47 protein-coding genes, 1 tRNA gene, 2 pseudogenes and 2 riboswitches (2 of these 52 running past the window's edge) are annotated in these 56665 nt (G+C 66.8%); of the genes and pseudogenes, 26 read left to right on the top strand and 24 right to left on the bottom strand.

Annotated features, from left to right (window positions below; translation table 11 throughout):
* The 7 genes from DIE17_RS07300 to DIE17_RS07270 form a co-directional block, all read left to right on the top strand.
* Nucleotides 1–278, top strand: the 3' portion of a protein-coding gene (locus tag DIE17_RS07300) for a hypothetical protein (protein WP_124920773.1). It extends 211 nt beyond the left edge of the window; only the last 278 of its 489 coding nucleotides appear in the window; its start codon lies off the left edge, out of view; its stop codon occupies nt 276–278.
* A gap of 83 nt (nt 279–361) precedes the next feature.
* On the top strand, nt 362–1336 hold the full coding sequence (locus tag DIE17_RS07295) for a DUF932 domain-containing protein (RefSeq protein ID WP_124920772.1): 975 nt from the start codon (nt 362–364) through the stop codon (nt 1334–1336).
* Between the two features lie 73 nt (nt 1337–1409).
* Nucleotides 1410–2405 (top strand): YqaJ viral recombinase family protein, encoded by a 996-nt coding sequence (locus DIE17_RS07290; protein ID WP_124920771.1) that lies wholly within the window; start codon nt 1410–1412, stop codon nt 2403–2405.
* Nucleotides 2406–2475: 70 nt separating this feature from the next.
* Complete coding sequence (locus tag DIE17_RS07285; protein WP_124920770.1) at nt 2476–3399, top strand: phage capsid protein; 924 nt, start codon at nt 2476–2478, stop codon at nt 3397–3399.
* Complete coding sequence (locus DIE17_RS07280) at nt 3396–4322, top strand: hypothetical protein (RefSeq protein WP_124920769.1); 927 nt, start codon at nt 3396–3398, stop codon at nt 4320–4322. Before DIE17_RS07285 ends, DIE17_RS07280 begins: the two co-directional genes overlap by 4 nt.
* A gap of 100 nt (nt 4323–4422) precedes the next feature.
* Nucleotides 4423–4782, top strand: coding sequence for a hypothetical protein (locus DIE17_RS07275; RefSeq protein ID WP_124920768.1), 360 nt, complete (start codon nt 4423–4425; stop codon nt 4780–4782).
* Nucleotides 4779–5072, top strand: a complete 294-nt coding sequence (locus DIE17_RS07270) for a hypothetical protein (protein WP_124920767.1) — start codon at nt 4779–4781, stop codon at nt 5070–5072. Before DIE17_RS07275 ends, DIE17_RS07270 begins: the two co-directional genes overlap by 4 nt.
* A gap of 459 nt (nt 5073–5531) precedes the next feature.
* On the opposite strand, the gene DIE17_RS07265 is transcribed toward DIE17_RS07270, so the two are convergent.
* Complete coding sequence (locus tag DIE17_RS07265; protein WP_260439214.1) at nt 5532–5861, bottom strand: helix-turn-helix transcriptional regulator; 330 nt, start codon at nt 5859–5861, stop codon at nt 5532–5534.
* Between the two features lie 349 nt (nt 5862–6210).
* Between DIE17_RS07265 and DIE17_RS07260 the strand changes: the two genes are divergently transcribed.
* The gene (locus DIE17_RS07260; protein ID WP_124920765.1) at nt 6211–7299 is read left to right on the top strand and encodes a toxin-antitoxin system YwqK family antitoxin; all 1089 of its coding nucleotides are present in this window, start codon (nt 6211–6213) and stop codon (nt 7297–7299) included.
* 1195 nt (nt 7300–8494) lie between these two features.
* A complete protein-coding gene (locus DIE17_RS07255; RefSeq protein ID WP_124920764.1) occupies nt 8495–11200 on the top strand; it encodes an ATP-binding domain-containing protein in 2706 nt (901 codons plus the stop codon).
* 233 nt (nt 11201–11433) lie between these two features.
* On the opposite strand, the gene DIE17_RS07250 is transcribed toward DIE17_RS07255, so the two are convergent.
* The 4 genes from DIE17_RS07250 to DIE17_RS07235 all read right to left on the bottom strand — a co-directional run bounded on the left by DIE17_RS07250 (nt 11434) and on the right by DIE17_RS07235 (nt 15889).
* Nucleotides 11434–12636: an inovirus Gp2 family protein gene (locus tag DIE17_RS07250; protein ID WP_260439213.1), complete on the bottom strand. Its 1203-nt coding sequence runs from the start codon at nt 12634–12636 to the stop codon at nt 11434–11436.
* A 10-nt stretch (nt 12637–12646) separates the two neighbouring features.
* Nucleotides 12647–13696 carry a hypothetical protein gene (locus DIE17_RS07245; RefSeq protein WP_260439212.1) on the bottom strand — a complete coding sequence of 350 codons (1050 nt, stop codon included), beginning with the start codon at nt 13694–13696 and terminating at the stop codon, nt 12647–12649.
* 203 nt (nt 13697–13899) lie between these two features.
* Nucleotides 13900–15663, bottom strand: coding sequence for a hypothetical protein (locus DIE17_RS07240; protein WP_124920763.1), 1764 nt, complete (start codon nt 15661–15663; stop codon nt 13900–13902).
* A 10-nt stretch (nt 15664–15673) separates the two neighbouring features.
* Entirely contained in the window at nt 15674–15889 is a 216-nt protein-coding gene (locus DIE17_RS07235; RefSeq protein ID WP_124920762.1) for an AlpA family transcriptional regulator, read from the bottom strand.
* A gap of 178 nt (nt 15890–16067) precedes the next feature.
* Between DIE17_RS07235 and DIE17_RS07230 the strand changes: the two genes are divergently transcribed.
* Complete coding sequence (locus DIE17_RS07230; protein WP_124920761.1) at nt 16068–16871, top strand: hypothetical protein; 804 nt, start codon at nt 16068–16070, stop codon at nt 16869–16871.
* A 176-nt stretch (nt 16872–17047) separates the two neighbouring features.
* On the opposite strand, the gene DIE17_RS07225 is transcribed toward DIE17_RS07230, so the two are convergent.
* A tRNA-Arg gene (locus tag DIE17_RS07225) sits at nt 17048–17123 on the bottom strand.
* Between the two features lie 265 nt (nt 17124–17388).
* Between DIE17_RS07225 and DIE17_RS07220 the strand changes: the two genes are divergently transcribed.
* Nucleotides 17389–18288: a cytochrome c5 family protein gene (locus DIE17_RS07220; RefSeq protein WP_124486853.1), complete on the top strand. Its 900-nt coding sequence runs from the start codon at nt 17389–17391 to the stop codon at nt 18286–18288.
* Between the two features lie 97 nt (nt 18289–18385).
* On the opposite strand, the gene DIE17_RS07215 is transcribed toward DIE17_RS07220, so the two are convergent.
* Nucleotides 18386–20473 (bottom strand): UvrD-helicase domain-containing protein, encoded by a 2088-nt coding sequence (locus tag DIE17_RS07215; RefSeq protein ID WP_124486852.1) that lies wholly within the window; start codon nt 20471–20473, stop codon nt 18386–18388.
* 494 nt (nt 20474–20967) lie between these two features.
* Here DIE17_RS07215 and DIE17_RS07210 point away from each other — a divergent pair, with 494 nt between their 5' ends.
* From DIE17_RS07210 to DIE17_RS07180, 7 genes are all read left to right on the top strand, one after another.
* The gene (locus tag DIE17_RS07210; RefSeq protein ID WP_044848371.1) at nt 20968–22020 is read left to right on the top strand and encodes an oxidoreductase; all 1053 of its coding nucleotides are present in this window, start codon (nt 20968–20970) and stop codon (nt 22018–22020) included.
* A 200-nt stretch (nt 22021–22220) separates the two neighbouring features.
* The gene (locus tag DIE17_RS07205; RefSeq protein ID WP_124520467.1) at nt 22221–22589 is read left to right on the top strand and encodes a hypothetical protein; all 369 of its coding nucleotides are present in this window, start codon (nt 22221–22223) and stop codon (nt 22587–22589) included.
* 120 nt (nt 22590–22709) lie between these two features.
* A riboswitch (glycine riboswitch) is annotated at nt 22710–22813 on the top strand.
* Between the two features lie 31 nt (nt 22814–22844).
* Nucleotides 22845–22978: riboswitch (glycine riboswitch) on the top strand.
* Nucleotides 22979–23064: 86 nt separating this feature from the next.
* Nucleotides 23065–24183, top strand: coding sequence for a glycine cleavage system aminomethyltransferase GcvT (gene gcvT / locus DIE17_RS07200; RefSeq protein ID WP_124520466.1), 1119 nt, complete (start codon nt 23065–23067; stop codon nt 24181–24183).
* Nucleotides 24184–24309: 126 nt separating this feature from the next.
* Entirely contained in the window at nt 24310–24690 is a 381-nt protein-coding gene (gene gcvH, locus DIE17_RS07195) for a glycine cleavage system protein GcvH (protein ID WP_044848374.1), read from the top strand.
* A 59-nt stretch (nt 24691–24749) separates the two neighbouring features.
* The gene (gcvP, locus tag DIE17_RS07190; RefSeq protein ID WP_124486850.1) at nt 24750–27677 is read left to right on the top strand and encodes an aminomethyl-transferring glycine dehydrogenase; all 2928 of its coding nucleotides are present in this window, start codon (nt 24750–24752) and stop codon (nt 27675–27677) included.
* Nucleotides 27678–27829: 152 nt separating this feature from the next.
* Nucleotides 27830–28963, top strand: coding sequence for an alginate lyase family protein (locus DIE17_RS07185; RefSeq protein ID WP_124520465.1), 1134 nt, complete (start codon nt 27830–27832; stop codon nt 28961–28963).
* A 30-nt stretch (nt 28964–28993) separates the two neighbouring features.
* On the top strand, nt 28994–30382 hold the full coding sequence (locus tag DIE17_RS07180) for an L-serine ammonia-lyase (RefSeq protein WP_124486848.1): 1389 nt from the start codon (nt 28994–28996) through the stop codon (nt 30380–30382).
* A 66-nt stretch (nt 30383–30448) separates the two neighbouring features.
* Here DIE17_RS07180 and DIE17_RS07175 read toward each other — a convergent pair.
* The 3 genes and pseudogenes from DIE17_RS07175 to DIE17_RS07165 form a co-directional block, all read right to left on the bottom strand.
* A pseudogene (locus DIE17_RS07175) lies at nt 30449–30580 on the bottom strand (VapC toxin family PIN domain ribonuclease); the annotation flags it as partial.
* A gap of 31 nt (nt 30581–30611) precedes the next feature.
* Nucleotides 30612–30896 carry a type II toxin-antitoxin system RelE/ParE family toxin gene (locus DIE17_RS07170; RefSeq protein WP_124520464.1) on the bottom strand — a complete coding sequence of 95 codons (285 nt, stop codon included), beginning with the start codon at nt 30894–30896 and terminating at the stop codon, nt 30612–30614.
* Nucleotides 30893–31294: pseudogene (locus DIE17_RS07165) on the bottom strand (hypothetical protein); the annotation flags it as partial. The pseudogene DIE17_RS07165 and the gene DIE17_RS07170, both read right to left, overlap by 4 nt.
* Before the next feature lie 28 nt (nt 31295–31322).
* Between DIE17_RS07165 and DIE17_RS07160 the strand changes: the two are divergent.
* Together DIE17_RS07160 and DIE17_RS07155 are read left to right on the top strand one after the other, a co-directional pair.
* The gene (locus DIE17_RS07160) at nt 31323–33026 is read left to right on the top strand and encodes a thiamine pyrophosphate-binding protein (protein ID WP_124520463.1); all 1704 of its coding nucleotides are present in this window, start codon (nt 31323–31325) and stop codon (nt 33024–33026) included.
* Between the two features lie 2 nt (nt 33027–33028).
* Complete coding sequence (locus DIE17_RS07155) at nt 33029–34117, top strand: ADP-heptose--LPS heptosyltransferase (protein WP_124520462.1); 1089 nt, start codon at nt 33029–33031, stop codon at nt 34115–34117.
* Nucleotides 34118–34183: 66 nt separating this feature from the next.
* Here DIE17_RS07155 and DIE17_RS07150 read toward each other — a convergent pair whose 3' ends face one another.
* The 3 genes from DIE17_RS07150 to DIE17_RS07140 all read right to left on the bottom strand — a co-directional run bounded on the left by DIE17_RS07150 (nt 34184) and on the right by DIE17_RS07140 (nt 37799).
* Complete coding sequence (locus DIE17_RS07150) at nt 34184–35218, bottom strand: helix-turn-helix domain-containing protein (protein ID WP_044848383.1); 1035 nt, start codon at nt 35216–35218, stop codon at nt 34184–34186.
* A gap of 185 nt (nt 35219–35403) precedes the next feature.
* Nucleotides 35404–35949, bottom strand: a complete 546-nt coding sequence (locus tag DIE17_RS07145) for a hypothetical protein (RefSeq protein ID WP_124520461.1) — start codon at nt 35947–35949, stop codon at nt 35404–35406.
* Nucleotides 35950–36272: 323 nt separating this feature from the next.
* Nucleotides 36273–37799 (bottom strand): aldehyde dehydrogenase family protein, encoded by a 1527-nt coding sequence (locus DIE17_RS07140; protein ID WP_124520460.1) that lies wholly within the window; start codon nt 37797–37799, stop codon nt 36273–36275.
* A 317-nt stretch (nt 37800–38116) separates the two neighbouring features.
* On the opposite strand from DIE17_RS07140, the gene DIE17_RS07135 reads away from it, so the two are divergent.
* On the top strand, nt 38117–38545 hold the full coding sequence (locus DIE17_RS07135) for a pyridoxamine 5'-phosphate oxidase family protein (protein ID WP_124486842.1): 429 nt from the start codon (nt 38117–38119) through the stop codon (nt 38543–38545).
* Nucleotides 38546–38904: 359 nt separating this feature from the next.
* Here the strand turns inward: DIE17_RS07135 and DIE17_RS07130 are convergent, their stop codons facing one another.
* On the bottom strand, nt 38905–40512 hold the full coding sequence (locus tag DIE17_RS07130; RefSeq protein ID WP_124520459.1) for an MFS transporter: 1608 nt from the start codon (nt 40510–40512) through the stop codon (nt 38905–38907).
* Between the two features lie 150 nt (nt 40513–40662).
* On the opposite strand from DIE17_RS07130, the gene DIE17_RS07125 reads away from it, so the two are divergent.
* Nucleotides 40663–41547, top strand: a complete 885-nt coding sequence (locus DIE17_RS07125) for a LysR family transcriptional regulator (protein WP_044848388.1) — start codon at nt 40663–40665, stop codon at nt 41545–41547.
* Between the two features lie 36 nt (nt 41548–41583).
* Here the strand turns inward: DIE17_RS07125 and eutC are convergent, their stop codons facing one another.
* The 4 genes from eutC to DIE17_RS07100 all read right to left on the bottom strand — a co-directional run bounded on the left by eutC (nt 41584) and on the right by DIE17_RS07100 (nt 46965).
* Nucleotides 41584–42378 carry an ethanolamine ammonia-lyase subunit EutC gene (gene eutC / locus DIE17_RS07120; protein WP_124486840.1) on the bottom strand — a complete coding sequence of 265 codons (795 nt, stop codon included), beginning with the start codon at nt 42376–42378 and terminating at the stop codon, nt 41584–41586.
* A complete protein-coding gene (locus DIE17_RS07115) occupies nt 42375–43772 on the bottom strand; it encodes an ethanolamine ammonia-lyase subunit EutB (RefSeq protein ID WP_124520458.1) in 1398 nt (465 codons plus the stop codon). Before DIE17_RS07115 ends, eutC begins: the two co-directional genes overlap by 4 nt.
* A 106-nt stretch (nt 43773–43878) precedes the next feature.
* Nucleotides 43879–45291 carry an ethanolamine permease gene (gene eat, locus DIE17_RS07110; RefSeq protein WP_124486838.1) on the bottom strand — a complete coding sequence of 471 codons (1413 nt, stop codon included), beginning with the start codon at nt 45289–45291 and terminating at the stop codon, nt 43879–43881.
* Between the two features lie 210 nt (nt 45292–45501).
* The gene (locus DIE17_RS07100) at nt 45502–46965 is read right to left on the bottom strand and encodes a mechanosensitive ion channel (protein ID WP_124520457.1); all 1464 of its coding nucleotides are present in this window, start codon (nt 46963–46965) and stop codon (nt 45502–45504) included.
* 278 nt (nt 46966–47243) lie between these two features.
* Between DIE17_RS07100 and DIE17_RS07095 the strand changes: the two genes are divergently transcribed.
* Nucleotides 47244–48122: a GyrI-like domain-containing protein gene (locus tag DIE17_RS07095; protein WP_124486836.1), complete on the top strand. Its 879-nt coding sequence runs from the start codon at nt 47244–47246 to the stop codon at nt 48120–48122.
* 133 nt (nt 48123–48255) lie between these two features.
* On the opposite strand, the gene DIE17_RS07090 is transcribed toward DIE17_RS07095, so the two are convergent.
* Together DIE17_RS07090 and DIE17_RS07085 are read right to left on the bottom strand one after the other, a co-directional pair.
* Nucleotides 48256–48621, bottom strand: a complete 366-nt coding sequence (locus DIE17_RS07090) for a zinc ribbon domain-containing protein (RefSeq protein WP_124520456.1) — start codon at nt 48619–48621, stop codon at nt 48256–48258.
* 13 nt (nt 48622–48634) lie between these two features.
* A complete protein-coding gene (locus DIE17_RS07085) occupies nt 48635–50740 on the bottom strand; it encodes a heavy metal translocating P-type ATPase (RefSeq protein WP_260426252.1) in 2106 nt (701 codons plus the stop codon).
* Between the two features lie 105 nt (nt 50741–50845).
* On the opposite strand from DIE17_RS07085, the gene DIE17_RS37875 reads away from it, so the two are divergent.
* The 3 genes from DIE17_RS37875 to DIE17_RS07075 all read left to right on the top strand — a co-directional run bounded on the left by DIE17_RS37875 (nt 50846) and on the right by DIE17_RS07075 (nt 52389).
* Nucleotides 50846–51271, top strand: a complete 426-nt coding sequence (locus DIE17_RS37875; RefSeq protein WP_260439211.1) for a hypothetical protein — start codon at nt 50846–50848, stop codon at nt 51269–51271.
* A 45-nt stretch (nt 51272–51316) separates the two neighbouring features.
* Nucleotides 51317–51748 (top strand): Cd(II)/Pb(II)-responsive transcriptional regulator, encoded by a 432-nt coding sequence (cadR, locus tag DIE17_RS07080; protein ID WP_014895515.1) that lies wholly within the window; start codon nt 51317–51319, stop codon nt 51746–51748.
* 68 nt (nt 51749–51816) lie between these two features.
* The gene (locus DIE17_RS07075; protein ID WP_124520454.1) at nt 51817–52389 is read left to right on the top strand and encodes a PadR family transcriptional regulator; all 573 of its coding nucleotides are present in this window, start codon (nt 51817–51819) and stop codon (nt 52387–52389) included.
* A gap of 24 nt (nt 52390–52413) precedes the next feature.
* On the opposite strand, the gene DIE17_RS07070 is transcribed toward DIE17_RS07075, so the two are convergent.
* The 4 genes from DIE17_RS07070 to DIE17_RS07055 all read right to left on the bottom strand — a co-directional run.
* On the bottom strand, nt 52414–53844 hold the full coding sequence (locus DIE17_RS07070) for an FAD-binding oxidoreductase (protein WP_124520453.1): 1431 nt from the start codon (nt 53842–53844) through the stop codon (nt 52414–52416).
* Nucleotides 53845–53857: 13 nt separating this feature from the next.
* Nucleotides 53858–54646, bottom strand: a complete 789-nt coding sequence (locus DIE17_RS07065) for an ABC transporter substrate-binding protein (protein WP_044849065.1) — start codon at nt 54644–54646, stop codon at nt 53858–53860.
* 113 nt (nt 54647–54759) lie between these two features.
* Nucleotides 54760–55914 (bottom strand): pyridoxal phosphate-dependent aminotransferase, encoded by a 1155-nt coding sequence (locus tag DIE17_RS07060; RefSeq protein WP_124520452.1) that lies wholly within the window; start codon nt 55912–55914, stop codon nt 54760–54762.
* A 226-nt stretch (nt 55915–56140) separates the two neighbouring features.
* A protein-coding gene (locus DIE17_RS07055; RefSeq protein ID WP_124920759.1) for a TetR/AcrR family transcriptional regulator crosses the window boundary here: on the bottom strand, nt 56141–56665 show its 3' portion. The gene runs 144 nt beyond the window's last position; the window shows 525 of its 669 coding nt (coding positions 145–669); its start codon lies beyond the right edge, outside the window — the gene reads right to left on this strand; the stop codon is at nt 56141–56143.

Below are 56665 nucleotides of genomic sequence, written 5' to 3'. Positions count from 1 at the left end.
CGCGACGAATCGGCGGTGCAATAGGCGCCACTGCCGGCGGTACCAGCGCGGCCGCCGCAGCCCTGTCCGGCGCAGAGATAGGTGCCGCAGCTGGCACGCTCGGCGGCCCATTTGGCGTGCTGTGCGGCACCATCGCTGGCGCGATCATCGCGGGTCTGGCAGGTGCTGCAGCCGGCTGTGCGACCGGCGCGGCGCTCGGCGAAACCATTGATCAAAAGGTGCTCGACAACTGGCGCTGCCGCGCCTGCGGACACATCTTCTCGATCCGGCTGGACTGATCCAGCCTTCCGGATTTCTCTTTCCCGTTGTTCCCCTACTGCCCGGCCGCGTGCCGGGCTTTATGCACTTGTCTGGAGGTTTTATGCATCTCGTCAGCAACATGGCTTTTGTCGGCGATACCCCGTGGCATGGTCTTGGCAATCAGCTTTCCCGGAAACAACCTATCGAGGTCTGGGCTCGTCAGGCCGGCATGGACTGGACGATCGAATCGGCCGACGTCCGTTTCGTCGCCGGCACCATCAGCGGATCTGCCAACCATCTCGGCTCGATCCATGCGTTTCCCGAACAGCGCGTGCTGTACCGCTCGGATACGAAGGCTCCGCTGTCCGTCGTGTCGTCTCGCTACCAGGTCGTGCAGCCGCGCGAAATCCTGGAGTTCTATCGCGACCTCACCGAAGTCGGCGGCTTCGAGCTGGAGACGGCCGGAGTGCTCAAGGACGGCAGGAAGCTGTGGGCGCTCGCCCGTACCGGCCAGTCCGTCTCGCTCAAGGGACACGACGAGGTGAACGGCTACCTGCTGCTCGCCACCGCCTGCGACGGCACGCTCGCGACCACCGCCCAGTTCACGTCCGTTCGCGTCGTGTGCAACAACACACTCCAGATCGCCCTTGGCGATTCGGCCGGCGCGGTGAAGGTGCCGCACCGCTCGCAGTTCGACGCCCAAGCCGTCAAGCGACAACTCGGCATCGCGATTTCGTCGTGGGACGGTTTCATGGTGCGCATGAAGGCGCTGGCTGACCGCAAGGTAAACGACACGGCTGCCGAGGCGTTCTTCCGCCGCGTGCTGACGTATCCCGCCAGTTCCAGCGTACCGGTGCCAGCCACCAACGACAGCGCGATCAGGGCAGTGCAGTCGCTGTATGCCGGTCGCGGCAAAGGCGCCACGCTGGCTTCCGCATCCAGCACGGCATGGGGTCTGGTGAATTCGATCACCGAATACGTTGATCACCAGCGGCGGTCGCGCAGCGACGATCACCGGCGCGACGCCGCGTGGTTCGGTGCCGGTGCCGCGATCAAACAGCGCGCGTGGGACGAGGCAATGAAGTTGGTTGCCTGAACCCATGTCCATGACTTCATACGGCCCGGCCGGGATCTTACCCGCCGGGCCGTCCTGTTTCTGGAGGTTGCAAATGGCTTTGCCTGAATCGGCCGGGCGCGGCCGGCCTCGGCCTGCACTACGGCTTGTCGAGACGAAGTCCCTCTCCCGTGAAGATTGGTCATCGGTAAGAAAACATGGGATCGGCGGCTCCGACGCGGCGGCTGCCGTAGGGCTGTCGCCGTACATGAGCCCGCTCGAACTGTGGCTGATCAAGACCGGCCGCGATGCGAACCTGCCAAAGCCCGATCCGGGTGATACAACAGAGCCGGTGTACTGGGGCACGCTGCTCGAACCCATCGTTGCCGCTTCGTACACGAAACAGACCGGCAACCGCGTGCGACGGGTCAATGCGGTACTCCAGCATCCAACGGTGTCGTTCATGCTGGCTAACGTAGATCGGGAAGTCGTCGGCAACCGCGACGTGCAACTGCTCGAATGCAAGACGGCGGGCGAGTTCGGTGCACGGCTGTGGCGCGACGGTGTGCCCGAGTACGTGCAGTTGCAGGTTCAGCACCAGCTCGCGGTGACGGGCAAGTCGTCTGCCGACGTGGCCGTGCTGATCTGCGGTCAGAAGCTCGTGGTGCATCGAATCGAGCGTGACGACGGACTCATTGCCCGCTTGATCGAACTCGAAGCCGCGTTCTGGCGGCACGTCGAGACCGATACGCCGCCAGCCGCTGACGGCTCGGAATCGTCCGATCGTGCGTTGCGCTGCCTGTATCCGGGCGCAGGTGGCACAGTCGATTTCACAGACGACCGCCACCTGTCGTCCGTGTTCTCCGATCTTGTCGCCGTGCGCGCCGAGATCGAGGGCCGCCAATCCATCGAGGCGAAGCTCAAGCAGACGATCCAGCAGGCGATGGGCGAAGCCGGTCTGGCGCAATTCGAGACGGGGTCCGTTTCCTATAGGTGCAGCAAGGACGGCACCGGCATCGATCTGAAACGTCTACTGGCCGATCAACCCGAGCTTGCCATGCAATACGCCACCACGAAACCCGGCTCACGCCGGTTTCTCGTGAACACCTGAATCCCCGCTGTTCCTGCTGCACTCCTCCCCCGCTTCATTTCCCCTCTGTTTACGTATACAGGAGCAATCCATGTTGAAAGGCTTGAGCATCACTCCGCCCGTTATTGGGCGCATCAGTATCGGGAGAGTTGTCGAGAAGAACGGCAAACGACTGCCCGAGAAGGACGACCAGTTCACTCTCACGACCCAGATCCAGAACCGCGACGGCTGGCTGCTGCATCCGCTCAATGAGTCGCTGCGCAAAGCCACGACCGGCAAGCTGCGCTCGATCCCTGTACGGTTCCTGTTTAATGACCCCGACCTGAACCTGCGCGCCGAGTATTCGTGCTTCGACCGCGAGACCGGGCGGCCTGTTTGCGTCGGTAACGGCGAGACCTGTCGCCGTGCGGTTGATGCCGGCATCGAGGAACTGCCATGCCCATCGCCGGACGGCTGCGCGTTCGGCCAGGGCGGCGCCTGTAAGCCTTACGGCCGGCTGAACGTGTTGATCGGCGACGAGGACGGGGACGCGATGGGCTCGTTCATCTTCCGCACCACGTCGTACAACTCGATCCGCACGCTCGCCGCGCGACTGCACTACTTCGCTGCGGTATCGGGCAATCTGCTCGCCTGTCTGCCGCAGGAACTCAAGCTGCGCGGAAAATCCACCACGCAGAGCTATCGCTCGACGATTTACTACGTCGATCTCGGTATCCGCTCTGGCAGCACGCTCGAAGCGGCGATCACCGAGGCGCGCGAACTCGATGCGCGGCGCCGGGCGGCCGGGTTCGATCAGGCTGCGCTCGACGCCGCCGCACGGGCCGGGTTTGCTAACGGCGCGTTCGAGGACAGTATCGAGGACGGCGCGACAGTCACGGACGAGTTCTATCCGGCTCAGTCCGGTGATGGCGAGGGTCACGGTGACGGTCACGAAGATACTCGTGCGACTGCCGTGCCCAGCCTGAAGGCGCGACTGGATCAGCATGCAGCGCTGCTCGGCGGGAACGCCGCATGATCCGTCGCCCGGCACTCGGTTTGGCCGTCGCTGCAACCGGCACGGCGGTCTGCATGTCGGTGCTAGCCGGCTGGCAGCGTGGCGGGTGGCTGTCGGAACGTCTCGTGTGGGTCGCGGTGAGCGTCGTGCTGGTCGGCGGCGCTCATTTGCTGCCCGCACTATACCGTCCTGCGCCGCTCGCGGTGCGCAGCATCGGCGCGCTGTTGTGGCTCGGCTGCATGGCCGCAGCATCGTGGGGACATGCGACGTTCTTCCTGCTTTCGCAGTCCCATGCGGGTGAAGTCCGGGCATCGGCCGTTCCGGTCGTCAGCGTTCCGGCCCACCGGACACTGACGGCCGTGATGGCAGATCGAGCATCGGTTGCAGCCGAGCTGGCTGTAGCCGACGTGCGCCACTGCATCCATGACTGTCCGGCGGTGCGGATACGGCGAACATCGCTCGCCGCCCGGCTCGATGCGCTGGATGCGGAAGCGACTGATGTGCGGCGGTATCAGGTCATCGAGGACGGTAACGCCGCGCACCGTGACTCTGTCCGTGACGATCCGGTCGCGGTGCGGCTTGCGGTGCTCCGTGGCGTCGCGAACGCGAGACTCGACCTGTTCACTGGTCTCACGTTCGCGGCCGTGCTCGAAGGCACGGCCTGTCTGCTCTGGTGGATCGCGTTACTGCCGCAAGGCGCTTCACCAGTCGCGGATCGTCACGAAGCCGAAACGGCGGTCACGGCCGATACACCTGCCGTCACGATCTGCACCGCTGCCACGACACCCAGCGTCACTGACTCCGAAACCGAAGTCACGAAACTGAGCCGCGACATCAAGGCCGGCATCGTGAAACCCACCGTCGCCGGTATCCGCCGGCACCTCGGCTGCTCGCAGGCCAAGGCCGCGGCGCTGCGCAAGCTGGTCATCGACCCGGCGGCATAAGCCGGGCGCCCCCCGCGCCCGATTTCGCCTTCCATCACTCCCCGCGATCACGCATCCGGCTCCGCCGGAGGCCCGTGCTCGTCCTTTTTCAGGAGATTCCATGGATCACACCACACGTCTCAAACCCCTGTTCCATCCGGGGCGACTCCTCATTACGCCTGAGGCACACCACACCTTGCGGCTGAACAGCATACCGGTCATCAGCGTCATACTGCGTCACATCGCCGGCGACTGGGGCATCGTCTCCGACGACGACAAACGCCAGAACGACCTGTCAATCGACGCCCGCCTGCGCCTGCTGTCGGTCTATCGTTTGCCGGATGATTCCCGCCTGATCGTAGTCACGGAGTGGGACCGATCCAGCACTACCCTCGAACTGCTCGGGCAGACCTCTGCAGTCAGCGGTACGGGCTATCCGCAATGGCCCATCACCAACTTCGCACCGAAGGGGCGCACATGAGCAACCGCCCACGCTTCCGTATGGGCCAGCCCGTCATCACCTCAGCAGCTCAATCCATGCTGAAACACGCCGGGCTTTCGCCGACCGTCCTGCTGGAACGACATCTCTGCGGGGACTGGGGTGAGCTGGACCTTGTTGACATCGCCAAAAACGAGTTGGCGCTGCTGACTCGCAGGCGCCTGCTTTCGAGCTACGCGATACCGGGCGGCGACAAGGTCTGGATCATCACCGAAGCCGACCGATCGCTCACGACGATCCTCGTACCGGAAGACTACCGATGCCCGCCCTGATCCAGAGGCTGCACCAGGCGCTGCATCCAAGGCAGCGGCTGGCCCTTGCCGGAGCCCATCAGCCGCTCTTTAGCCAGCAGGGCGACTGGGATGCCGGAGTCCCCTGCACTGCGTGGCGATGGCACTCGCGTTGCTCGGAAGGCTGTCCGATCCCGTCGATGTGCGCGGCTGCGCGATCAGCCCCGTCGCCCACTTCTGGGATCGGGCATGGTCGCACTACCTGCATGGCCTAACGCCTTCCGGGCTCACGAGCTTTGGTTGGAAACCTATGACCGACGTGCTGCCTGCTCAGGTCGAAGGCTCAGCCAACGAACTCCTGCGTTTCTGCGGCCAGGGACTGGCGGCGTGCAATGCGCGACTGGAATTTGGGAAGTCACCATGCCTCGTATATCAAGGCCGAAGCGACCGTGCAAGCTGTCGCGGACAGCGCGGTGTCGATTCGCCGGCTGGAAGCCGGTATTAGCGGAGTCGGCTGCGCTTGATTTCGCGCGGCGTCGCCGCGTTGGCCCGACGTTCGCCGGTCGGCGCGAGCGATACCTCGTTCAGCGGCTCAAACAGCCCCGCGAGGGTGATGTGTAGCGCGTGGCAGATATTTGCGAGCGTCTCGATCGAGGGATTCGCAATGCCCCGCTCTATGGCCGAGATGTAAGTCCGATCGACAAGAGCCTCGAAAGCTAGCGTTTCCTGCGACTTATCGACTTCGTGCCGGCGTTGCTTGATGCGCCGGCCGAGCGCCACCGAGATCGGTGCGGGTGAGCGGGTAGCGGATTCAGAGCGTCGGGCAGTCATGCCCGGCAGGATGCCCGTGCGACGACTAATTAACGACGTTGTAAACTCGACGATAATAGTCGTGTTTACTCTTCATAAACCCCAGCAGCCGCCGTTATACGTGAGGACTAGCCAGCATGAAGCAGGTATTTTTAAGCACAGCGTTGTCGAGTAAACACGACAATCTCTGTTCCCAGAGAGGGCATAACGCGAACCGTTGATCCACGCTAACGATGATTTCCGGCATTTCCCGATTTGGGGAAATCAACCTCGCCGGACCAAGAACCATAACCGTTTGGACAGGTTCGGGATGGCAACGCATTGCTACCCCAACGCCTGATCTCCCGTTTCAACCACCTCTTGCATAACCATGAAACAACGAAAATCCATACGTCTGGTACTCCTGCCGCTGGCCTTCGCTTCCGTGCTGCTGTCCGGCTGCAGCGACAAGGTGCTCGACTTCCGCAACGCTCAGATCAACAACGGCAAGGTATATGCGGGCGACTCGAATACACCATTCTCGGGGAAGGTCACCAATGTACCGGCGGGAACCATTTTGGGTTCCCAGCCGGGTTACGGGAAATTGCTGAACACCGTGAACGCTGCGCGCCCCAACACGACGCTCGGCGACATGGGTATGTCCTCGATGTGCGACGCGCAAGCGCGCGACGGCTTGCTGAGTGGCAAGGTCGCATGCAAGGCGGCGCAATCGGACACGACCCGCATCGAGGCGAATTTCGCGGACGGCGTACTTGACGGATCATTCACCGTACACGACCAGACCGGCAACAACACGTTTGTCGAGCTTTCCTTCAAGCAGGGAATGCCTGACGGCAAGATGAAAATATACAGCCCAGCCACCGGAAAACTGGCTCACACGGCAACGTGGGACGCTGGCGTGATCAACGGCGAGGAAGAAGCCTTCGACGAAACGACTGGTAACCGCATCCTTCACGCAACGCTCGTGAACGGCAAATACGACGGCGAATTCACCCGATACGCGCCGGACGGAAAGCAGGTGATCTATAAGGCAGATTTCGTACAAGGCCAGCACGAAGGTAACGAAGAGGCTTTCGATCCGCAAACCGGGAAGATGACGGGACAAGCTCACTATGCCAACGGAAAGCTGGATGGTGTGGTACGACACTGGAATCCCGACGGCTCGCTACTCGACGAGAAGACCTACGAAAACGGTGTCGACGTCGCTGCTGCGAAGGCTGCCTCGGACGCTGCCGCAACTGCCGATGAAAAACGTCAGCACGAGCCCCAGGATATCGAGGCATGCGTGAACAAACGGCGCGAGGAAGTCACTCAGAAGAACGGTGGCTTCGCGCCGCCTGCCGCCGAGATGACCTGGCGTGAAGACTGCACGCGCGAAATCGATGCAGCCATCATCGATACCGCGAGGAACGTCTCTCCACAACCGACAACAACGAATCCCGTGTCGGTCAACCAGTAGAAACATGGCGGTCAAGGTCAACGTCGCGATCTCGCAACTGTCTCGCAGAGACAGTTGCGGCTTCGTCTCTCAATTTTTTTTGGTTCATCCGAGCGGAAATAGTTTGGACGGCGACCTTAGATACCTCGATCAGTCGTAACGGATCGTCGCGTGGCTGGCTGCTCACCAGCCACGCCTTTGTATTACGGTACCCGAAAGCCCCCGCATCAATCTCGTCCCATCATTGCTTCAGTCGATATATCCGGAAGGTAAGAAATTACTGCGCCCGATACTTCCATGCCGGATATCGGGCTTCGTGTTGTTCGTGAAACTGGTGTCCCGCATCGTCTTCGATGACAGGTCTGTACTTCGTCATCCCTGTCTCATGAGGCTGATGATCTAGAGGTGGAAATGCCATTGATTCTCTAAACCTATTAAAGACAGTAAACCTATAGGACTTTCTACCGAAATTCACCAGCGGATGCAGCGTGGCGAAACGTGCTGATTTTCGTCGCGGGGACGGCGGGTTTCTTGCTGCCGGGCGAGGATAATGCGCTACGAATTAGGTTTTTGAACACGATGTGATCCGGCGAACGAACAGCGACAAGACTGCCTCTGGAAAACTTCGCAATGCGCCTCTGACGGGAGGGACGCTCGGCGGCCGAAAGGCCATGCCAGGCGGGCAGGTCACACATTTCGTAGAGCGTTTTCTTCGCATTCGCCCCATCGTCACCCAGTGCGTTCAAGGCATTTTTTATCGGCTGGACAAATCGGATGAACTGCGACCGCGCTCGCCGTCGATCACCCAATAGCCAAGGCGCACCACCCTATCGCCACGCGCCCCAGCGCCGTGCCACAGCCAAGCATTAGCTCTGTTTTTTATATTGGCCATCGAAAAACCATCACGGCCGACGACACACAAGTAGGACATTTCACGGTCGGGCCCTGAAGTCCCTAACTCGCTTGTACTGTGAATCCCCTGCTGACGCCCCAATTGGTCGACGGTGAAAAGCGAGGAATCGCCCAGCAGTTGTGCAGACCGCCGAAGGCAGATTTTCTGAGGAGGTATATAGAGAGAGAGCGTCTGGCCAACCAACGACGACCAGAGCTGTGGTAATTTCCTCTTGCTAATAAGAGAACCAGAGTCTTGGGCAAGGACCGTCAGACTCTGCGTTCCCGTGGACCACGGGTGACGACGACAGTCTTGGGGAAGTGCATGCAGATTGAGCAAGACAAGAACGACTACGAGCTGCTCGCAGGGGAAGTGCTGGATCAATTCGAGAAGATCGCAGATTCGGCGAAAGCAAGGCTGGGTGAGCGACGGGAACTGGGGGCCACCGCCTTCGCGAACGTCAATACCATGACCTCGGCTGCGGCGATGCAGCGTCTCGACCACATCAACCAGGCCAATCGCGAGAGCGACCATATTCTAGCTGCCGAGCCTGCCATTGCCCGTGTCGTAACGCGCGAGGTGGACGGAACGCCGTCGACATATTACATCTGCCGGACGACGCCGGTGCCGGGCATTCCCAATCTGGCCAGTTATCGCGCGCCAGTCGGGCGGCTCGCTTCACTGCCAGTCGGCACGGAATTCGAGCTCCCGAACGGGAAGCTGGTTGAAGTCGTCGAGCGCGCGCAATTCACGCCGATCTTTCCTCAGGAACGGTGGGACTCCCTCAACACAGTCATCGACTCCGAGCAAGGCGGACTACGTTCGATCGAATCGCTCAGGGCGCTCTTGGAGCGGATCGGCGGCGATTCCTTCACGGAGGACATTCTCGCCCAAATCCTCTCAGATGACAGTGCACGAAAGAACGTTGTGGAAGGTGTTCGGCGCAGCATCATCACGAAGATGGGCTTGAGGGATCAGCCGGTACTCGACCGATATCAGGACGAGATCTTCCGCCTTCCGCTGGACAAGCGACTACTCATTCTCGGCCCGCCCGGCACAGGAAAGACCACGACGCTTGTCCGCCGTCTGGGACAAAAACTCGATCTCGCCTGGCTCGAAGAGGGCGAACGGGAACTCGTGGAAAGCTTCCTAGCGACACAAGGACGGCCGCACGCGACTAGCTGGATGATGTTCACGCCGACCGAACTGCTGAAGCAATATCTGAAGGAAGCCTTCGCGCGCGAAGGCGTGCCGGCATCGGATCTGCGTATCCGCACGTGGCACGACTATCGGCGGGAACTCGCGAGAAGCGAGTTCGGTATCTTGAGGACGGCTGCGGGTAGCGGCTCATTTGTGCTCAAGGAAGACGTGCGGAGTCTGGGGTGCGACGCGCTGGAGCGGCCGACCGATTGGTACGATGATTTTTACGCTTGGCTGCTCGACACCTGCATGCAAGAGCTTCGCGTCGCCGCCGCGCTTCTCGAAGCCGACGGCTCGTCCGAGGCGCATGCGCTCGGCGGACGCTTGGTCCGCGGTCTCGCCGGCGTGCGCGATGGCGCACTGGATTCGATCTTCTCCGCGCTCGCGACGGAGCTTCCCAGCGTCGAAGCGCTCGTCAGCCGCTTGAAAAGCGAGTCGGATGCGAAGATCAGGGGAAACCTGAATCTCCAACTGAACCGTGACAGAGCGTTCGTGAACGAACTGGCGCGTTTCATCGACGACCTGAACCGTCAAACGCCCGAAAACGACGAAGCCGACGAAACAGAAGTCGACGAAGACGACGATCGGTCCGCACCGCGAACAGGCGTGACCGCCGCCGTCAATGCGTACATGCAGGCGGTTCGCGCTCAGGCGCGTGCGGCAGCGGCCAAGCGCACGCTCAGCAAGACCTCGCGCAACGGCAAGATCATTGCGTGGTTAGACGGTCGGGGACTTTCGGACGAGGACAAGCGCACGGTGGGCGACAGTCTGCTCTTGCTGGCCAATGCACGCAGGTTCATCAATCCGGTGAAGCGATTCTTAGATGGAATTCCGAAGCAGTACCGCGAGTTCAGAAAGCGGCGTCAGGAAACCAACACCTGGTATCTCGCTCAAGGCTTCGAGGCGCGCGACATACATCCGCTCGAACTGGACGTGGTGTTGCTAGCCGTTCTGCGCACTGCCAGCGAATTGCTGAGAAAGCCGGGCGTGTTGAGCAGTATCGACCGGGCGCCATGGTCGTCGCTCCAGCCATTCTTCGGCATCTTCAACAACCAGATTCTTGTTGATGAAGCGACTGACTTTTCTCCGCTGCAGCTGGCCTGCATGGGCGCGCTGGCCCACCCGCGCCTGCGCTCGTTCTTCGCGTGCGGCGACTTCAACCAACGGCTAACGACTTGGGGTGCGCGTTCCCGTAACGAGCTCGACTGGGTTTTCCGCGACTTCGACATCCGGCAAATCGACGTCTCATACCGGCAGACCCGGCAGCTCAACGAACTGGCGCGCGCGATCATCCATGCGACAGGTGGCGACGATCTGCGGACCCAACTGCCTGCGCACGTCGATAACACTGGCGTCGCGCCGGTGCTGCTGGAAGACGCTGACGAGCAGTCGACGGTGGACTGGCTGTCGCGTCGCATCCGCGAAATCGAGCGATTCGTCGGGCAATTGCCTTCGACGGCGATCTTCGTTAAGAGCGAAGCCGACGTCGAGCCGCTGGCCAAATTACTCAACGCGGCGCTCGTCGAGCACAACATTCAGGTCGATGCGTCCCGCGAGGGTCAGGCTGTCGGGCAACAGAATAATGTTCGGGTATTCGACATTCAGCACATCAAGGGCCTCGAGTTTGAAGCGGTGTTCTTCGTGGCCGTGGATCAGCTCGCCGCACAGCGCCCCGAACTGTTCGACAAGTTTCTGTATGTTGGCACCACGCGCGCCGCGACGTATCTCGGCGTCGCTTGCGAAGGCTCCCTTCCGGCGCCGCTCGACTCGCTACGAGAACACTTCGCCGGAGACTGGGAGGACGCGGCACTAAACGAAGCGAACGCCTGAACGCATCGGAAATAGCTGCCAGCTCGGCTACACGGTGCGAAAAGGCTGGCTACGGCATCTCACTGAGCGTCACTCGATGTCCGCGATCACTGGTATGTTCGTCGCGCCGAATTGGCCGGTTCAATATCGAAATGTGCCCCGTTGCAGTCGCCAGGATGAAGCCGGGACGAGAAGCCCTGTCTCGTCCCGCGAAGCCGCGATGAGCGATCTGCTGCCCGAGGAGGTTACGCCGGCTAGCCTGCCCGCGACTTCGGTGGCCGGCCCGCCTTGCTCGTGCGCTTGCCGCCGGGCGTAAAGGGTCCCCACGCTCGCGTACCCGCCGTGATCTTCAGGCACAGCGCCTGATCCTTCTTGGCGAGGTAGTCGATCACCTTCGTCTCGAAGATCTTGAACTTCTCCGAATCTTTGTCGATGTGGATCATTCCGGTGCCGACATTCTTGTGTTCATCGTAGTTTCCGCAGTGGCTGTATCCGCCAACCTGAGGCACGACATTACGCCACTGAGCGTCGATCAGGTCCGACCACTTCCACGCGTCCTGCACGAGCGAGCCGTCGAACATAAAAACCCAATGGAAATGATGGCCCTTCCTTTGGGTCCATTCGAGCTTCCAGATTCCGCCGACGAGATCGGTTCGGATGTCTCTGAGCGCCCGCAGACGGTTCACGAACAGCGCGTGATGCTCTTTCGCTTGCTCGATTGACACCGCGCCCGCAAACTCTATGCGGTAGTACAGATCCATACGAATCACGAAGATGCGGCGACGCTTACGAAAGCACCGATGAACGTAGCGCATCATCGCATCAAAACGCTGCTTCGCCTGTGACCTGCTCCACTTTTCGAGCTGATCGAGTTGCCGCGCCTTGGCTTCAGCGCGGATCATGTAGATCAGTTCGTTGAACGATTGCCACAGAAACTTCTTTCCGTCCGGCGTGCGCTTCGCCGGATGAGGCTTGAAGTAATGCGGACCGTACTTCCCGAGCGCATGCCGGTCGCACACGTCGAAGAAAAGCTGCACCTTGGAAGGCACGCGATAATGTTCAAGCGTCCCTTCCTGATCCGGGTGCAACACCTTTCCCATCAGCAGGCTCACGTCGAAATAGAGCTGGCCCAGCGGATATTCGGTTAACTCAATGATTTGGCCGTACGCGTTTTTCTCGCAGCCGAACCCCGGGTCTTCCGATTCGAGAATCGCCGTCATCGCGCGATCGATGTGTGTAACGCGAGCACTGGCCCACGGCCACATCGGCACGATGTCTTTTCCATCGGCGTGCATTTCCCGGTCAATCTGCTTGATCAGCGTCTGCGTCTCCAACACAGCGGGCGTCAAGGCAGCCGCGCGGCGCAGGTGATCCTTATCGAAGCGAACATACTTCGCGTCCGGAGCGATATCAGGCGAACTGGCCAGTTGGTTCAAATCTTGTACAAGCTTGTCCACGTGAGTCTCCTCACGCGCTAGCGCCAACGAAGCGGGCACGGTACAGGCGCGCGAAGTGCGCTGCCGTTACCTGACCGCATTCGAGGAATCGGCGGATCGCCGCCTGCGTCGGTTTCAACCGACCTGCGACGACCTCGGCGCGGATCTCGTCGAGCACGTGATCGTCTTCCATCTTGGCGTGAGCTTGCGCCGCAATCGCGATTTGGAGCGGATTGCTCACCAGACTCACCGACTCGCCAGGCTCGATGATCGTGGCATCGGAAGCAAGACCCGGTGCGACAGGCTCGCCACTCGCCGTCCGCGGACAGACGCGGACAACCAGCAGCCAACTCATAATGGCGGCGCCTTCGAGCACGACGGCAAACATTGCTGCCTGAACCAACTCCACTCGCGATTCAGTCATGCCGATCCACGATGCGATCTGCGACGCGACCGGATCGGCCCGCAGGCTCGCGCGCAATGCGTCGTCACGTTCAGCTTTCGCGACAAGGCGATCTTCTTCGGATTCGCGCCGCTTCACCTCGGCCGTCTCGGCATCGAGCGCTGCCAGTTGCGCACCCAGCGTTGCCTTGCGAACGGCGATGCTCGGACAACGCCCCGTGCAGCTGTGTGCATCGACACGCGCCAGATCGGCAACGAGCTGAACTCGCTCTTCCGCGATATCCGCGAGACTGCGCCCGCGCGGCATATCAACGCGGCGCGTGGGTTCAGCAACTGGCACCGAGGCCACACGATGGTCGCCAGATGCGCGTTGCGCCTCGACGAAGAACGTCATCTGACCGATCATCACGGCCGCGACGGCGACGATCCAGAGGGCACCGCAGGCAATGCGACCCGACGCCGAGAACGCGCGCCAATACATCGTGATCAGATGCACGTAGAGCACGGCTACACAGACCAACGCCACGATCATCGTCCGCTGCACCGGCGTCGCGCCGCGCAGCCAACCGGCATAGGCGGCAATGCCGAGCGACACGGCGGTCGCCAGGGATGCAACCGTGATTGCAGCGATCACTCGAATCAGAGTGAACCGGAAACTGGCCCCGGTATCGACGGACATAGTCTTGGCCGGGCGGTCGCCCGACATACTGCAAGCGTTCATTTTTTTCCTTTTCGCGCCGTCTGACGCAAAACTGCATGTGTTCAGGGCGCACTGGCCCACACGCGGGCCGAAAGGCGGCATCGCATGAGACGCAGGCGCGAAGGCAAATGGAGGGCACATGCTCGTGGGTATATCCCACGGGCTGCTGGTAGCGTTTACTGTTACGTCACCACATCGAAGTGACTCTGGTTCAGTTCGAGCACGATTTCGAGACCAGCCTGGCGTTCACGCACGATTTCGCTTTCGATAAGCAGCGCAAGAGCGTGTCTTACGCGCGCACGGGTCAGGCCGAAGCGCGGGGCTTGGGCGTTCAGCCGGGGCAGGCTAATTTCGAACGGGGTCGCGCCGGACTGCCGCAATGCATCGGTAACGTAACCCTGCAGCGCGCGGTACAGAGTCGCGGCATCCCGCTCCGCCTCGATCGGCTCGCGCGTCGCCGCGAGGGTGCGCCCCATCTGGTCAATTAGAAACCGGCCGACCGTGATCGCATCCCGCATCGTGCCGGCCGACAGCGACCACACCTCACCGCGCCACAGGTGCAACAAACCAGCGATCACGTAGAACGTCTGACGCACTCGCATCATGAGGAACGCATCCATGACCAGAAGCTGACGCCGGGCGAAGCGCTGGTTGCGCCATTCATTGCACTCGGCCTCCACGATCGCGGCGACATCCGGCGGCACCGTGATCCGCAGCGGCGCGAAATCGGACAACAGATCGCGCACCGATGTCGCGCCCATCGCCCGAACCTGTGCGTCGAACGCCGCGAGGCAGTCCGGGTCGGACGGCTTCTGCGGCACACCGCGATCCTGCTGCGGCAGATCGGCCAGGATCAGGAAGTTCGCCAGCGCCGCTGCACCGTCAGCGCCCGCTGCGGCCACGTCGCGCATGAACACTTCAGGCGTCGTCGCCGCGAAGATGCCGAGCTGCACCCGGCCGGGCGCGTGCGCAGACAGCAACCGGCCGCTGCCAGCCCCGGCCATCGCTTCCCCATGCCGGATCAGCGCCTTGATCGCCGACGCACCGGAGTAAAGCGCGCTGGCGACCGGCCACTGCGCCGTGATCGCCTTATGTACGGCGGACACGGCGACGTTCAGAAAAGCGAGCTTCGGCTTGGCAGGTTGCACTGCACGGGCGTCCTCTACCAGCAGTGCCTGGCTTTCAGCGCTGAGGTGCGCCACTTCTTCGTCGGCCCCCTGAAGCAGCACGATCTGGCTTTCGACTGCCGCGACCTTGAGCGACCAGACACGGTAGTCGGCCTCGAAGCTCGACGGCGGCGTCGCCAGGAGCGCGTTCAGAGCCTTGCGCAAGGCCTTTGCCGTGTCGGGATCACCTTCCAGCTCGACCTGCGTAGCTGAGAATTGCAGCTCTTCCTTGCGCTGATTCCACGCGATCAATTGAGTCTGGTGATCCGGGTAGTCCGCCGCTTTCGGCTCGCGGGCTTCGAGTTCGCGGCGTTGCGCGAGCCGCGCGTGCAGACGAACCATCTTGCGCGCTGCAAGCTTGATCTCGGCGTCGATCTGCTTGCGCTGTTCGAGACGCGACTGAACTGCCGCGTTAAACATCGCCCGCTTTTCGATTACGACGGGAGCGGTTTCGATCTCGATCGCCGTCAGATCCGCAGCCATGGCCTGCGTCAGGATCGGCCCGGTGGCGGCCGGCCCGATCAGCATGCAGTTCAGCGTAAGCGGAATGGGGTTACCGCCCGCGTCTTCGATATGGCGTGCGCCCTGGTTCGCGACGCCGAGCTTGAAGAACATCAGCGCGATGGCCTGAGCCACAGTCAGTTGATACTTATTGCACTGCGCCAGCACAACGTCGCTCAGCTCCGGGCCGAGATCGTTGAGCACCGTCGTGGCGCTCAACCAGGCCTGAGTCAACACGGTGGGCTGGGCGGACATGCCGGAGTTAGTGAGATTCAGCATGACCGGCCCCTCACTGGCACGCGCGCGACGTGATCCAGGCATCGAGCTCGGACTCGCGCCAGCCAATCGAGTGGGCACCCAAGCGGATGGGTTTCGGGAAGGTCGGATCGAAATATTTGCTCGCCGGATTGATCTTGTTGTACGCGGAGCTACGCGAGACGCCCGTCTTTTCGGTCATCTTCTTCATGCGCAGCACGCTGTCGAGAAACTGGCTGGTTCGGTTCATCGAAAACCTCGTTCAATTGGAGTTCACTGGATTTCATTGGGCCCAATGACCGAGATTTCGCCATGCCTTCCCTGACGGAAATAGGCCGTTTACGTGCAAATGGGGGGTAGAATTTTTGCTCTTACAAAAACCGGAATCGGGGCATCGGCCTCGCCCCTCGCCCTCGCCCCCTCAGTCAATGCAGAACAACAGCAAAGATCGCCCGCTCCGTCACAAACTGGACATTCGAGCATTCCACGACATCACACTAAGGAACCTGTGGGCGTGCTACCTCAAATTCGCTCCCGATGCGACGGAAGAGCAGTTCGTCGCTGAGATACTTAACAAGGTTAATGCGCACGATCACCCCGGCATCGACGAGCCTCTAGGGATACTGAAAGCGGTCTCGTCGGAGGATGACTTGGAGAAAGGCGACGACTGGATAGCGACATCGCCAATAGGAACCATCATCGTGTCATGTGCGTATGTTCTTAGGGCTTCTCGCGCGCACAAACATGGCAACACCGAAATAGCCTGGTCCTATATGGCAGATGCCCGGTTCTGGTGCGGAGCTGCCATCGCTGATAAAGGGATCGGAGAGGTTATTGAACAAACGCGCGCAGACAGTGGCAGTGAAGCGGCAAGACACGCCAATAGTGGACGTCAACGTGCCTACAGCATCCATCGGCGCATGGCGTGGCGCCTTGCACGGAGGAAACGCCCACCTCAGCGTGGCTGGCCATCCCTCCCACATGCAGCCAAAATTATTCGAGGGCCGTTCCTTGAATTTCTCGACGGAGTCGTAACTGCGAATGCAAGACGAGCCCAGAGAAACGAGTCGCTACCCAAAAAGCAGGCTAAAAAGCTCGTTGTGGTCCCGAAGACAGCGAACATCGAAGGCCAGCTTGAGAAATGGCTCAAGGAAATGCCGGATCGTGATCAGATCTTCCCTCCGGCAAAGACCGGCCGCCCCAAAAAGGCAGAAGAGCCAAGCAGCGCGTAATCCTCATCGACCGAGCGTTGTGACGCAGTGAAGCCCGATGCGCATAGCCAACGCTTGCGACAAGCATGATGAAACACGGGTTGGAAAGTCCAACGGAAGCCAACCCGAATTTCCGTATAGTTTCCGTACAGAAGGAGAAAAGAGAAGCGAGAAACCGCTGAGAGCCTTGATAGGCTTGGCGCGCCCGGCTGGGATCGAACCAGCAACCCCTGCCTTCGGAGGGCAGTACTCTATCCATTGAGCTACGGGCGCATATGACAGTGACGACAGCGAAACGACCCCAATAAACCGGCCGCCCACCATTGACAAGACCGCAAGGATACCCGGTTTCCCAAAACGCGTCCACCTTGCCCGCCGAAACCCCGTCAGGCCCGCAATTCGTGCGGGTAAACACGCGCCTTCGCGCCGCTCGCCGTGATGTAAACGTTCCGTCTATAATCGTCCGGACTCATTGGATCGCCAGCCATTTTGCCGTTGCACCGCGCTCACAATTCCTAATCACGGAGACGAGGCAAGCATGAGCGAAGCACCCCACGAATCTCCCGTCAAAACCCCCGGGCAGCTGATTGCCGTCGTCATCGCCTCATTCGCGATTCCGATCGCCCTGATCGTCCTGTTTGCCACTTATGCCAACCATGCGTTCCGTTCGGGCGCGGGCACGGATGCGCTATCCGACGAACAGGTCGCCGCGCGGATCGCACCGCTCGCGAAAGTCGACGTGAAGGACGCCAATGCGCCCCGCACGTACAAGACCGGCGAGGAAGTCTACAAGGCCGTGTGCGTGACCTGTCACGGCACGGGCGCCGCCGGCGCGCCGAAGTTCGGCAACAAGGACGACTGGGCACCGCGCATCTCGCAGGGCTTCGACACGCTGCTGAAAACGGCGCTGTCGGGCAAGGGCGCGATGCCGCCGCGCGGCGGCACGAGCCCCGACGACGTCAGCGACTATGAAATCGCGCGTGCGATCGTCTACATGGCGAACAACGACGGCGCGAACTTCCCCGAACCGGCTGCCCCGGCCGCCAATGCGGCACCGGCGGCGAGCGGCGCGGCGGGTGCGGCAGGCGCTTCGGGCGCCGATGCATCGAACGCGCAGGCCGCCGCTGCAATGGCCGCGATCGCCGCGATTCCGAAGGCCGGCGAAAAGCCCGCGGCCGCGCCGACCAGCGCCGACGCCGCCTCCGCCGGCAAGGCGCTGTACACGCAGGTCTGCCAGGCGTGCCACGCGGCCGGCGTGCTCGGCGCGCCGAAGTTCGGCAGCAAGGAAGACTGGGCGCCGCGCCTGAAGGACTCGATGGATACCGTCTACAACTACGCGCTGCACGGCAAGGGCGCGATGCCGCCGAAGGGCGGGTCGAGCGCGTCCGACGCCGACGTGAAGGCGGCCGTCGACTACATGGTCAACGCGTCGAAGTAACGCCTGCCGGCCAGAAAAAACCCCCGCGGCGCACACGCATCGCGGGGGTTTCGTTTATCCGGATCGCCGGGGCGTCCGTGCGCCGAAGCGCGCCGCCTCACTTCTGCAACAGCGCCTTCAGGCTCGCGAGCCGGTCCTTCGGCGTCATCGGCGCTTCCTCCGGCGTCGGCGGCGGCGCTTCGTCGAGCCCCATCTCGGGAATGAAGCGCGACGGCTCGCACACGACCGTCTCGCGCGCCCGCTTGCGCTTCTTGCACCAGTTCAGGTGCAGGCTGCGCTGCGCGCGCGTGATCGCGACGTACATCAGCCGGCGCTCCTCCTCGATCCGCTCGTTGTCGATCGGGCCGTCGTCCTCGCTGCCGCCGCGGTGCGGCATGATGCCCTCCTCGACGCCGACCAGGAACACGTGCGGATACTCGAGCCCCTTCGACGCATGGACGGTCGACAGCCGCACGGCATCCGGATCCTCGTCCTTGCCTTCGAGCATCGACATCAGCGCGACGGTCTGGATCAGGCCGAGCAGGTTCTTGCCGGTGTCCGCAAGCCCGTCCGCGTTGTGGAAGCCGTCGGCCTCGCCGTCGACGGCTTCGGTCTCGGGCTTGGTGCCCTTGCGCTTCAGCCATTCGAGGAATTCGAGCACGTTCTGCCACTTCGACTGCGCCTGCCGCTCGTCGAACGCGTCGTACAGGTAGGCCTCGTAGTGAATGGCCTCCATCATGTCGTCGAGCACGACGGTCGCGGGCTCCTTGTCCGCGCGATCGGTCAGGCGCTGGATGAAGTCGCAGAACATCCTGAGCGGCTCGACCTGCCGCGCGGACAGCCGCGCCTCGATCCCGCCCATGTACACGGCCTCGAACAGCGACACCTTCGCCTGGCCCGCGAACGAGCCGAGCGCCTCGAGCGTCGTGTTGCCGATGCCGCGGCGCGGCGTCGTGACCGCGCGGATGAACGCGGGATCGTCGTCGGCGTTCGCGATCAGCCGCAGGTACGCGCACAGGTCCTTGATCTCGGCCTTGTCGAAGAACGACTGGCCGCCCGACAGCACGTATGGAATCCGCTCGCGCCGCAGCACCTGCTCGAAGATTCGCGCCTGGAAGTTGCCGCGATACAGGATCGCGTAGTCGCGGAACTGCGCGCGCCGCTCGAACTTGTGCGCGGACAGCCGGAACACGACCGATTCGGCCTCATGCTCCTCGTCGTTGCACGGCGTGACGGTGATCGAGTCGCCCATCCCGTGCTCGGACCACAGCTTCTTCTCGAACAGCTTCGGGTTGTTCGCGATCACGTTGTTGGCAGCGGTCAGGATCCGCACCGTCGACCGGTAGTTCTGCTCGAGCTTGATCACGTGCAGCTTCGGGAAGTCCTTGCCGAGCTGCGCGAGGTTCTCGAGCGTAGCGCCGCGCCAGCCGTAGATCGCCTGGTCGTCGTCGCCCACCGCCGTGAACGCGGCGCGCGGGCCGGCGAGCAACTTCAGCAGCTCGTACTGGCACGCGTTGGTGTCCTGGTATTCGTCGATCAGCAGGTAGCGCAGCTTGTTCTGCCAGCGGTCGCGCACCTGCTCGTTCTTCGCGAACAGCTCGGCCGGCAGGCGGATCAGGTCGTCGAAGTCGACCGCCTGGTATGCATGCAGCGTCGCGACGTAGTTGCGGTAGACCAGCGCCGCCTGGTGCTCGTCCTCGTTGGCCGCGATCGTCATCGCCTCCTCGGGCATGATCAGGCCGTTCTTCCACAGCGAGATGGTGCTCTGGATCTTGCGGATCAGGCCCTTGTCGGTGGTGCCGATCTGCTCCTGGATCATCCCGAAGCAGTCGTCCGAATCCATGATCGAGAACTGCGGCTTCAGCCCGACGTGCTCGGCCTCCTGGCGCAGGATCTGCACGCCGAGCGAGTGGAACGTACATACGGTGAGCTGGTTGACGGGCACCTTGCGGCCTTCCTTGCCGGGCGTGGTGAGCGTCTTGCCCTCGAGCAGCTTCGACACGCGCTCGCGCATTTCGGCGGCGGCCTTGTTCGTGAACGTGACGGCCGCGATGTGGCGCGGCTCGAAGCCTTTCGCTTCGATCAGGTGCGCGATCTTCTGCGTGATCACGCGGGTCTTGCCGCTGCCCGCGCCGGCGAGCACGAGGCAGGGACCGTCGAGGTAGCGCACCGCTTCGTTCTGAGCGGAGTTGAGGCCTGCGGACATGATGGCGGATGATGTTGCGGTTGACGGCGAACGCCGGGAGGATGCCGCGCGCGACGGGCCTGGAATGCAGGCGGACACGCGGGGCAGGACGCGCATGTTAACACGTCGGCGACGCGCTTTTCGGGAGCGCCGCCGGACGGGGCCGGACGGGCAGGCCGTCGTTTTCGTCTCCCGGTTCGGCGCTTGATCCGGCCCTCGCTTCCTTGTCCGGACGGCCAATCCGGCCCCATCCACGGCCCGATCGGTCACAATGGGCGACCGTCGCGATGGGAAGTGCCCGGCCCGCACGCCGCAGCGTCGGCCGCCCGGCCTGCCGAGTGCAGCGCCTGCCCGTCCCGCGCCAAATGCCGGCTGCGGCCGCGCATGCGCCGCATCGTGCCGCGCGTTTTGCCGAACGCGCCGGTGCGGGCCGCCGCGCCATGCCAAAATAGCCGGTCGTCCTCGCGCCCCAGCGGCGCGCCCTCTTTTCGTTTCGTACGCAGCCAGGGATTGCCATGTCGTCATTGCTCAGGATTGGTTTGATGGGTTTCGGTTTCGCCGGCGCGACGTTCCACGCGCCGGTGATCGCCACGAGCGGCCGCACCGAGGTCGCCGCGATCGCGACGGGGCAACCCGATCGCGCGCGCGCCGCCTTTCCGGGCGCCCGCATCGTCCCCGATCTCGACACGCTGCTCGGCCTCGACGATATCGACTGCGTGGTGATCGCCACGCCGAACGACACGCACTTCGCGCTCGCGCGCCAGGTGCTCCAGGCCGGCCGCCACGTCGTCGTCGACAAGCCCGTCACGCTCACGGCCGACGAAGCGCTCGCGCTTGCGCGGCTCGCGAACGCGCGCAGCCGCCTGTTCGCGCCGTTCCACAACCGCCGCTGGGACGGCGATTTCCTCACCGTGCGCCGCATCGTCGAATCCGGCGAACTCGGCCGGCTCACCTATTTCGCGTCGCACTTCGACCGCTTCCGGCCGACGCCGCGCACGCGCTGGCGCGAGGAGCCCGCACGCGGCGGCGGCCTGCTGCTCGATCTCGGCCCGCACCTGATCGATCAGGCGCTCGCGTTGTTCGGGCTGCCGGAAACGGTCAGCGCCACGGTCAAGACACGCCGCGACAACGGCACGGCGCCCGATTTCGTGCACCTGCTGCTCGGTTATCCGGACAAGGACGTCGCGCTGCATGCGAGCGCGCTGTCGGCGATCGAGCCCGCGCGCTTCACGCTGCACGGCACGCGCGGCAGCTACCAGAAGTTCGGGCTCGACACGCAGGAAGACCAGTTGAAGGCCGGCCTCACGCCGGATCACGTCGAGTTCGGCGGCGGCAACCCGCCCGGCGTGCTGCGCGTGCTCGACGGCGAGGTCGAGGTCGAGCGGCCTGTGCCGACGCTCGACGGGCAGTACGCGGAGTTCTATCGCGCGCTCGCCGCGTCGGTCCACGACGGCGCGCCGTTCCCGGTCACGCCGCAGGACGCCGTCGACGTGATGACGATCATCGAGCTCGCCGCGCAGAGCGAGCACGAAGGCCGCCGGGTACCGTTCGTGCGTCGCACAGTCTGACGGCCGCCGGCCGGGTCGTCGCCCCGGCCGCAGCCGCCACCTCGCGCCGCGCCGCCCCGGCTGCGCGCCCCCGTCAGCCGCCACGGCGCCACGATCCCGAACATTCCGTTACAAATGGTGCGGGAACGAAAGTCAGCGGTCGTCCGGTCTGACGCGTTTCTCAAAAAGTCGATCCGACACCAAACCGTCAGGAGAATGTGATGCAACGGTTGATTCGCGCAGCGGCATGCTGCGTCCTGGTTTCCTCGCTCGTGGCCTGTGTCGTGCAGCCGCAGCGGCCGGCCCGACAGGCGCCCCCGCCCCCGCCGCGGCCGAATCCGCAGGTCGTCGCGAACGATCGCCTGCAGGAGGTCCAGGGCCGGATCGACAACCTGCACCGGCGCATCGACGCGCGCGTGAACGGCGGCTACTACCCGCCGCCGTACGGCGCGCAGCTGCACCACCGCCTCGACGTGATCCGCCAGGAAGCGAACGACATGTCGGGCCAGCACAACGGCGGCCTGTCCGGCGACGAGCAGCGCGTGCTGAACCAGGAACTCGACACGGCCGCGCGCGCGATCGGCGAGTAATCCCGGCCATGCCGGCGCCCGCCGGTGCCGGCAGAAGCGGCGGCGCCCACGCCGCCGCTTGTCGCGAAGCGACATTCTTTTGCTCAAATTGACAATGCCCACCCGCTCGCGTACAGTCGCCCGCACGCGTCGGGAGAGCGTGTGACCGCATAGCAGCAACGCCGGTCGCGCCGCCGAAGGGGCACACCCGCAAACTCTCAGGCAAAAGGACCGACCGCGTCGGGGAATCCCGTCCGCGCATTGCGCGGGCCGCACTCCCCGCACTCTGGAGAGCGGCAGTAGCCCGCAGCACATTGGCTGCGCGGGCAGGCTGCCCACCGAAGGGGCGCGCGTTCGCCGGCTTGTGGCCGCGGCGCAATCTCTCAGGTATCGAGGACAGAGGGGCATGTACCGGATCGTTTCGCAGGCCCCAAGGCCGCGACGGTCGGCACATGGCCGTTCTGACCCGCGCGCAAGCGCCTTGCCTGAGGCCTCGATGACTGCACTGAATCAAACCCCGCTCAACGCCGCGCACCGCGCGCTCAATGCCCGCATGGTCGACTTCGGCGGCTGGGACATGCCCGTCAACTACGGCTCGCAGATCGAAGAACACGAAGCCGTGCGCACCGACGCCGGCATGTTCGACGTGTCGCACATGTGCGTCGTCGATTTCACCGGCAGCCGCGTGCGCGCGTTCTTCGAGCACGCGATCGCGAACAACGTCGGCAAGCTCAAGATCCCCGGCAAGGCGCTCTACTCGTGCCTGCTCAATCCGCAGGGCGGCGTCATCGACGACCTGATCGTCTATTACTTCACCGAAGACTTCTTCCGCGTCGTCGTCAACGCCGGCACGGCCGAGAAGGACATCGCGTGGTTCAACCAGCTCAACGAACAAGGCGGCTACGGCCTGACCATCGCGCCGCGCCGCGATTTCGCGATCGTCGCCGTTCAGGGCCCGAACGCCCGTGAAAAGGTCTGGACGACGGTGCCCGCCGCGCGCGCCGCGACCAGCGAGCTGAAGCCGTTCAACGCCGCGCAGGTCGCCGGCACGCCGTTCGGCGACCTCACCGTCGCGCGCACCGGCTACACCGGCGAAGACGGCTTCGAGGTGATCGTCCCGGCCGTGCACGTCGTAGCGCTGTGGAACGCGCTGCAGCAAAACGGCGTGCGTCCGTGCGGGCTCGGCGCGCGCGACACGCTGCGCCTCGAGGCCGGCATGAACCTGTACGGCCAGGACATGGACGACACCGTGTCGCCGCTCGACGCGGGCCTCGCGTGGACGGTCGACCTGTCGGCGCCGCGCGAGTTCGTCGGCCGCGCCGCGCTCGAGGCAAACGGCACGCGCGCCGCGTTCGTCGGCCTGATCCTGCAGAAGGAAAACGGCAAGGCGGGCGGCGTGCTGCGCGCGCACCAGAAGGTCGTCACGCCGCACGGCGAAGGCGAGATCACGAGCGGCACGTTCTCGCCGTCGATGCAGGAGTCGATCGCATTCGCGCGCGTGCCGGCGGCCGTCCAGGTCGGCGACACGGTCCACGTGCAGATTCGAGACAAGCAACTTCCCGCGCGCGTGGTAAAACTGCCGTTCGTGCGCAACGGCAAGGTCCTCGCTGCGTAACGACCGGGAGGCGACCGGGAGGCCGCCTGCCGTGAAGCCGGGAAATGGCGCCCGGCGCAACCACACCCGGCGCGCCCCGGCGGCGCGCCAGCATAACGAACACACCCTTTTATCCAGGAGCATCCGATGAGCAACGTCCCGGCCGATCTGAAGTACACCGACGAACACGAGTGGGTCCGCACCGAAGCCGACGGCACGCTGACGGTCGGCATCACCGATCACGCGCAGAGCACGCTCGGCGACATCGTCTTCCTCGAGCTGCCGCAAGTCGGCAAGTCGGTGAACGCGGGCGACGCCGTCGGCGTCGTCGAATCGGTGAAGGCGGCATCCGACATCTACTCGCCGGTGTCCGGCGAAGTCGTCGCCATCAACGAAGAAGCCGCCGACTCGCCGGAAGAAGTGAACAGCGACGCATACGGCGTGTGGCTCTTCAAGATCAAGCTCGCGGCCGGCGCCTCGACCGACAAGCTGATCGACGCTGACGCCTACAGCAAGCTGATCGACTAATTTTCCTTACCCGAACCGCGCGGGGCCGGCCTCGGCCCGCGCGGGACCAGAGTCACGCCATGAAGCTCGAACACCCGGACCGCCTGATGAACCGCACGCCCCTCTCGCTCGCCGCGCTCGAAACGCACGACGCGTTCGCAGAACGCCACATCGGCCCCGATGCCGCCAGCCAGCAGGCCATGCTCGACACGCTCGGCTTCGCGTCGCGCGCCGCCCTGATCGACGCCGTGATCCCGGCCTCGATCCGCCGCGCCGAAACGCTGCCGCTCGGCCCGTTCGCGCAACCGAAGAGCGAGGCCGAAGCCCTCGCCGCGCTGCGCGCCCTCGCGGACAAGAACCAGGTGTTCCGCTCGTATATCGGCCAGGGCTATTACGACTCGCACACCCCGGCCGTGATCCTGCGCAACGTGCTCGAAAACCCGGCGTGGTACACGGCCTACACGCCGTACCAGCCCGAAATTTCCCAGGGTCGCCTCGAGGCGCTCCTGAACTTCCAGCAGATGGTCGCCGACCTCACGGGCCTCGCGATCTCGAACGCATCGCTGCTGGACGAAGCAACCGCCGCAGCCGAAGCGATGACGCTGCTGCAGCGCACCGGCAAGCCGGCGTCGAACGTGTTCTACGTCGCCGACGACGTGCTGCCGCAGACGCTCGAAGTGATCCGCACGCGCGCGCTGCCGATCGGCATCGAGGTCAAGACGGGCCCGGCGGCCGACGCCGCGCAGGCGAACGCGTTCGGCGTGCTGCTCCAGTACCCGGGCGTGTACGGAGACGTGCGCGACTACCGCGCGCTCACCGAAGCGATCCACGCGGCCGGCGGCCATGTGGTCGTCGCGGCCGACCTGCTCGCACTGACCGTGCTGACGCCGCCCGGCGAATGGGGCGCGGACGTCGCGGTCGGCAACACGCAGCGCTTCGGCGTGCCGATGGGCTTCGGCGGCCCGCACGCCGCTTACATGGCCGTGCGTGACGAATTCAAGCGCCAGATGCCGGGCCGCCTGGTCGGCGTGACCGTCGACGCGCAGGGCAAGCCCGCGCTGCGCCTCGCGCTGCAGACGCGCGAACAGCACATCCGCCGCGAGAAGGCGACGTCGAACGTGTGTACCGCGCAGGCGCTGCTCGCGATCATGGCGAGCATGTACGCGGTCTACCATGGCCCGCACGGCCTGAAGACGATCGCGCTGCGCGTGAACCGCATCGCGGCGCTGTTCGCCGCCGGCGTGAAGCAGCTCGGCTTCGCGACCGTCAACGACACGTTCTTCGACACGCTGACGATCGATACCGGCGCACGCACCGCGCAGGTCCACGAATTCGCGAAGGCCAAGCGCATCAACCTGCGTCGCGTGAGCGACACGCAAGTCGGCGTGTCGGTCGACGAAACGACGACCCGCGACGACCTCGCCGATCTCCTCGCCGTGTTCGCGCAGGCCGCGGGCGGCACCGCGCCGGCCGTGGACGCGCTGGACGCGGGCCTCGGCGGCGTCGCCGTGCTGCCGGCCGGCCTCGAGCGCACGAGCGCGTACCTGACGCACCACGTGTTCAACCGCCACCATTCCGAAACCGAAATGCTGCGCTACCTGCGCAGCCTGTCGGACAAGGATCTCGCGCTCGACCGCTCGATGATCCCGCTCGGTTCGTGCACGATGAAGCTGAACGCGACGTCGGAAATGCTGCCGGTCACGTGGCCCGAATTCGGCCGGATCCATCCGTTCGCGCCGGCCGAGCAGACCGTCGGCTACCGCGAGATGATCGACCAGCTCGAGCAGATGCTCGTCGCCGCGACCGGCTATGCGGCCGTGTCGCTGCAGCCGAACGCCGGCTCGCAGGGCGAATACGCGGGCCTCTTGATCATCCACGCATACCACGCATCGCGCGGCGAAGCGCATCGCGACGTATGCCTGATCCCGGCCTCCGCGCACGGCACGAACCCGGCGTCGGCGCACATGGCCGGCATGAAGGTCGTGGTCGTCGCGTGCGACGCGCAAGGCAACGTCGACATCGCCGACCTGAAGGCGAAGGCCGAGCAGCACGCGAACGATCTCGCGGCGATCATGATCACGTATCCGTCGACGCACGGCGTGTTCGAGCAGAACGTCCGCGAGATCTGCGAGATCGTGCATGCGCACGGCGGCCAGGTGTACGTCGACGGCGCGAACATGAACGCGATGGTCGGCCTGACCGCGCCGGGCCAGTTCGGCGGCGACGTGTCGCACCTGAACCTGCACAAGACCTTCTGCATCCCGCACGGCGGCGGCGGCCCGGGCGTCGGCCCGGTCGCGGTCGGCGCGCACCTCGCGAAGTTCCTGCCGAACCAGCGTTCGACCGGCTACGCGCGTGCGGAAGACGGCATCGGCGCGGTGTCGGCCGCGCCGTACGGCTCGGCGTCGATCCTGCCGATCTCGTGGATGTACATCGCGATGATGGGCGCGAAGAACCTGACCGCCGCGACGGAAACCGCGATCCTCAACGCGAACTACATCGCGAAGCGCCTCGCGCCGCACTATCCGGTGCTGTATTCGGGCCCGGGCGGGCTGGTCGCGCACGAGTGCATTCTCGACCTGCGCCCGCTCAAGGAAACGAGCGGCATCAGCGTCGACGACGTCGCGAAGCGCCTGATGGACTACGGCTTCCATGCGCCGACGATGAGCTTCCCGGTGCCGGGCACGCTGATGGTCGAGCCGACGGAATCGGAATCGCAGGAAGAACTCGACCGCTTCATCGCCGCGATGATCGCGATCCGCGAGGAAATCCGTGCCGTCGAGGAAGGCCGCGCCGACCGCGAGGACAACCCGCTGCGTCACGCGCCGCACACGGCAGCCGTCGTCACCGCGAACGAATGGCCGCACGCGTACTCGCGCGAGCAGGCGGCGTACCCGGTCGCGTCGCTCGGCACGAACAAGTACTGGCCGCCGGTCGGCCGTGCGGACAACGCCTACGGCGACCGCAACCTGTTCTGCTCGTGCGTGCCGGTGTCGGACTACGCATAACGCTGCCCGCGCTCCGGAGTCCGGCCGTGACCACACCGCACGCAACCCTCGGTTGCGTGCGGTTTTTGCGTCCGCCGCCGGCCCGATCGATTCACGCTTGCCCGCCAATCCGGCTAACATCACACGCGATCCAGCCAATCAAGGAGTTCCGCATGGTGCGTCCGATGTTTCCGGGCCAGGGTGCCACGCAGGAGCGGCCGCGCACGCGCCGCGTCGTGCCGCTGCTCGTCGCGTCGCTGTCGTTGGCCGCCGGCCTCGGCACGGCCGGCAGCGCGCGCGCGGCGATGAATTTCTGCGCGGCGCCCGCGTTGCAGGCGAGCGAGACGACGCAGGCCGAGCCGGGCGTGCAGGCACTGATCCGCAGCGTCGACGCGCGCATCGGCGAGCAGCCGAAGGCAATGGCGCGCGTGCACACCGAGGGCACGCTGCCGCACGAAGGCATCTACGACCAGAGCGTCGATGCGCTGAAGGACATGGAGCTGATGCGCGATGCCGCGCTCGCGTGGCGCGTGACCAATGCGCCGCGCTACCTGCAGCTCGTCGACCGCTTCCTGTCCGCGTGGGTGTCGACCTATCAGCCGGACTTCAACCCGATCGACGAGACGCGCTTCGACAGCCTGATCATCGCGTACGACATGACGGCGAGCGCGCTGCCGGTCAAGACGCGTAACGCGACGGCGGCGTTCATCGCGAAGCTCGGCGCCGGTTACGTCGCGCAGATCGACGCGCAGAAGCGCCCGCTCGCCGGCACCTGGCGCAACAACTGGCAGAGCCACCGGATCAAGCTGATTGCGCTGTCCGCGTTCACGCTCGGCGACCGCAAGATGATGAACGCCGCGCAGCGGCTGTTCGTCGAGCATCTCGCCGACAACATCGGCCCGGACGGCAAGACCTGGGATTTCGAGGAACGCGATGCGCTGCATTACGCGGTGTACGACTTGCAACCGCTGGTGACGGCCGCGCTCGCCGCGCGCCGCTTCAACCGCAACTGGCTGCGCGAGCGCGGCGCGAACGGCGCGACGCTCGCGGCCGCGCTCGACTGGCTCGTGCCGTACGCGCTCGGCGAGAAAACGCACGAGGAATTCGTGAATTCGCCGGTGCCGTTCGACGCGAAGCGCCGCGAGGCCGGCTTGCCGGGTTATACGGGGCAGTGGGACCCGAAAAACGCCACCGAACTCTTTCATCTGGCCGCGCGTCTCGACGGGCGCTATGCGCGCGTCGCGCGGCAACTCTCCCCCATGCCGCCCGCATGGCTCGCCGCGTGCCTGCCATTGCAGGCGCGCTAGCATTATTCTTAAAGCAAGGCAGGTATCAAGATGGCAGTCAGCGTGTTTGACCTCTTCAAGATCGGCATCGGCCCGTCCAGTTCGCATACGGTCGGACCGATGCGCGCGGCGCTGATGTTCGTGCAGGGCCTCGAGCGAGACGGGATGCTCGACGCGACGGCCAGTGTGAAGGTCGAGCTGTACGGCTCGCTCGGCGCGACCGGCAAGGGCCACGGCACCGACCGCGGCGTGATGCTCGGCCTGCTCGGCGACGCGCCCGACACCGTCGATCCCGAGACGATCGACGCGCGTCTGGAAGATGTCCGCAAGTCGAAGAAGCTCGCGCTGCTCGGCACGCATCCGGTGCCGTTCGTGCTGAAGGAGAACATCGCGTTCTACCGGCAGGCGCTGCCCGAGCACCCGAACGGCATGAAGCTGCGCGCGTCCGACGCGAACGGCGACGTGCTGGTCGAGCGCACCTACCTGTCCGTCGGCGGCGGCTTCGTCGTGACGGCCGGTGCGCCGAACACGAAGGTGCTGAGCGCGGCCGAGCAGATGACGCATCCGTTCCGCACCGGCGCCGAGCTGCTCGCGCTGACCGAGTCGACCGGCAAGTCGATCGCGCAGCTGATGTGGGAAAACGAGCGCGCGTGGCACACCGAGGAAGAGACGCGCGACGGGCTGCTGAAGATCTGGGCCGTGATGCAGTCGTGCGTGTCGCGCGGCTGCGGGATCGGCAACCCGGAAGCCGACGGCAACCTGCCCGGCCCGTTCCAGGTCAAGCGCCGTGCGCCGCAGCTGTATCGTGCGCTGACCGGCCATCCGGAGCGCGCGCTGCAGGATCCGCTGTCGATGGTCGACTGGATCAACCTGTATGCGATCGCGGTCAACGAGGAAAACGCGGCCGGCGGCCGCGTCGTCACCGCGCCGACCAACGGCGCGGCCGGCATCATCCCGGCCGTGCTGCACTACTACACGCGCTTCACGCCGGGCGCGAACGAACAGGGCGTGATCGACTTCCTGCTGACCGCCGCCGCGATCGGCATCCTGTACAAGCTCAACGCGTCGATTTCGGGTGCGGAAGTGGGCTGCCAGGGCGAAGTGGGCGTCGCGTGCTCGATGGCGGCCGGCGCGCTCGCGGCCGTGCTCGGCGGCACGCCGCGCCAGGTCGAGAACGCGGCCGAGATCGGGATGGAGCACAACCTCGGCCTCACCTGCGACCCGGTCGGCGGGATGGTGCAGATCCCGTGCATCGAGCGCAACGCGATGGCGTCGGTGAAGGCGGTCAACGCGGCGCGCATGGCGCTGCGCGGCGACGGCTCGCACTACGTGTCGCTCGACTCGGTGATCAAGACGATGCGCGAGACGGGCGCCGACATGAAGACGAAATACAAGGAAACGTCGCGCGGCGGGCTGGCGGTGAATATCGTCGAGTGCTGATGCAGGGTCCGGCGGTCATGCGGGTGGATCGATATCCCGCATGACCGTCGGACACCATCACCGCCATCAATCGTTCAGCCAGTTCTCCAGCCGCAATCCCGGATAGCTGACGAAATCCCGCTCGTTGTTGGTCACGAGCGCGACGTCGAGCGACACCGCATGCGCGGCGATCAGCTTGTCGAGATGATCCTTCTTCCGCCGCTCGACGCCGACTTGCGGATATCGGGCATCACGGCCACTGCCGTCGCGCATGCAGCACGCGGAGGATCTCGACGATCCCCTCAGCCGGTCTGATGCGATACACGAGCACGTGGTTCGGCGCGACCACCAGTTCGCGCGTGCCGGCCACTCGCCCTTGCCGATACAGCTCTGCACGGGCCGGCAACGTGGCGGCCCTTTGTTCCAGCGGTTCGTCGAGTTCGATTGCGGCCTGCGGGTCGTGCTCGCCGATGTAGCCCATGATCGCGGCGCGATCCTCGTACGCCTTCGGATTCCAGTGCAGCGCGAAGGTCAAGAAGCATCCCCTCGCCTGCCCGCGAGCCGTTCACGCAGCGCCGCACGGCGCGACGCGAAGTCGGCACTCACCTCCGCGTCGGGAATCGACGCAGGCGGATCGTCCAGCGCCTGCTGCACCTGCTCGCGAAACCAGCGATCGTGGGCCGCTGCCTCGTGTGCCGCCCTCATCGCGGCCGCCCGATCGGGCCGGGTCGCCCGGCCGGCCGCATCCGGGTCGAACTCCGACGCATCCACATCGAAACGGCTGATGCCGATGTCGCGCAGAAAGCCGACCAGCGTTTCAAAGCGGCGAAACACCCGCACGTCGCGTGCAACATCCACGCCCCGAGCTCCCCGCGTTCCGACACTTTTCACCGGCCAGCGTGCCGGCGCCCCGACAACAGGCGTAATCTGTACATCCCGCTACCCAGGGAGACGGCAGCCCATGTCGCATTCCAAGGATCTCGAGCCGCGCGCCACCACCGGCGCGCGACTGCTCGTCGATGCGTTGCTCGCCAATCACGTCGAACGCGTGTTCTGCGTGCCGGGCGAGAGCTTTCTCGCCGTACTCGATGCGCTGGCGGACGACACCGCGCGGATCCAGACGGTCGTCTGCCGCCACGAAGCGGCGGCCGCGAACATGGCGGAAGCGGTCGGCAAGCTGACCGGCCGCCCCGGCATCGCGTTCGTCACGCGCGGGCCCGGCGCGACCCACGCGTCGATCGGCGTGCACACCGCGTTCCAGGATTCGACGCCGATGATCCTGTTCGTCGGCCAGTGCGCGCGCGAGCACCTCGACCGCGAAGCCTTCCAGGAAATCGACTACCGCCGGATGTTCGGCCAGATGGCGAAATGGGTCGCGCAGATCGACGACCCGCGCCGCATTCCCGAATACCTGAGCCATGCCTTCCACGTCGCGACGTCCGGCCGGCCCGGCCCGGTCGTGCTCGCGCTGCCCGAGGACGTGCTGTCCGACGCGTGCGCGCCGCAGCCCGTCGTGCCGGCCGCGAAACGCGTCGCGGCGTCGCCGTCGGCCGCGCAGGTCGACGAGCTGCGCGAACGGCTCGCGCGCGCCGAGCGGCCGTTCGCGATCGTCGGCGGCAGCGGCTGGACGCCCGACGCATGCGCGAACCTGCGCACCTTCGTCGAGCGCTGGCAACTGCCGGTCGCGTGCGCGTTCCGCTTCCAGGACATCTTCGACAACGCGCACCCGAACTACGCGGGCGACGTCGGCCTCGGGATCAATCCCGCGCTCGCCAAGCGGATCCGCGACGCCGACCTGCTGCTGGTGCTCGGCCCGCGTCTCGGCGAAGCGACGACGGGCGGCTACACGCTGCTCGACATCCCGAAGACGCGCCAGACACTGATCCACGTGCACCAGGGCGCGGACGAGCTCGGCCGCGTGTATGCGGCCGACCTGCCGATCGTGTCCGGGATGCCGGAAATCGCGGCGCCGCTCGCGGCGCTCGAACCGCCGGCGCACCCCGCGTGGGCCGGCACGGCCGCCGACGCGCACCGCGCGTACCGCGAATGGCACGCGCCGCTGCCGATGCCCGGCGATGTCCAGCTCGGCGACGTGATGGTGCAGTTGCGCGAGCGCCTGCCGCACGACGCGATCCTGACCAACGGCGCCGGCAACTACGCGATCTGGCTGCATCGCCACTTCGCGTACCGGCACTTTCGCTCGCAGCTCGCGCCGACCAGCGGCGCGATGGGCTACGGGCTGCCCGCCGCGCTCGCCGCGAAGTCGCTGTATCCGTCGCGGGCCGTCGTCGCGCTCGCCGGCGACGGCTGCTTCATGATGGCCGGCAACGAACTCGCGACCGCGATGCAGTACGGGCTGAACATCGTCGCCATCGTCGTCAACAACGGGCATTTCGGCACGATCCGCATGCATCAGGAGCGCAACTATCCGGGGCGCGTGCACGGCACCGGGCTCACGAACCCCGATTTCGCCGCGTATGCGCGCGCGTTCGGCGCGCATGGCGAGACGGTCGAGCGCACCGCCGACTTCGCGCCGGCACTGGAGCGCGCACTGACCTGCGGGCTGCCGGCGCTGATCGAGATCCGCATCCCGCAGGACGCCAGCACGCCGGCCGCGACGCTCGAGCAGATCCGCGAGCAGGGCCGCCGCGCACGCGGCGCGTGACCATGGAAATGCGCGCCGCGCCGGCCGGTCTCGCGCTGTCGCGCGACGACGCGCTGACGCACCCGGGCACGCTGCTCGCGCCCGACGGCACGCTCGTCGCCCCCTACGACCTCGAGCACGGCAGCGGCCCCGCGGAGGATCACGTGCCGGCCGCACCGGCGCTCGGCCTGCTGCACGCCGCCCACCGGCCGTTCCGGCTCGACTACGGCCGCACGGCGGACGTGTACGTGATCAACGGAATGGGCGTCGCGCTCGGCGACTCGGTGATCGGGCTGACCGCGCTCGCCGCGCTGCGCGCGATGCATCCCGGCCTGCGCTTCACGCTCTACCGGCCGGCCCGCGCGCCGCGCTACGTCGACGCGCTGTATGCGCTCGCCGCCGACGTCGTCGCGCCGTCGCGTACGCTGCCGTGCGCCGCCGACGCACTGCCCGCGCACGCGCCGCGCATCGATCTCGGCAATCACCTGTACTGGCCCGCTTTCGCGCGACAGCCGATGATCGACTTCTTCCTCGACGCGCTCGGCACGGACCCGGCCACGGTGCCGGCCGCCGCGAAGCGCAATCGCTGGCTCGCGCGGCTGCCCCTGCCCGCCCTGCCGGCCGAATGGCGGCGGCCGTACGTGCTGTTCTGCCCGAGCGCGAGCACCGCGGTGCGCAGCGTGCCGCCGGCGCTGCGCGCGGCTTTCGTGGAGCGGCTCGCGCGGCGTTACGGGCTGCCGGTGGTCGGCTTCGGCCCCGTCGCGCATCCGGCCTATGTCGACGTGAGCCGCGACGCGGCCGATACCGCGCGCTTCATTGCCTGGGTCAGCGGGGCGAGCGTGCTGTTCGCGCCCGACACGGCCGCGCTGCATCTCGCCGACGGTTTCGACGTGCCGACGCTCGGCTGTTTCACGACGATCGGCCCGGCGCTGCGCGTGCGCGACTATCCGCACTGCGTACCGGTCGCGCTCGATGTGCCGGACGCATTGCACGGGCTGCATCGCAGCGAGCGGCCGAACGACCTCGCGGCGGTCGAAGCCGCTTACCGGGCGATCGACTGGGATGCCTTGCCGTGGCCTGCACCGCGCGAAGCGGCGGCTACCGCCGGATAGGGATGGAGAAAAGGGAGTCGCCCGGATGACCGGACGCACCGCGGCATCCGCGCGCCGCCGCCCGCCTCACCCGGCCGCCACCGTCACCGCCCGCTCGCGCAGCGTCTCCGACGGCCGCTTGCCGAACAGCCGCCGATAGTCGGTCGCGAACTGGCTCAGGTGCCAGAAGCCCCACGCCTCCGCGACGTCCTGCACGGAACCGGCCGCCCGCCCGCACAGGTCGCGCCGCGCGCCGTTCAGCCGCAGCGTGCGCAGATAGGTCGCGGGCGCCATGCCGAGCACGTCCTGGAAACAGTACTGCAGCGTGCGCCGGCTCACGTGCAACTGCTCGCACAGCTCGGGCACGCCGACCGGGCGCGTGCGGTGTGCGAGCACGTACTCGCGCGCCTGCTCGACGATCCAGCGCCGTGTCGACGGGGCGCCGCCCGCGCCGTCGTCAGCCGGTTGCGCACACGCGTCGAACAGCGCGGCCAGCACCTCGGCCTGCAGGTCGTCGCGCTGTGCGTCGGGCAGCGGCCCACCCGCGGCCGCCGCGCCGTCGAGGCGGCCGCCGAGCAGCGCACACAGGCGCGCGAGCCGCATATCGCCGATCTGGATCACGCGCTGCGCGAACAGCCGCTCGTCGAGCGCACGGTGTTCGACTTCCTCCGCGTAGCGGCGCAGCACGTCGCCGCGCACGACCACGCCGTAGATCGAGAACTGCGCGGGTGTCAGCAATTCGAATTCGACGTTGCCGGGCCGGAACGCGAGCGCGCCGGGGCCGATGCGGCACGCATCGACCCGCGCGGTGCCGTCGCTCGTCAGCGGGATGCCGAACCAGTACGCGTCGCCGCGCACCTCGCACGCCTGCCGCAGCAGGTGGCTGGTCGATTCGCGAAACAGCTTCATCGTGTCGAGCGGCAGCTCGGTCAGCGTGCCGACGAAGCGGCCGGCCGCGAGCTGGTCGTAGGTCTGCCGCCAGCCGATCAGGTTGCGCGCCTGCTCGTCGGCGTCGTGCGCGACGCTGACCACGGCCTGGCCGGCCAGCGCGTCGTCGCCCTGTGCGCTGCACCGCGTGTCCTCGGCCGTCGGCTCGGCCATGCACTCCACTCGTTGACCCATCATGTTCTCCTCACCCGCCCGGGACCACGTCCAACACGCAAGTCCCGTGCCGATCCGCGTTGTCCGGCGACAAGCCCGTCATTCAACGCCGTGCGGCCGATGCGCGCCATGCGGGCGCACCCGGAGGCGGCATGCCGCGCACCGCGCGGGTGCGGCATGCGTGCCGCCGCCCGCCCGGCGACGCGCTACGCGCCCGGCCGCAACCGCACGACCCGCGTGCCGCAGTTGCCGTACGCCTGCGCGACCGCCAGTTCGACGATCGGACTGTCCGCCGGCCAGGGCGCCGCGTCCGCTTCCGGCAGATCGGTGCGCAACGTCGCGCGGCCGTTGATCCGGTAGCGGATGCCGCGCACGAAATCGATGAACAGCAGCCCGACGCCGCAGCCGTCGCACGCCAGCGCATCGAGCCGGTGGCCGCCGTGCGCCGGCAGCGCGAAGCGCAGCGTCTTCGTGTCGATCACGCGCACGACCGGCCATAGATCGCCGTTCGCGTCGCGCATGCCCTGCACGATGTCGCAGGTCATGCGCGACGGGGCCGGGCCGCCGCTCGTCGTGCCGACGAACATGAACGGCTGCGATTCGACGAACTGGCGCACACCGATGCTCAGCCGCGTCGTCACGACGTCGCTCATCCGCTCGGCTTCGTCGGCGACGCCGAAGCGGTGATGCGCGTCGAGCTCGCCCGCGTGAAACACCGGGTGACGCGGATAGGATCCGGGCAGTTCTGACATGCTGGTTTCCGTCGGGGCCATCGGGGTGCGATACGGGCACGATACGGGCGCGAACGCGCACCGGCCGGTGCGAATGCCGACGCCCGTATCGAAGGTCGGAACACGAAAACGGCGAAGTGCCGGACGAACCGGCGCCAGCGCATTGCCACCTCGCCGCGGACGCCGCCCGACGGCCGAAGGCTGGACAGCCAGCGCCCGACCGCCGCACCCTCCACGGCAAGCCGGCACCGGACGCGTCGCCGCCGTCCGGCACCGGCCGCCGTACCGGGCAGCGTTGCGCTGCCGCCCGGCCAGCCCCGGCACTTCGCCCCCTGCTGCGGCGATCAGAAGAACCCGAGCGCCTCGGCCTGGTAGCTGACCAGCAGGCACTTCGTCTGCTGATAGTTCGACAGCGCCATCTTGTGCGTCTCGCGGCCGATGCCGGACTGCTTGTAGCCGCCGAACGCCGCGTGCGCCGGGTACAGGTGGTAGCAGTTGGTCCACACGCGGCCGGCCTCGACCTCGCGGCCCATCCGGTACGCACGCGTGCCGTTGCGCGTCCACACGCCCGCGCCGAGCCCGTAGAACGTGTCGTTCGCGAGTTCGATCGCCTCCTGCTCGTCCTTGAACGTCATCACCGACGCGACCGGCCCGAAGATCTCTTCCTGGAACACGCGCATCTTGTTGTTGCCGAACAGCATCGTCGGCTTCACGTAATAGCCCGTGCCGAGGTCGGCGGCCGGTGCCGTGCGCTCGCCGCCCGTCAGGCATTGCGCGCCTTCGTCGCGGCCGATGTCGATGTACGACAGGATCTTGTCGAGCTGCTGCTGCGACGCCTGCGCGCCGATCATCGTCTGCAGGTCGAGCGGGTGGCCGCCCTTGATGCGCTCGACGCGCGCGACGGCCTTCTCGATGAAGCGTTCGTAGATCGATTCCTGGATCAGGATCCGCGACGGGCACGTGCACACTTCGCCCTGGTTGAGCGCGAACATCGCGAGGCCTTCGAGCGCCTTGTCGAGGAACGCGTCGTCCTGGTCGAGCACGTCGGCGAAGAAGATGTTCGGGCTCTTGCCGCCCAGTTCGACCGTCGACGGGATCAGGCTCTCGGCCGCCGCGCGCAGGATGTGCTTGCCGACCGGCGTGGAACCGGTGAACGCGATCTTCGCGATCCGCTTGCTGGTCGCGAGCGCCTCGCCCGCTTCCTTGCCGAAGCCGCTGACGATGTTGATCGTGCCGGCCGGGAACAGGTCGCCGATCAGCTCCATCAGCACCAGCACCGACGCGGGCGTCTGCTCGGCCGGCTTCATCACCACGCAGCAGCCGGCCGCGAGCGCCGGTGCGAGCTTCCACGCGGCCATCAGCAGCGGGAAGTTCCACGGGATGATCTGGCCGACGACGCCGAGCGGCTCGTGGAAGTGATACGCGACGGTGTTGTCGTCGATCTCGGAGATGCCGCCTTCCTGCGCGCGGATGCAGCCCGCGAAATAGCGGAAGTGGTCGATCGCGAGCGGCAGGTCGGCCGCCATCGTCTCGCGCAGCGGCTTGCCGTTGTCGATCGTCTCGGCCACCGCGAGCAGCTTCAGGTTCTTTTCCATCCGGTCGGCGGCGGCGAGCAGCAGGTTCGCGCGCTCGGTGACCGACGTCTTGCCCCACTTGCGGCGCGCGGCGTGCGCGGCATCGAGTGCGACCTCGATGTCGTCGGCGCCGGAGCGCGGCACGCGGCAGAACGGCTTGCCGTTGATCGGCGACACGTTCTCGAAATATTCGCCCTTCACCGGCGGAACCCACTTGCCGCCGATGTAGTTGTCGTACTGCTGACGGTACGGGTATTCGACGTCGAGGCCCAGTTGTTTCAGGTCAAACGGGTTCATACATGTCTCCTGTTCATCGTGCTTGTGTGAATGCAGCGCCGGTTGGATCGCGCTGCACAGTTTACGCAACATGCGTGCCAAACCGGGCGAAAACGGAACAGGAGCGGTGCGTCCGGGCGCCCGCCGGGGGCGATGCCGGCGCATCGAACACGAGTGTCCCGATTCTGAACACCGGGACGGCACAGCGGGTACGACGGGTGTTCGGATTTTTCACAGCGCAGCTGCGCACGCACCGCTGCGCGCCACGCTCGCCGCATGGCATGTCGCTTGCGTGCGGAACGCGAATCCGCACGCATCGGCCACGCGCCGACCGAACCATGAACCAACCGGGCCCCTTGAGCGACGATGTCGTCGCGTTCATCCATGAACAGGCATTCCTGATCGTCGCGACCGCGAACGCGGCGGGCGACGCCGACTGCTCGTATCGCGGCCGGCAGCCGCGCGCGGACGGTTCGTTCGCCCCGCTCGTCGACCTGCCCGATCGCCGCACGCTCGTGCTGCCCGACTTCGCGGGCAACAACCTGTTCAACACGATCGGCAACCTGCTCGTGAATCCGGCGATCGCGCTGCTGTTCGTCGATTTCGTCCGGCAGACGACGTGGCTCGTGCAGGGGCGCGCGACGATCGACGAAGAGGCGGGAAGCCGCGCGCAACTGTGGCCGGATGCGCTGCGTTATGTGGTCGTTGACGTGGAAAGCGCGCACGCGCGGGCCGATGCGGAATTGCCGCCGCTCGTGCTGGCGTGAGGCGCCGCACCATGCCGTCGTTGCGGCAAGGCGCGCGTGCCTGGGCCGGTGAGGCGCTGCGGCCGCTCGTGCTGGCGTGAGTCGCCGCACCATGCCGCCGTCGCGGCAAGGCGGGCGCGCATGGGCCGATGAGGCGCTGCGGCCGCTTGCGCAAACGTGACGCGCCGGGTGAGTCGTCGGTGCAGGAGCGCGCCGGCGCCGTTCCCGATGAGCGTGTGCCCGGCGACGCAACGCTCTACGGTCATTCGCGCGCGGGGCCGATCGTCGGTACGCGGATTCGCGCCATCGCAAAATGCCCGGGCGCGCGGTCCGCGATTGTCGACCTGCACGCCCCCGACGACGCCCCGCTCACCGCACACTCACCGCCCGCTTGCTTCCACGCAAGCCGGTCCGGTCCGGCGACGCGCCCGCGCGTCGGTATGCGCCGGTTCGCCGTCATCGCCGCGCGCTTCCGCCACTGCCGGCCGTGCACCGAGAAACGCGAACACCACCACCGCACACAGCACCGTGACGACCGCGAGCCCGATCAGCAGCCGATCGAATGCATGCACATAGCTCGCGAGCAGCGCCGCACGACCGACGCCCGGCAACCCGGCCGCCGCACCGGCGAGATCGCCGGTCGCGAGGCGCGCGGCCGCCCGCAGCGTCGCGTCGGATGTTCCCGTCGCCGCCTGCCGCAAATCGGCGTGCGCGAGGGTCGCCAGCACCGCGCCGGCGATCGCTAACGCGATCCCTTCGCCCGCAACGCGCGTCGTGCTGAAGATCCCGGTCGCCATCCCCGCGCGCTCCTTCGGCACGACGCTGACCGACAGCCCGTCCATCAGCCCCCACGGCATGCCGGCCCCGACGCCGATCGCGAGCATCGGCGCGATCGCCGCCGGCCCCGCGCCGCCGCGCAGCGCGACGCCCAGCCATACGAGGCCCGCCGCCGCGAGCAGGAGCCCGAGCCCCGAGATCACGCCGGCCGACAGCCAGCGCGTGAGCGTCGCCGCGACGAGCGGCACGACGAGCATCGGCGCGGAGATCGCGAGCATCAGCCAGCCCGCGTCGATTTCGCTGAAACCGTCGATGCCGATGAAGCGCAGCGGCAGCACGACGAGCAGCACGATGTAACAGCAGCAGGTCGACACCGGCAGCACCTGCACGCCGACGAAGCGCGGAATCCGGAACAGCGAGAGGTCGAGCATCGGCCGCGCGACGCGCGTCTCGATCGCGACGAATGCGCACGCGCCGAGCACCGCGCCCGCCAGCAGCACAACGACGAGCGGATGCGTCCAGCCGCGCGCGGGTGCCTCGATCACGCCGAACGTGAACAGCGTGAGCGCGGCGGTGAACGCTGCGGTGCCGGGCCAGTCGAGCCCCGTCGCGTGCGGATCGCGCGACTCGTGCATGCGCGGCAGCCCGAACCCGAGCGACAGCGTGCCGGCCGCCGCGCCCGTGACGAAGATCGCACGCCAGCCACCGTGCGCGATCAGCGAGCCGGCGAGCACCGGCCCGAACGCGAGCCCGATGCCGAAGGTCGTGCCGAGCAGGCTGAACGCACGCGTGCGCGCCGCGCCGTCGAACTCCTGCGCCAGCGCGGCCGTGCCGCCCGCGAGCGCCGCGGCCGCCGCGAGCCCTTGCGCGCCGCGCAGCAGGTCGACCGCGAGCATCGACGGCGCGAACGCGAGCGCAACCGACATCAGCGTGAAGCCGCCGACGCCGATCGCGAACACGCGCTTGCGGCCGAACTGGTCGGCCAGCGCGCCCGCCGCCATCAGGAAACTGCCGAACGCGAGCATGAACGCGTTCGTGATCCAGTTCATCGCGACCGGGCCGCCGTGCAGGTCGCGGCCGATCGCGGGCGTCGCGACCGCGCCGCCCGAAAACGACAGCGGCAGCGCGACGGCGGCCATGCAGACGGCGGCCAGCACCCACGCGCGCCGGCGTGCCGATGTGGCTGAATCGGCTGAAAACGGGTGATCCATCATTGCTCCTCGAAAAGCCGGCGCGGATGCGCCTCAAGCGCGATCAAGGATAATTTCGATTCAATCACCGAAAAACAATGCGTTGCTCCGTATATAACGGACTAAAATTCCTCAATTCACCGCATCGCATCCGCTCGCCCGCCTACGTCGATGGAAAACCTGAACGGCATCGCCGCCTTCGTCCGCACCGCCGAAGCGCTCAGCTTCGTCGCGGCCGGCCGCGCGCTCGGCATCTCGGCGTCCGCCGTCGGCAAGACGATCGCGCGGCTCGAGCAGTCGCTCGGCGTGCGCCTGTTCAACCGCACGACGCGGCGCGTCACGCTGACCGACGAAGGGCGCCATTTCTACGAACGCTGCCAGCGGATCCTCGAGGATTTTCGCGATGCGGAGGCGACCGTGACGGCCGCCGCGCAGCGCCCGCGCGGCAAGCTGCGCGTGAGCCTGCCGGTGATCGGCTACCGGTTCCTGCTGCCGGTGCTACCCGAATTCAGGCAGCGCTATCCGGACGTCGAGCTCGACCTGGATTTCAACGACCGGATGGTCGATGTCGTCGAAGGCGGCTTCGACGCGGTGATCCGCAGCGGCCCGCTGTCGGATTCGAGCCTGATGTCGCGGCGGCTCGGCCCGTTCGCGTTCGTGCTGTGCGCAACGCCCGCGTATCTCGCGCAGGCCGGCACGCCGCGGGCGCCGCGCGATCTCGAAGCGCACGATTGCGTGCGCTACTGTTTCCCGACCACCGGCAAGCTGCAGGACTGGGCGCTCGCCGCCGACGACGGCACGCCGCTGAAGCTGCGCACCGCGATGACCTGCAACAACATGGAAGCGCTGCGCGGCGCGGTGATGGCGGGGCTCGGCATCGGCTACATGCCCGATTTCCTCGCGCGCGACGCGCTGGACACGGGCGCGCTCGTCACGGTGCTCGACGACTACCGGATCGCGCCGGGGCAGTTCTCGATCGTGTGGCCGTCGAGCCGGCAGCTGTCGCCGAAGCTGCGCGTGTTCGTCGACTTCCTGTGCGAGCGGCTGTTCAAGTAGACAAGTAGACGGACGGCGCGGTCGCGCCATCGATCCTCACCAATCCGCGCCGATCCGCTCCGCTTCCGCCTGCGGCAACAGCGCATCGCTGTCGTCCTTCAGCCCGACGCCCGTGAGGCCGAGCCGGCGCGCGTGCGTCATCAGGTAATGCAGCTTGTGCGCGGCCGCGGCATGCGGCAGCCCTTCGGGCCGCACGTTCGAGATGCAGTTGCGCAGTGCGTCGTGGCAGCCGACCTTCGGCGCCCAGGTCAGGTACACGCCGAGGCTGTCCGGCGAGCTGAGCCCCGGCCGTTCGCCGATCAGCATCGCGACGACCTGCGCGCGCAGCAGTTCGCCGATCTCGTCGCCGAGCGCGACGCGCGCCTGCGTCGCGACCACCACCGGGCCGATCCGCCAGCCGTCCGCTTCGAGCCGCGGGCACACGGCCTGCAGCAGCGGCAGCGCCTGCTTCGCGGCCGCGAACGCCGACAGCCCGTCGCCGACCACGAACACCACCTCCGGCGCGTCGTCGAGCGCCGCGCCGTAGCCGGCCAGCAGCGCGCGTCCGTCATCGGACAGCTTGCGGCCGAGATCGGGCCGGCGCAGGTAATGCTGGCGGTCGGGCGCCGCGCTCTGCACGCCGAGCGTCGCGAAGCCGGCCGCGTCGATCTCGCGGCGCAGCGCGTCCGCGTCGAGCGGCTGGTGCACCGCGTCGCGCGCCTGCGCGTGCGACAGGTTGAACGCGAGCAGCGGCGCGGTCGGCAGGCTGCTGCCCGCGCGGCCGAGCGCGATCCGCGCGTTCGTGAACGACTTCAGCTGCGCCCACGGGTTCTTTTCGACGGCGTCGCTCATGCCGAAATCCCCATCCAGTCGTTCGCGCCCGCGAGCAGCGGCACACGCGCGTTCGCGGCGCGCAGCGCGCCGTGCGCGTCGGCGATCTCCATCGTCTCCAGCCATTCCTCGAACTCGGGCGCGCGGCGCAGGCCGAGCACCTCGCGCACGTAGAGCTGGTCGTGAAACGACGTGCTTTGATAGTTCAGCATCACGTCGTCCGCGCCCGGAATCCCCATGATGAAGTTGATGCCGGCCGCGCCCAGCAGCGTCAGCAGCGTGTCCATGTCGTCCTGGTCGGCTTCCGCGTGATTCGTGTAGCAGATGTCGCAGCCCATCGGCACGCCGAGCAGCTTGCCGCAGAAATGATCCTCGAGCCCCGCGCGGATGATCTGCTTGCCGTCGTACAGGTATTCGGGCCCGATGAAGCCGACCACCGTGTTCACGAGAAACGGATCGAACTTGCGCGCGACCGCATACGCGCGCACCTCGCAGGTCTGCTGGTCGACACCGAAGTGCGCGTTCGCCGACAGCGCGCTGCCTTGCCCCGTCTCGAAGTACATCAGGTTGTTGCCGACGGTGCCGCGCTTGAGCGACAACGCGGCCTCGCGCGCCTCGCCGAGCAGCGCGAGCGAGATCCCGAAGCTCGCGTTCGCCTTCTCGGTGCCCGCGATCGACTGGAACACCAGGTCGACCGGCGCGCCCTTCTCGATCGCCGCGATCGTGTTGGTCACGTGCGTGAGCACGCACGACTGCGTCGGCACGCCGTAGCGTTCGCGGAATCCGTCGATCATCGCGAGCAGCTTCACGATCGCCGCGAGGCTGTCGGTCGCCGGGTTGATGCCGATCATCGCGTCGCCGCAGCCGTACATCAGCCCGTCGAGCATCGACGCGGCAATGCCCTTCACGTCGTCGGTCGGATGGTTCGGCTGCAGCCGCACCGACATCCGGCCGGCCAGCCCGACCGTGTTGCGAAAGCGCGTGACGACGCGGCGCTTGCGCGCGGCCGCGATCAGGTCCTGGTTGCGCATCAGCTTCGACACGGCCGCGACCATCTCGGGCGTGAGGCCCGGCGCGATCCGCTCGAGCGCGGCGCCGTCGGCCGCGGGCGACAGCAGCCAGTTGCGGAAGTCGCCGACGGTGAGGTGCGAGATCTCCGCGAACGCGGCCGCGTCGTGATCGTCGAGGATCAGGCGCGTGACCTCGTCGTGTTCGTACGGAATCAGCGCTTCGTTCAGGAACGCCTTCAGCGGCACGCCCGCGAGCGCGATCTTCGCGGCCACGCGCTCCTCCTCGCTCGCCGCCGCGACGCCGGCGAGCTGGTCGCCCGAGCGCAGCGGGCTCGCTTTCGCGAGCAGCGTCTTCAGGTCCGCGAAACGGTACGTGCGCGGACCGATCGTCTCCGTGTAGGACATCGTTCGAATCTCCTTGCCAGTCCTTGCCTTGCCTGACGCCGACGGCGCGCCCGTTCGACGGGGCGCGCCGCATGCCGTCACGAACGGCCGTTCGGGTCGGCCATCCTCATTCCTCGAGCAGCGCGTCGCCCGGTGCGCTCGCACGCTGCGAACGGGTCGCGAGGAAGTACGCGTAGCCGAGCGCGAGGAACGCGATGAACACCATCGCCACCAGCCCGTTGAAGTACACCATCGTCGCAAGGCAAATCAGGGCTGCAACGATCGCGAACGCCGGGAAGAACGGGTACAGCGGCGCGCGGAACGGTCGCTCCAGGTTCGGCTGCGAGCGGCGCAGCTTGAACAGCGCCGCCATGCTTACGATATACATCACGATCGCGCCGAACACCGACATCGTCACGATGTTCGCGGTGAGCGTCTGGCCGCCGAACTGGATCAGCTCGTCGCTGTAGATCGCGGCGATGCCGACCACGCCGCCCGCGAGAATCGCGCGATGCGGTGTCTTGAAGCGCGGATGCACCTTGCCGAGCCACTCCGGCAGATAGCCTTCGCGGGCCAGCGCGAAGATCTGGCGCGAATAGCCGAGGATGATCCCGTGGAACGACGCGACGAGCCCGAACAGCCCGAGCCACACGAGCATGTGCATCCAGCCGCTGTTCGCGCCGACGATGTACTTCATCGCCTGCGGCAGCGGGTCGTTGATGTTCGCGAGCTTGGTCCAGTCGCCCGCGCCGCCGGCGAACACCATCACGCCGATCGCGAGCGTGACGAGCGTCAGGATGCCGGCCACGTATGCGATCGGGATCGAGCGCTTCGGGTTCTTCGCCTCCTCGGCGGCCATCGCGACACCTTCGATCGCGAGGAAGAACCAGATCGCGAACGGGATCGCGGCGAACATGCCGTGGAACGCGCCGACGCTGAAATGATCGGCGCCCGACCAGCCGCCCTTCATGAAGTTGCTCCACGCGAAGCCCGGCGACACGACGCCCATGAACACCAGCAGCTCGAAGATCGCGAACAGCGTGACGACCAGCTCGAACGTCGCGGCGATCTGCACGCCGACGATGTTCAGCGCCATGAACACGAGATACGCGCCCATCGCCGCGTGTTTCGGTTCGAGCCCCGGAAACTGCACGTGCAGGTACGCGCCGATCGCGAGCGCGATCGCGGGCGGCGCGAACACGAACTCGACGAGCGTCGCGGCGCCGGCGAGATAGCCGCCCGCCGGGCCGAACGCGCGGCGCGCATACGCGAACGGGCCGCCCGCGTGCGGGATCGACGTCGTCAGCTCGGTGAAGCTGAAGATGAAGGTGGTGTACATCGCCGCGACGAACAGCGCGGTGACGACGAAGCCCAGCGTGCCGGCGCTCGCCCAGCCGTAGCTCCAGCCGAAGTATTCGCCTGAAATCACGAGGCCGACCGCGATGCCCCACAGTTGCCAGGTCCCGAGCGTCTGCTGCAGCGCGGGCTGGCCGGACGACTTGGCGCCGGCGGCGGGCCGGCCATTCGACTCTGCTTTCATCGGATTCTCCTGAAAGGCGCCGGCCTGCGGGCCCGCGCGACTGAGAATCGATGCTAGAGAGTCATTAAACGACGTGTTATCGAAATTCGGCAAAGATGACGGCTGACGTTTCGCTGACGGCAACGGTGGGCGGTGGGCGGCTCTCCACGAGCGTCGTGCACACACCGTCCGGCCGCGCGAAGCGGCCGGACGGCCGACGCGTCACCGGCGTTACTGACCGCCGCCGCGCTGGTTGAACCAGCGGTCGAGCAGCTTGCCGGCCGCCTCGCGGCCGCCGAGGCCGAACGACAGCGCGACCGCCACCGCGATCGCGCCGAGCACGAGGCCGAACGCGAGCTGCACGATCTCGTTGGCGATGCCCATCGCGCGCAGCCCCATCGCGAACACCAGGCCGAGGATCGCGAACTGCGCGATCCGTGCGAACAGCACGCTGTGCTCGCGGTCGGCCTGCTCGATCACGCGGCGCGCGAGGCCCGCGAGCCATACGCCGATCACGAGGATCACGCCGCCCGTCAGCACATGGCCGCCGAATTCGATGAACAGCGTGACGACGTCGCGCACCTGCGTGAAGCCGAGCCGGTTCGCGGCCTCCACCGATGCGAACAGCATCGCGAAGAACACGATCAGCCGCGCGACCAGCACCGACGGTTGCAGGATCCCCGAAAACACGCGCTCGACGCCGAGCACGGCCGGCAGCCCGTCGGCGCCGGCGGCTTCCAGCAGCTTCTGCGCGAGCGACGCGACGAAGCGCGCGAAATAGAACGTGACGAGCACGATCACGATCGCCGCGACGATGTCGGGCACCGCGCTGAGGAACTGGTTCAGCATGTTGGTGGCGGGAATCGAGATCGCGTCGATCTTCAGCGCGTCGAGCGCGGAGATCAGCGTCGGCACGAACACGAACACGTAGACGATGGTGCCGATCAGGCTCGACACGCGCACCGGCGTCGGGCTGTCGAGGCCCTGCGTGAGGCGATCGGCGCCTGCGGCAACCAGCAGGTTCGTCACGAGGCCGCGCAGCACGCGCGCGACGACCCAGCCGACGAAGCCGATCACCGCGGCCGCGAACAGGTTCGGCACGATCGCGAGCAGCCTGTCGACCATCCCCTGCACCGGCGACAGCAGGCCGGACAGCGCGAACGACGCGAGAATCGCCGGCAGGAACATCAGGATCACGAGCCAGAACAGCACGTCGCCGAGATAGCCGCTCATCGGCTGCATGCCCGCGCTTTCGGACAGCTTGTCGTCGACCTTGCTCGCCTTCAGCGCACGGTTCGCGAGGCTGCGCAAGAGCGACGCGATCAGCCACGCGATCAGCGTCAGCGCCGCGCCGCCGATCAGGTTCGGCAGGTAGTTGACGATGTGGGTGACGAGCAGCGAGAACGGATTGGACACCGCGTACAGGTTGAGCACGTTGAAGATGCCCACCGCGGTGACGAGCAGCACGAGCCAGAACAGCCCGCCGGCGATGATCCGCTCGACGCGCGCGCCCTGGCCGGTGCTTTCGTTGATCCGCTGATCGACCTTCAGCGCGTTGAGCAGCCGGAGCGCGCCGGCCCGCACCGCGACGGCGATCAGCCAGCCGATCACCAGGATGCCGATCGCGCCGGCAATCTTCGGCAGGTATCCGCCTAGCGTGGTCTGCAGCGACGTGATGAAGCTGGAAGCATCCATTTCTTCTTCTCCCGAAAAACGTGGCGTTGCGATTGAACATCGACGAACTACCTGCGTACTTCGAAAACCGTGCGTTGCCGCCCCAAGCAACTTACCCGAGAAAAATGACGCGATCACCCGATTTCACCGTCTTTAACTTTAGACATATCTCGACGGGGACGAGACCCCATTTCGGCGAAATTAAAAAGGGGCAGATTTTGTTGGCCTACGCATCTCCGCAAGATTTATCAATCGGCGGCGTGCTACCGTGACGTCGATTCCTGCCGGGGGACGCACGCATGACCGTCGACACGAAAGCCGAAACGCCCGCGTGGACCCGCTATGCAGCACGCATCGCGCGCGTTCACGACCACATCCGCACGCACCTCGACGACACGCTCGACCTGAACCGGCTCGCCGACATCGCGTGCCTGTCGCCATATCACTGGCAGCGCGTCTATCGCGCGCTGTACGGCGAGTCGATCGTGCTGACGGTGCGGCGGATGCGGATCGTGCGCGCATCGGAGGACCTCGTCTGCACGGCGCTGCCGCTCGACGCGATCGCCCGGCGCGCCGGCTACGGTTCGACGCACGCGTTCGCACGCGCATTTCGGGATGCTTACGGCGTGCCGCCCGCGCAGCACCGGCGCGCCGGGGTCCACCGGCCGATCTATCCGTTACAGCGAGGAGAGGAAGACATGTTCAAGCATGAAGTCGAGATCCGGCGGCAGCCGGAATTGCGCGGTTATGCGGTGGCGCATACGGGCGCTTACCTGAAGGTCGGCGACGCGTTCGGGCAGATTGGCGCGTGGGTCGGGCAGCACGGGTTGATCGGCCCCGGCGCAAAGATGATCGGGATCTTCTACGACGATCCGGACACCACGCCCGAAGCGCAATTGCGAGCGAAAGCGTGCTTCGTGCCGGCCGGCGGCGCGCCGGACGTCGAGCCGACGCCGCCGGTCGAGCGCATCACGATCGCGGGCGGCGAGTATGCGGTGCTGCTGCATACCGGGCCGTATGCGGACCTCAAGACCGCTTACCAGTGGCTGTACGGCGACTGGCTGCGTCACTCGGGCCGCGAAGCCGCCGATGCGCCGCCGTTCGAGCTGTATCTGAATACGCCGATGGATGCGGCGCCGGCCGACCTGCGCACCGAGATTCATTTGCCGCTGCGTTGAGCGCAGGTCCCGGGTTCGGGGTTCGGGACTCGGAGCGAGCCCGCACGCCGTGGCCCGGCGACGCCCGTTGCAGGCGCCACGCCGCCCTTGAAGATCGGCCGTCACAACCGGCATCGAGGCCGACGATCGAGCCTTACCCGGCCTGCGTGCCGCAGCCCGGACAGAAGCGCGCGTCAGCGGCCAGTGCCGCGTGGCAGCGGCTGCATGCCTTGCCCCGCTGCGCGACACCGCACTGCGCGCAGAATCGCGCATCCGCCGCGTTGATGGCGCCGCAGCCCGCACAGGCGAGCTGACGCAGCGGCAAGTTGCTGCCGGGGCCGCCCTGCGCGTCGGCCGACGGCTGCCAGCCCCAGCCGTGACGATCGCGGCCGCGCGCATCGTGGCCGCCATGGCCTTCCCGGCCCGCTCCGCCATGATGCCCGCCGCTACCGTGGCCGCTTCCATGCCCACCGCCATGACCGCCTCCGTGGCCGCCCAGGATCCGTTTCAGAAAGCTCATCGCCCGCTCCTCGTCACTGCGTCCGCGCGCTGTCGAACACGCCCGTCTTCGATAGCAGCCGCAAGCCGTTGCCGACGACGATCAGGCTCGCACCCGCATCGGCGAACACGGCCATCCACATCGTGCCGAGCCCGGCGACCGTCAGGCCGAGGAACACGATCTTCACGCCGAGCGCGAAGCCGATGTTCTGCACCAGCACGCGGTGCGTCGCGCGCGACAGCCGCACGAACGCGGGAATCTTGCGCAGGTCGTCGTCCATCAGCGCGACGTCGGCCGTCTCGATCGCCGTGTCGGTGCCCATCGCGCCCATCGCGAAGCCGATGTCGGCGCGCGCGAGCGCCGGTGCGTCGTTGATCCCGTCGCCGACCATCCCGACCGCGCCCGCGCCGCCCGCCGACAATTCCTCGACCGCCGCGAGCTTGTCCTCGGGCAACTGGTTGCCGCGCGCATCGTCGATGCCGGCCTGCTGCGCGATCGCCTGCGCGGTGTGCGGGTTGTCGCCGGTCAGCATCGCGGTGCGGATGCCGAGCGCGTGCAGGTCGGCGATAGCCGCGCGGCTGGTGTCCTTGATCGTGTCGGCCACCGCGAAGATGCCGAGCACGCGCGTGTCGTCGACCAGCATCACGACGCTCTTGCCCTGCCGCTCGAGTGCGTCGAGCTTCGCCTCCAGCGCCGGCGAGCAGCGTTCGAGCTCCTCGACGAGCCGGTGGTTGCCGAGCCAGTAGCGCGCGCCGTCGATCGTGCCGCGCACGCCACGCCCGACGATTGCTTCGAATTCCTCAACATCGGAGAACGCTGCCGTCTGCGCGTCGCGCGCCGCCGCGGCGATCGCCTGCGACACCGGATGATCGGAGCGCGCCGCAAGGCTCGCGCCGAGATGACGCACGCGCGCCGCGTCGACGTCCGTCGCATGCAGGTCGAAATCGGTCTGCACCGGCTTGCCGTGCGTGATCGTGCCGGTCTTGTCGAGCGCAAGCCACGCGAGCTTGCGGCCTTCTTCCAGATACACGCCGCCCTTCACGAGAATCCCTCGCCGTGCGGCGGCCGCGAGCCCCGACACGATCGTCACCGGCGTCGAGATCACCAGCGCGCACGGGCACGCGATCACGAGCAGCACCAGCGCGCGGTAGATCCAGTCGTGCCACGCGCCGCCCATGACGAGCGGCGGCGCCACCGCGACCAGCAGCGCGACCGCGAACACGATCGGCGTATAGACGCGTGCGAACCGGTCGACGAAGCGCTGCGTCGGCGCCTTCGCGCCCTGCGCTTCCTCGACCGCGTGGATGATCCGCGCGAGCGTCGAGTTGGCGGCAACCGCCGTCACGCGATAGTCGAACGAACCCGCTTCGTTGATCGTGCCCGCGTACACCGCATCGCCTGCCGTCTTGTCGACCGGCAGGCTCTCGCCGGTGATCGGCGCCTGGTTCACCGTCGAGCGGCCCGCGACCACTTCGCCGTCCAGCCCGATCCGCTCGCCCGGCTTCACGCGCACGATCGCGCCGAGCGCGACCCGCGCGGCCTCGATCGTGCGCCACGTGCCGTCGATGTCCTGCACGGTCGCGGTGTCCGGTGCGAGCTGCATCAGGCCCTGGATCGCATTGCGCGCGCGATCGAGCGACTTCGCCTCGATCAGCTCGGCGATCGTGAACAGCACCATCACCATCGCGGCTTCCGGCCACTGGCCGATCGCCATCGCGCCCGTCACCGCGATGCTCATCAGCGCGTTGATGTTCAGGTTGCCGTTACGAATCGCGATCCAGCCTTTCTTGTAGGTGGTCAGCCCGCACGTGAGCACGGCCGCGAGCGCCAGCACCGCCGACAGCCACACCGGCAGGCCGGCCCAGCTCACGGCCTCGGACGCGATCGCGGCGACGCCGGCGACCGCGAGCGGCCACCACGGCTTCGCGGGCGGCGGCGCGACCGGCGTTGCCGGCGCGTCGGCCGATGCGGCCTCCGGCGTCATCCCGAGCGTACGGATCGCGCTTTCGATCGCAGGCTGCGCACCGGCCACGTGGTCGACGGTCAGCATCCGCTGCATCAGGTTGAATTCGAGCGCCGACACCTGCTGCATCCCGCCGAGCTTCTTGCGGATCAGCGTTTCCTCGGTCGGGCAGTCCATCTGCATGATCCGGAACGCGGAGCGCACATGACCCGACGCGGTCGCGCGCGCGGCCGGCAGCGGTACGAGCGTCAGCGCGGCCGGCGCGCAGCAGGCGCCGGCCGCGTGGTCGTGATCGTGATCGTGATCGTGATCAGCATGGTCATGCGTGGCATGGCCGTGTGCCGCGTGGTCGTGCGAGCTCGCCGCGCCGTGCCCGTGCCCGTCGTCGTGCGCGTGGCCATGCGCATCGCCATGCCCGTCGCCGTGCGCGTGGCCGGCACGGTCACCGTGGTCGTGCCCGGCGAGGTTCGCCGATGCCTGATCGTGGTCATGGTCGTGGCCGCATCCACGCGACTGCCCGTCGCGCGCCGCGTCGCCGTGCGCGTGCTCGCCGGCCGCCGACGCCGCGTCGCCAACAGTCGCCGCCTGCGGGTCGCGCGCATCGGCGCAGCAGGTCTCGGCGCCGCCGGCATGACGGTGTCGTGGGTCGTGGGTACGCTGCGCGTCGGTCATGACAACCTCCTCTATGGCTTGACGGAGTACAGTTAACACCCTGAAGCCACTACAAGGTCAACCCTTGCAAAGGAGAAAGCCATGAAGATCGGCGAACTGGCCAAGGCGGCCCGCTGCACGCCCGAGACGATCCGCTTCTACGAGAAGGAGGGGTTGATGCCGGATGCGGAGCGCACCGATTCGAACTACCGCAACTACACCGACGTGCACGTCGAGCGGCTGCGCTTCATCCGCAACTGCCGCGCGCTCGACATGGCGCACGACGAAATCCGCGCGCTGCTGCAGCTCACCGACACGCCCGCCGACCCATGCGATTCGATCAACGCGCTGCTCGACGAACACATCGGCCACGTCGATGCGCGCCTCGCGGAACTGACGCATCTGCGCGACCAGCTCACCGAATTGCGCCGCCAGTGTGTCGGCGAACATTCGGTCGAGGACTGTGGAATCGTTCACGGTCTCGCGACGATGGAAACCGTCGCGCCGGCCGCAAAGCGCTCGCACCTTGGCTGAAACCCTTGTGAAATATGATAGTCTAGTTGATACTAGTTATATATTTACTAGATATAACAGAACTATTCATGTCAACAAGCCGCCCGTCTCCGCTCGCACTCGCGGTCCTCGCGACGCTTACTGAAACGCCGATGCATCCATACGGAATGCTGCAGCAGTTGAAGGCGCGCGGCTACGACGAAGTCGTCAACGTGCGGCAGCGCACGAGCCTGTACCAGACGATCGACCGGCTGCTGCGCGACGGGTTGATCGCCGTGCACGACACCGAGCGCGACGGCGCGTTTCCCGAGCGCACGCTGTACACGCTGACCGAAGCCGGACATACGGCCGGCCAGGCATGGCTGCATGCGCTGCTCGCGGAGCCCGCGCGCGAGTTTCCGGCATTCGGCGCCGGCCTCGCGTTCCTGCCGCTGCTCGATGCCGACGATGCACGCCGGCAACTCGAGCGCCGCATCGCAGCGCTCGAAGCCGAACGCGAACGTCTCGAGTCGCTGCGCAACGCCGCGCAGAACGACCAGGTGCCGCGCCTGTTCCTGCTGCACAACGAGCATGCGCTCATGCTGCTGAACGCGGAGCTCGACTGGGCGCGCAGCGTCGTCGAACACGTGAAGATCGGCGCGCTGCGCTGGGTCGACGGCTGACGCGCAGCCATCGACGCGCGCCGCTCAAAGCACCTTGCCGGGGTTGAGCACGCCGACGGGATCGAGCGCGGCCTTCAGGCGCCGCATCAGGCCGATTTCCGCTTCACTGCGCGTGTGCGCGAGATAGGCGCGCTTGAGCATGCCGATGCCGTGCTCCGCCGACACCGAGCCGCCCATGTCCCGGACGACCGTGTAGACGCAGCGATCGATCGCATCGGCGTTGGCGTCGCCCATGCCGTCGAGCGATACGCCGACATGCACGTTGCCGTCGCCGACGTGGCCGAAGCACAGGCACACGATGTCGGGCCAGGCCGCGCGCAACGCCGCTTCGCAGCGCTCGGCGAACAGGCCGAGTTCGCCCGTCGGCAGGCTCACGTCGAAGTTCACCAGATGCGGCAGCGCATCGATTGCGAGGCCTTCGCGCAGGGTCCACAAGTCGCGCGCCTGCCGCTCCGACGTCGCCAGCGCCGCATCGTCCACGAGCCCCGCGTCGATCGCATCCGCCAGGCCGTTTTCCAGCGCCGCGCACGCATCGCCGCCCGGTGCGCTCGTCGCGCACTCGATCAGCACCGCGAAGCCGCCGTCGCCCGCGAACGGCGCGACGACGCCGGGCGTATGACGCGCCACGTAGTCGTAGAAGGCCGGCCACATCGCTTCGAAACTGACGAGCTCGGGCAGTGCGCGCAGACGGTTCCACAACCCGACCACGGCATCGTAGCCGTGCACGCGACAGAGCGCGGTGGCCGGCGCGGCCAGCTTCGGATGCAGCCGCAGCACGGCACGCGTGACGATGCCGAGCGTGCCTTCGCTGCCGATGAACAGCTGCTTCAGGTCGTAGCCCGCGTTGTTCTTCAGCATCCGGTTCATCGACGACACGACGGTGCCGTCGGCGAGCACGGCTTCCAGGCCGAGCACCTGCTCGCGCATCATGCCGTAGCGGATCGCGCGCGTGCCGCCCGCGTTGGTCGCGAGCATGCCGCCGATCTGGCACGAACCGCGTGCGCCGAGATCGACGCCGAACGTGAAGCCCGCCGCGTCCGCTGCCTCCTGCACCGTCTGCAGCGGCGTCCCGGCGCGCACCGTCATCGTGCCCGCCGCCGCGTCGATCGACTCGACGCCCGCGAAACGCTCCATCGACAGCACGATCTCGCCGCCCAGCGCGACCGCGCCGCGCGCGAGCCCGGTGAGGCCGCCCTGCGGCACGACCGGCTGCCCGAGCCGCGTGCACAGCGCGAGCGTGCGCGACACGTCGTCGACGCTGCGCGGCCGCACCAGCGCACGCGGCCGCACGCCGGCCGGCTCGTTGTACGTGGTGAAGTAGCGCGGATCGATCTCGGCCGCCCGCGTGACCAGCGTGTCACCCAGCGCGGCGACGAGCGCCGCCTCGAGCGCGTCGTCCGCCGGCGCGGCTACATCGTGGCCGCCACGCGCGGCGGCCGTTTCCAGGCTCTGCATCGTGCGGGTCCGCTTACTTGGTGGAGATGTCGATGTCGCCGAAGTACTTCTGGCCGAGCGACTTCACCGTGCCGTCCGCCTTCAGCTTGTCGATCGCCGCATCGAGCTTCCCCTTCAGCGCGTCGTCGCCCTTGCGCAGGCCGAACGCGATCCCGCTGCCGAGAATCCGGTCGTCGCGCACCGGCTGGCCGACGAACGCGAAGCCCTTGCCGTCCGGGCGCGACAGGAAGCCGCGCTGGCCGGCCGGCGCGAGCACCAGCGTCGCGTCGAGGCGGCCCGACACGAGGTCGGCATACACCTGGTTCTGGTCCTGGTACGCGACGATCGACACGCCGGCCGGCTCCCAGTGCGCCTTCGCGTAGGTTTCCTGGATCGACGCCTGCAGCACGCCGACGCGCTTGCCCTTCAGCGCTTCCGGCGTCGGCAGCAGGCCGCTGCCGGTGCGCGCGATCAGCTGCGTCGGCACGCGGTAGATGATCGTCGTGAAGTCGATCGCCTGGCGCCGCTGCTCGGTCGCGTTCATCGCCGAGTTGATCGCGTCGAACTTGCGGCCCTGCAGCGCGGGAATGAGCCCGTCGAACGACGTCTCGACCCACTTGCACGACAGCTTCGCGGTCTGGCAGACGGCATTGCCGACGTCGATGTCGAAGCCCTGCAGGTCGCCGTTCGGCGCCTTCGACTCGAACGGCGGATATTGCGCCTCGAGGCCGAAACGCAGCGTTTGCCCGTCGGCCGATGCCGCGCCGGAGCCGAGCGCGCACGCGAATGCGAACGCGAGTTTGAGGGTGTGTGCATGCTTCATCGTGATCTCCTGGCTGGCCGGTCGGCGCCGCGCTTCGGCACGTGCGCCGGTCCCGTCCGTGACTTTCGGTGCGACGTACACGTCGCCTGCTTGGGTGCGGGCCGCGCCCGCGATTACAGCGAACGCAACCGCCGCGCGCCCTCGATCAGCGTCGCGTCGTCCTTCGAGAAACTGAGGCGGATCACGCCCGCGTCGGTGCCGTCGGTGTAGAACGCCGACAGCGGAATCGTCGCGACGCGCGCATCGCGGATCAGGCGCAGCACGAAGTCGCTGTCGCGCTCGTCCGAGAAGTGGCGGAACCGCGCGAGCATGAAGAACGAGCCTTCGCTCGGCAGCAGCTCGAAGCGCGACCCGGCCAGCTCGCGCGCCAGCAGGTCGCGCTTGGCCTGGTAGAACGCCGACAGGCCGAGATAGCTTTCCGGCCGCGCGAGGATCTCCGCGAACGCGACCTGCATCGGCGTATCGGCCGAAAACACCATGAACTGGTGCACCTTGCGGATCTCGTCCATCAGTTCGGCCGGCGCGACGCAATGCCCGACCCGCCAGCCCGTCACGTTGAACGACTTGCCGAACGACGACACGATCACGCTGCGCTCGGCCAGCTCGCGGTGACGCGCGACGCTCTGGTGCTGCGCACCGTCGAACACGACATGCTCGTAGACCTCGTCCGACAGCACCACGATGCCGGTATCGCGCGTGAGCTGCGCGAGCCGTTCGAGATCGTCGGCGGAGAACACGGTCGCGGTCGGGTTGTGCGGCGTATTGACGACGATCATCCGCGTGAGCGGCGTGATCGCGGCGGCCACTTCGTCCCAGTTCACGCGGAAATGTTCGGGCGACAGCTTGATCGCGACCGGCGTCGCGCCCTGCATCCGCACGATCGGCGCATAGCTGTCGAACGACGGCTCGAAATAGATCACTTCGTCGCCCGGATGCACGAGCGCGCTGATCGCCGCGTAGAGCCCCTCGCTCGCGCTCGCGATCACCGTGATCTCGGTGCCCGGGTCGTAGCGCGTGCCGTACAGCGCCTCGGTCTTCTCCGCGAGCCGTTCGCGCAACGACGCGAGGCCGGCCATCGGCGCGTACTGGTTGTGGCCGTCGCGCATCGCGCGCGCGACGCCGTCGACGAGCGCCGGATCCGGCGCGAAATTCGGCGCGCCCTGCGACAGGTTCAGCGCATCGTGCTGTGCGGCAAGCTGGCCGATCACCGTGAAGATCGTCGTCCCGACGTCCGGCAGTTTCGAACGGGGCCTGGTGGCGCTTCGCATGAGTTCTCCTTCTGATGTCCTTCGGGCCGGCCCGTGCGATGCGCGCGGCCGGTCTCATCGGGGATGATTTAGCCCGAGCCAATATCGGCGGACAACCGAAAGTTCGTCATGGCGGCCATGCGTTTTTCTCATGAGCGGCCATACGCTTGGCTCGACGCCAAGGCCGAGTGACCGGCAATGCATGCGAATCGGGCATTTCCCTGGACGCGCGCGGCCACGCCGCGCGTCACGCGCCCGCGGCCGCCAGATAGGCGCTCAGCACGGCCCGCAACTCGCCGCGCAACGCCTCGAGGTCCAGTGCCGGCCCGAGCGTGAGCAGCGCCTGGGACACGCCGCCGTAGCAGACCGCATGCGCCATCCGGGCGATCCCGTCGAGCCGCGCGGCCGGCGGCGGATCGGCGACCTGCGCGAGCGCGTCGCGCCACAGCGCGACAAAGGCGTCGTAATGGCGCCGGTACGCGGCGAGCGGCGACACCTGCCACTCCAGCGCGAAGAACGCGCCCCACAGCGCGGCGTCGGCGCCGATCGCGTCGACCTGCATGTCGGCGAGCGCGGCCGCGAGCTCGGCGCGCGGCGCGCCGCGCAACCCGTGCGCCGCATCGCGCAGCCGGTCGGCCAGCGCCAGCACGCGCCGGTGGATGCACAGCGCGGCGAGGCTCTGCTTGTCGCCGAAGTATTCGTAGAAGGTGCCGACGCTCACGCCCGCGACGGCCGCGATCTCGCGAATCGTCGCCTTCGCGTAGCCGCGCTC

Source organism: Burkholderia sp. Bp9099 (assembly GCF_003857805.1).
GTDB lineage: Bacteria > Pseudomonadota > Gammaproteobacteria > Burkholderiales > Burkholderiaceae > Burkholderia.
This window is presented reverse-complemented; position numbering and strand designations above follow the sequence as displayed.

Excerpts from the sequence above, each read along its gene's own strand:
- DIE17_RS07115 (WP_124520458.1), bottom strand. The coding sequence starts at position 43,772 with ATGTCCTACACGGAGACGATCGGTCCGCGCACGTACCGTTTCGCGGAC.
- DIE17_RS07240 (WP_124920763.1), bottom strand. The coding sequence starts at position 15,663 with ATGCTGAATCTCACTAACTCCGGCATGTCCGCCCAGCCCACCGTGTTG.
- DIE17_RS07095 (WP_124486836.1), top strand. The coding sequence starts at position 47,244 with ATGACCGTCGACACGAAAGCCGAAACGCCCGCGTGGACCCGCTATGCA.
- DIE17_RS07065 (WP_044849065.1), bottom strand. The coding sequence starts at position 54,646 with ATGAAGCATGCACACACCCTCAAACTCGCGTTCGCATTCGCGTGCGCG.
- DIE17_RS07215 (WP_124486852.1), bottom strand. The coding sequence starts at position 20,473 with ATGTCCGCAGGCCTCAACTCCGCTCAGAACGAAGCGGTGCGCTACCTC.
- DIE17_RS07275 (WP_124920768.1), top strand. The coding sequence starts at position 4,423 with ATGGATCACACCACACGTCTCAAACCCCTGTTCCATCCGGGGCGACTC.
- DIE17_RS07090 (WP_124520456.1), bottom strand. The coding sequence starts at position 48,621 with ATGAGCTTTCTGAAACGGATCCTGGGCGGCCACGGAGGCGGTCATGGC.
- gcvP (WP_124486850.1), top strand. The coding sequence starts at position 24,750 with ATGAAGCTCGAACACCCGGACCGCCTGATGAACCGCACGCCCCTCTCG.
- DIE17_RS07235 (WP_124920762.1), bottom strand. The coding sequence starts at position 15,889 with ATGAACCGAACCAGCCAGTTTCTCGACAGCGTGCTGCGCATGAAGAAG.
- DIE17_RS07230 (WP_124920761.1), top strand. The coding sequence starts at position 16,068 with ATGCAGAACAACAGCAAAGATCGCCCGCTCCGTCACAAACTGGACATT.
- DIE17_RS07135 (WP_124486842.1), top strand. The coding sequence starts at position 38,117 with ATGAACCAACCGGGCCCCTTGAGCGACGATGTCGTCGCGTTCATCCAT.
- DIE17_RS07145 (WP_124520461.1), bottom strand. The coding sequence starts at position 35,949 with ATGTCAGAACTGCCCGGATCCTATCCGCGTCACCCGGTGTTTCACGCG.
- DIE17_RS07255 (WP_124920764.1), top strand. The coding sequence starts at position 8,495 with ATGCAGATTGAGCAAGACAAGAACGACTACGAGCTGCTCGCAGGGGAA.
- DIE17_RS07205 (WP_124520467.1), top strand. The coding sequence starts at position 22,221 with ATGCAACGGTTGATTCGCGCAGCGGCATGCTGCGTCCTGGTTTCCTCG.
- DIE17_RS07160 (WP_124520463.1), top strand. The coding sequence starts at position 31,323 with ATGTCGCATTCCAAGGATCTCGAGCCGCGCGCCACCACCGGCGCGCGA.
- eat (WP_124486838.1), bottom strand. The coding sequence starts at position 45,291 with ATGAAAGCAGAGTCGAATGGCCGGCCCGCCGCCGGCGCCAAGTCGTCC.
- DIE17_RS07245 (WP_260439212.1), bottom strand. The coding sequence starts at position 13,696 with ATGTCCGTCGATACCGGGGCCAGTTTCCGGTTCACTCTGATTCGAGTG.
- DIE17_RS07070 (WP_124520453.1), bottom strand. The coding sequence starts at position 53,844 with ATGCAGAGCCTGGAAACGGCCGCCGCGCGTGGCGGCCACGATGTAGCC.
- DIE17_RS07265 (WP_260439214.1), bottom strand. The coding sequence starts at position 5,861 with ATGACTGCCCGACGCTCTGAATCCGCTACCCGCTCACCCGCACCGATC.
- gcvH (WP_044848374.1), top strand. The coding sequence starts at position 24,310 with ATGAGCAACGTCCCGGCCGATCTGAAGTACACCGACGAACACGAGTGG.
- DIE17_RS07295 (WP_124920772.1), top strand. The coding sequence starts at position 362 with ATGCATCTCGTCAGCAACATGGCTTTTGTCGGCGATACCCCGTGGCAT.
- DIE17_RS07125 (WP_044848388.1), top strand. The coding sequence starts at position 40,663 with ATGGAAAACCTGAACGGCATCGCCGCCTTCGTCCGCACCGCCGAAGCG.
- gcvT (WP_124520466.1), top strand. The coding sequence starts at position 23,065 with ATGACTGCACTGAATCAAACCCCGCTCAACGCCGCGCACCGCGCGCTC.
- DIE17_RS07150 (WP_044848383.1), bottom strand. The coding sequence starts at position 35,218 with ATGGGTCAACGAGTGGAGTGCATGGCCGAGCCGACGGCCGAGGACACG.
- eutC (WP_124486840.1), bottom strand. The coding sequence starts at position 42,378 with ATGAGCGACGCCGTCGAAAAGAACCCGTGGGCGCAGCTGAAGTCGTTC.
- DIE17_RS07210 (WP_044848371.1), top strand. The coding sequence starts at position 20,968 with ATGTCGTCATTGCTCAGGATTGGTTTGATGGGTTTCGGTTTCGCCGGC.
- DIE17_RS07285 (WP_124920770.1), top strand. The coding sequence starts at position 2,476 with ATGTTGAAAGGCTTGAGCATCACTCCGCCCGTTATTGGGCGCATCAGT.
- DIE17_RS07270 (WP_124920767.1), top strand. The coding sequence starts at position 4,779 with ATGAGCAACCGCCCACGCTTCCGTATGGGCCAGCCCGTCATCACCTCA.
- DIE17_RS07220 (WP_124486853.1), top strand. The coding sequence starts at position 17,389 with ATGAGCGAAGCACCCCACGAATCTCCCGTCAAAACCCCCGGGCAGCTG.
- DIE17_RS07155 (WP_124520462.1), top strand. The coding sequence starts at position 33,029 with ATGGAAATGCGCGCCGCGCCGGCCGGTCTCGCGCTGTCGCGCGACGAC.
- DIE17_RS07180 (WP_124486848.1), top strand. The coding sequence starts at position 28,994 with ATGGCAGTCAGCGTGTTTGACCTCTTCAAGATCGGCATCGGCCCGTCC.
- cadR (WP_014895515.1), top strand. The coding sequence starts at position 51,317 with ATGAAGATCGGCGAACTGGCCAAGGCGGCCCGCTGCACGCCCGAGACG.
- DIE17_RS07280 (WP_124920769.1), top strand. The coding sequence starts at position 3,396 with ATGATCCGTCGCCCGGCACTCGGTTTGGCCGTCGCTGCAACCGGCACG.
- DIE17_RS07130 (WP_124520459.1), bottom strand. The coding sequence starts at position 40,512 with ATGGATCACCCGTTTTCAGCCGATTCAGCCACATCGGCACGCCGGCGC.
- DIE17_RS07140 (WP_124520460.1), bottom strand. The coding sequence starts at position 37,799 with ATGAACCCGTTTGACCTGAAACAACTGGGCCTCGACGTCGAATACCCG.
- DIE17_RS07060 (WP_124520452.1), bottom strand. The coding sequence starts at position 55,914 with ATGCGAAGCGCCACCAGGCCCCGTTCGAAACTGCCGGACGTCGGGACG.
- DIE17_RS07185 (WP_124520465.1), top strand. The coding sequence starts at position 27,830 with ATGGTGCGTCCGATGTTTCCGGGCCAGGGTGCCACGCAGGAGCGGCCG.
- DIE17_RS07085 (WP_260426252.1), bottom strand. The coding sequence starts at position 50,740 with ATGGACTGCCCGACCGAGGAAACGCTGATCCGCAAGAAGCTCGGCGGG.
- DIE17_RS07100 (WP_124520457.1), bottom strand. The coding sequence starts at position 46,965 with ATGGATGCTTCCAGCTTCATCACGTCGCTGCAGACCACGCTAGGCGGA.
- DIE17_RS07290 (WP_124920771.1), top strand. The coding sequence starts at position 1,410 with ATGGCTTTGCCTGAATCGGCCGGGCGCGGCCGGCCTCGGCCTGCACTA.
- DIE17_RS07075 (WP_124520454.1), top strand. The coding sequence starts at position 51,817 with ATGTCAACAAGCCGCCCGTCTCCGCTCGCACTCGCGGTCCTCGCGACG.
- DIE17_RS07260 (WP_124920765.1), top strand. The coding sequence starts at position 6,211 with ATGAAACAACGAAAATCCATACGTCTGGTACTCCTGCCGCTGGCCTTC.